The organism is Mycobacterium sp. UNC410CL29Cvi84 (assembly GCF_000686745.1).
In the GTDB taxonomy this organism is placed as follows: Bacteria; Actinomycetota; Actinomycetes; order Mycobacteriales; family Mycobacteriaceae; genus Mycobacterium; species Mycobacterium mucogenicum_B.
This window is the reverse complement of sequence record NZ_KK366011.1, coordinates 261,963-316,971: the sequence shown is the minus strand read 5'-3', so window position 1 is coordinate 316,971 and position 55,009 is coordinate 261,963. Positions and strand designations below refer to the sequence as shown.

Sequence of the window (55,009 nt, the reverse complement as noted above, 5' to 3'; positions counted from 1 at the left end):
ATTGGTTTGCCCTTCAGCTCCGTCGCGGCGGGCTGTCCGCCGACGATTACGAAACTGAGTGTGTTGTCGCGGCGTGAGCGTTACGCGACGACAGGAATCGGCCGTAACAAGGGACGGGGCTGCCTCGACATCGCATACCCGAACGCCAAGTAAGCAGCCGGCCGGCAGCCATATTCGCGACTCAAACCGCAGTGTGAACAGATTTGTTAATCTGTTCACACTGCGGCGCCCCGGTCTGGTTGGTCGTCGATCACGGCAGGGAGAAATCAGTGAGCACACAGCGCAACGCCCTCATCGTCGGTGGGGCATCCGGTATCGGCTGGGCCACTGCCCAAGGCCTGGCCGCGCAGGGCTACCGCGTCACCATTGCCGACCGGAACGCCGAACTCGCCGAGGCCCGCGCCGCCGCACTCGGTGAACCACACACCGCAGTCACGGTCGAGGTGACCGACGAGGCATCCGTCGCCGCCGCCTTCGAGCAGGCCGGCGAGCTCGACGCCGTCGTCAGCTGCGCCGGATTCTCGACCTTCGGGCTCATCGTGGACACGCCGGTCGAAGATTTCCGTGCCGTCGTCGACTGCTGCCTGACCGGTTCCTTCATCGTGACCAAGTACGCCGGACGGCAGCTCCGCGAAGGCGGGTCCCTGGTGTGCATCTCGTCGCTCAACGGGCGCCAGCCGGCCATCGGGATGAGCGCCTACAGCGCCGCCAAGGCGGGCCTGTCGATGCTGACCGAGGTGGCCGCACTGGAGCTGGGCCCCAAGGGAATTCGCGTCAACGCCGTCGCACCGGGCTTCGTGCATACGCCGCTGACCGAAGGTGCGGCGATGGTCCCCGGCGTCGTCGACGAGTACGTGGAGAACACCGCGCTGGGCCGCGCCGGTACGCCCGAGGACATCGCGAACGCCGTGCTGTTCCTGTGCTCGGAGCAGTCGTCATGGATGACGGGCGAGGTGCTCGACCTCAACGGCGGCGCCCACCTGAAGCGCTACCCCGACATCATGAGCCACATCCTCAAGCTCGCGTCGGGATAACAACCGGCGGCAGATCCGTCAGAATCACCGTCATGGACACCGATTTCACGGTCACCCAGAAGCGGGCGCTCGCCGTCGCGACGATCCTGGCGGTCGGATTCGGCGCGTACTTCCTGCGCGGGCAGTTCATGCTGGTCGTGGTGGCCGGAGTGGTGGCCTATCTGTTCACCCCGTTGTTCCGCCGGCTGTCGGCACGGCTGAGCACCGGCCTGTCGGCCACACTGACCCTGCTGGCGGCGCTGCTCGTGGTGGTCGTGCCGATCAGCGGGGCCGTCGCCATCGGCGTCGTCCAGATCACCACCATGATCCGCAACGTGTCGGACTGGGTCAGCCGCAACGACATGGGCGCGCTGGGCACCCGGGCGCTGCAGGCCGCCAATGACCTGCTGGCACAAATCCCGTACCTGCACCACGTGACGCTGACGCCCGAGTCGGTGCAGAAATGGATCGTCAGCTTTGCGCAGCGCGCCGGCGAGTGGGGCCTGAACGTGCTGCAGACCGCGGCGGGCGGGCTGTTCGGCGCGCTGGCCGGTGCCGTGATCTTCATCTACGTGTTCATCTCGATGCTGGTCAACGGCGATGAACTGATCCTGTTGATCCGTCGGCTCAACCCCCTCGGCGAGGACGTCACCGACCTGTACCTGGCCAAGATGGGCGCGATGGTGCGCGGCACGGTCCTCGGCCAGTTCGTCATCGCACTGGCCCAAGGTGTTTCGGGCGCGATCTCGATCTACATCGCAGGCTTCCACGACGGATTCTTCATCTTCGCGATCCTGCTGAGCGCGCTGTCGGTGATCCCGCTGGGCGGCGGCATCGTCAGCATCCCGTTCGCCATCGGCCTGGCGCTGTTCGGCAACGTCGGCGGCGGCCTGTTCGTGATCCTGTTCCACGTCCTCGTGGTCACAAACATCGACAACGTGCTCCGGCCCATCCTGGTGCCCAAGGCGGCCCGGCTGGATTCGGCGCTGATGCTGCTGTCGGTGTTCTCCGGGATCGCGATGTTCGGTTTCCTGGGCCTGGTGATCGGCCCCGTGCTGATGATCGTCGTGGTCACCACGATCAGCGTGTATCTCGCTGTCTACAAAGGTGTTCCGTTGAGCGAGCCGGAACCCGACGCACCCCACGCCCCGGGCCGTCTCGGACGGCTCATCGCCGCGATCCGGGCCCGTCGCACGCCGCCGGTTAAGGCAGCGGCTGCGCCTTCTGCGTCGCCTCAGCCAGAGTCCGATAGTCCGCCGGACTCGCCGAACCACTGACCGCGACCTGCGACGGGCCCGTCGGCCCGTCGAGCTTCGCGGTCCAGATCGGTTCGGTGCCCTGCTGGTCTTCGCCGGCACCCTCGTACACCACCCAGTGCACGCCGCCGATGTCCTGCGCACCGGTCGGGTACATGCCGGTGTGGATCGAGGACACCAGCTTCTCCTCGTCGGCGTTGCTCTGGACGAGCGCGACGAACATGCCCACGGCGGTCAGATAGCCGACCTTCGACGTCAGCGCGCGCGTCGGCTGCTTGGTGACGGGGTCGGTGCGACCGGCTTCGATGGCACCGCGCGACCCGGAATTGGCGTGCCAACCGGACGGCAGCTCCGGCACCCGGATCGGGATGCGCAGCGCGGCGGCGTCGGCTTTGAGCGCGGCCGGGGCGTCGTACTGGGGTGCCGGCCCCTTGCCCGGACCCTGCGGCGCGAACGAGCACATCCCGAGCATCCCGGCCAGCGCGATACACGCCACCACCAGCGGGGCGATGGACCAGAACATGTCGCGGCCGTCCTGCAGCAGCCGGTCCTTCGCCGGGCGCGGCACCGGCACCGACTGGCCCTCGGTGACCACGTCGGGCGCGGGCACAGGCTGGCCCTCAGGTTCCGGGGATGATGACGTCACGGTGCTCAGTATCCCAGCTCCCCCGGGCACACCGGCTAATGGGACAATTTGCGCATGACGCCTTCGCGCCGGGAAGCCCCAGACCGCAACCTCGCCCTCGAACTGGTCCGCGTGACCGAAGCCGGCGCCATGGCAGCCGGCCGCTGGGTCGGCCGTGGCGACAAGGAAGGCGGCGACGGCGCGGCCGTCGATGCCATGCGTGAGCTGGTCAATTCGGTCTCGATGCGCGGTGTCGTGGTCATCGGCGAGGGCGAGAAGGACCACGCCCCGATGCTCTACAACGGCGAAGAGGTCGGCAATGGCGACGGCCCCGACTGCGACTTCGCCGTCGACCCGGTCGACGGCACCACCCTGATGAGCAAGGGCATGCCCAACGCCATCTCGGTGCTGGCGGTCTCCGAGCGCGGCACCATGTTCGACCCGTCGGCCGTCTTCTACATGAACAAGATCGCCGTCGGCCCCGACGCTGCCGACGTCATCGACATCACCGTGCCCATCGGCGAGAACATCCGCCGCGTCGCCAAGCGCCTCAACGAGTCGGTCGCCGACGTCACGGTGTGCATCCTGGACCGGCCCCGCCACGCCCAGCTGATCAGCGAGGTCCGCGAGGCCGGCGCCCGCATCCGGCTGATCTCCGACGGCGACGTCGCCGGCGCCATCTCGGCCTGCCGCCCCGAATCCGGCACCGACATCCTGGCCGGTATCGGAGGCACCCCGGAGGGCATCATCGCCGCGGCCGCCATCCGCTGCATGGGCGGCGCGATCCAGGCCGTCCTCGCCCCCACCGACGATGACGAGCGCCAGCGGGCCCTCGACCGCGGCTACGACCTCGAGCGCGTGCTCACCACCGAAGACCTGGTCGCCGGCGACAACGTCTTCTTCTGCGCCACCGGCGTCACCGACGGCGACCTGCTCAACGGAGTGCGTTACTTCGCCGGCGGTTGCACCACCCAGTCGATCGTGATGCGCTCGAAGTCCGGCACCGTCCGGATGATCGAGGCCTACCACCGGCTGTCCAAGCTCAACGAGTACTCCGCGGTGGACTTCACCGGGGACCTCTCCGCCGCACACCCCCTGCCGTAGTTTCCGTTCACCTCAACAAAAGGGAGCACATGTCCGACAACGTTGTCGAAGCCGAGTACCGGATCGAGCACGACACCATGGGCGAAGTCCGGGTGCCGATCAACGCCCTGTGGCGCGCGCAGACGCAGCGGGCCGTGGAGAACTTCCCGATCTCGTTCCGCGGCCTGGAGCGCACCCAGATCCGCGCGCTGGGTCTGCTGAAGGGCGCCTGCGCACAGGTCAACAAGGACCTGGGTCTGCTGGACCCCGAGAAGGCCGACGCGATCATCGCCGCCGCAGGTGAGATCGCCGACGGTCTGCACGACGACCAGTTCCCCATCGACGTGTTCCAGACCGGCTCGGGCACCAGCTCGAACATGAACGCCAACGAGGTCATCGCCTCGATCGCGGCGCGCAACGGTGTCGAGGTCCACCCCAACGACCACGTCAACATGTCGCAGAGCTCCAACGACACCTTCCCCACCGCCACGCACATCGCGGCGACGGAAGCAGCTGTGCGCCACCTGATTCCGGCCCTCGAGGTGCTGCACGAGTCGCTGGCCAACAAGGCCCGTGCGTGGCGCACCGTCGTCAAGTCCGGCCGCACCCACCTCATGGACGCGGTGCCCGTCACCCTGGGCCAGGAGTTCGGTGGCTACGCCCGCCAGATCGAGGCCGGCATCGAGCGCGTCAAGGCGACGCTGCCCCGGCTGGGTGAGCTGGCCATCGGCGGCACCGCCGTCGGCACCGGCCTGAACGCCCCCGACGGCTTCGGCGCCAAGGTCGTCGAGGTGCTGGTGAACCAGACCGGCATCGCCGAACTGCGCACCGCCGCAGACTCTTTCGAGGCCCAGGCCGCTCGCGACGGACTCGTCGAGGCGTCCGGCGCGCTGAAGACCATCGCGGTGTCGCTGACCAAGATCGCCAACGACGTGCGCTGGATGGGCTCCGGCCCGCTGACCGGCCTCGGCGAAATCCAGCTGCCGGACCTCCAGCCGGGCAGCTCGATCATGCCGGGCAAGGTCAATCCTGTTCTGCCCGAAGCGGTTACCCAGGTCGCCGCGCAGGTCATCGGCAACGACGCGGCCGTCACCGTCGGCGGCCTGTCGGGCGCCTTCGAGCTGAACGTCTACATCCCGATGATGGCCCGCAACGTGCTGGAGTCCTTCACGCTGCTGTCCAACGTCTCGCGGCTGTTCGCCTCCAAGTGCATCGACGGCCTCGTCGCCAACGAGGACCACCTGCGGACGCTGGCGGAGTCGTCGCCGTCGATCGTGACGCCGCTGAACTCGGCCATCGGCTACGAGGAAGCCGCCAAGGTGGCCAAGGAAGCCCTCAAGGAGAAGAAGACCATCCGGCAGACGGTCATCGACCGCGGCCTGATCGGCGAGAACCTCTCCCTGGCCGAGCTGGACAAGCGCCTCGACGTGCTGGCCATGGCGAAGGTCCGCGACGAGCGCTAGCGCGAGGAGCCTCCAGAGCAGTCGGCGATCAGTTTCGCTTCGAAAGTGCCCTCTTCTTCGGAAGGGGGCACTTTTTTTGTTGCCCTCCCGCAGGCTCTTCTCACACCGCAGGTGAAGCCAATGTGAACAGCTCCTTACTGGACAGATACTGCCGGGAAACGGGATTCGACCCGAGCGTTTGCGATGGTGTTGCAATGACGGCCGACCTCACCGATTCGCACCGAGGTGCCCGGCTGGATGCCGTCCCGTGCATGACGCACGGCCGCTTCCACATGCCGCACACGCACACCGGCGAGCGGCTGTCCAAACCCCAGGCCGAGGTCCTCAAACTCGTGACGACATCACCGGGTCAGCGCAATGCGGATGTCCTGCAGGCCAGGTTGTTCATCGAACTGCTCGAGGACGAACTGGCCGAATTGCACCTGCAACTGGCGGTGACGGAGCGCCGGGCGGCCAAGCAGGGTGCCGACAAGCATCTCGACGTACTGCACGGGCGCATCGCCGAACTCCTGGCCATGGTCGACGCGATCGTCGACCGCTTCCCCACTGCGTAGCGCGCCCTGCACGCCGTGGATTGAGGATGCGTTGGCGGGCGGCGCGGGACCCGGCGGGAAAGTCCCTGAGTTCAATCGCAATGGCAACGTGCCGGTGGTTTTTGCACTCAGGGACCGTTGGTGGCCGGAAAAAGTACCTGGGTTCAGTCACCGCAGCCGCGGCCCGTCGTGATTGAAGCCACGTACTTCCGGTGGCGGCACCTACCTCTGCGGCAGCCGCTCGGCGTACCTACTGACCGTTGTTGGAGCCGCCGGAATTGGCGCCCGGGATGTCGGTGATCGGGATGTTCGGCATCGGCGGCGGCGACGGGGTGTTGGGCAGCGTCGGAATCTCCGCCGGCGGGATGTCGGTCAGGTCGTTGACCGGCGGGCCGTTCTCCCGGCTGCCATAGCTGGTGCCCGGCTCACGGTGGCCGACCATGTGGCTGACGGTCACCATGTGGTAGCCGTTGGCCTTGAGGACCGGGATGAACTGCTGCACCAGATCGACCGTCGACGAGTAGGTGTCGTGGAACAGCACCACCGAATTCGGCTTGATCTGCGTCATCAGCATGTAGCGGGTGGCCGCGGTGTTGGAGTCGTTGGCCCAGTCGAACGGGATGACGTCCCAGTTGATGTCGGCCAGGCCCTGCTTCTTCGCCTCGGCGAGCACCTGGTCGTTGATCAGGCCACCTGCGGTGCGCACGAGTTTCGGCCGCTGCCCGGTGGCCTTCTCGATGGCGTCGCTGGCCTTGCTGAACTGGCCCGCGATGAACTCCGGCGGGATCGTCGTCATGTTGGGGTGTTCCCAGGTGTGGCTGCCCAGCTCCATCCCGGCGTCGACGACGCGCTTGGCGCCGGCGGGGTTGGCGGCGACCTTGTTGCCGATCTCGAAGAACGTCGCCTTGGCGTCGTTGTCCTGCAGGATTTTCAGCAGCCGGTCGGTGTACGGGCTGGGACCGTCATCGAAGGTCAGCGCAATGCACTTGTACTTGCTGCAGTCGACCTCGTCTGCCTTGGCGACATTGCCGGTCTGGCACCCGACCACGACGATCGTCACACCGGCGCACACGCCGAGGACGGTTCGCCAATAGGACCAGAACGGGCTATCGGGTCGGCGTGGCACGGGAGAAATGCTACCGGCCGCGGCTGGCTGGTCCCTGACACCGGCACGTGTGGGGGCTAGCACTACCGCCGAATGTGCGGCTAGCGGCGTGGTGCCCGAGTTTCCCTTCGAGCAGGGTTGATCACACACAACATCGGATTGAAGGGAGCATTTCATGAGTTCGGCGGTTCGTGAGGATCTGATCTTGTCGCAGGCGCGGGTGACCGCAGAGGTGCAGGCGCCGTTCGATCACGTCGACATCGCGCGGTGGCTGAAAACCCTGCCCACACACGAATATCAGCGGTGCGCCCCGGGCGACCACAAGGCAGCCGGCTATACCGTCGACGACGACGGCACCCCTATGTCCATCAACGTGGAGATGATCGGCACCGGGTTGGTGGTGCAGCAGTACCGGTTCGAGGTCGCCGAGCCGCACTACTGCCGGATGGTGTCGCTGTCTGATGTGTTGACTCCGCTCGGGTGGACCAGCACACAGGTCATCTGGGAGCTGCGCATGGAGCAGCTCGACGGTGACCGCTGCCGTTACACCAATACGGTCACCTCGCACCCCACCGAACATTTCTTGGAGTTCATCGCCCAGCACGGGCAGACCTTCGCCGAGGCGGCCGCGGCCCGTCAGGACGCCTCCGGGCGCCACTGCCGCGTCGAGACCCCGCGGTACGCCCAGAGCATCGCCCGTTGGGCGGCCGACCGCGCGGCAACCGCGGCATAGTCACTCAACCAGGCAAAGGACGTTTCACATGCCCTCAGCAGTGTTGTTCGATCGCCCCGGCGACCCAGACGTCTTGCAATGGCAAGCCGTGGCCCCCGTGCTTCCCGGCCCGGGCGAGGTGGTGATCGGCGTCGAGGCCGCCGGGATCAACAACGCCGACCTGCTTCAGCGGCGCGGACGGTACCCGGTGCCGCCCGGGGCGCCGCGGCCGCTCGGACTGGAATGTGCGGGAACCATCGTCGCAGTTGACGAAGGCGTCACCGGTTGGTCGCCGGGCGACCAGGTGTGCGCTCTGCTCGACGGCGGCGGCTACGCCGACCAGGTGGCGGTTCGTGCGACCCAGGTGATGCCGATCCCGCGAGGGCTGAGCATGATCGAAGCCGCCGCGGTCCCGGAGGTGGCCTGCACGGTGTACTCCAACCTCGCGATGGTCGCCGGACTCACCGGCGGGCACACCGTGCTCATCCACGGCGCCGGTGGCGGCATCGGCACGTTCGCCATTCAATGGGCCGCCGCGATCGGGGCTGACGTCATCACGACCGCCGGCAGCGACGACAAGGTGCGCGCCGGGCGTGACCTCGGTGCGCGCACAGCGATCAACTACCGCACCGAGGATTTCGTCGCCGCCACGCTGTCGGCCACCGGAGGTCGGGGCGTTGACGCCATCCTCGACGTAGTGGGCTCGAGCTACCTGGCACGCAACCTCGACTGCCTGGCACCCGACGGACATCTGGTCGTCATCGGCGGTTCCACAGAGCCCGCGATGTTGGACCTCGGCCTGCTGATGGCCAAGCGGGCCAGCGTGACCGCCACGATGCTGCGGGCCCGCCCGGCCGATCAGAAAGCCGCGATCGTCGCCGGCGTCATCCGCGAGGTATTGCCCTTGTTCGACACAAGGGCAATCCACCCGGTGGTCGACACCGTCGTACCGCTACGCGATGCCGGGCTGGCTCACCGCTTGCTGGAGTCCGGCGAGACCGTCGGCAAGGTCATCCTCGACAACCGCGTCACGGCAGGGTGCCGGGGCTGATCTCCTCGAGCATCTCGGTGACGAGCGCGGCAATCGGCGAGCGTTCGCTGCGCATCAGGGTGATGTGCGCGAACAGGGGGTGCCCCTTGAGCTTCTCGATCACCGCGGCGACACCGTCATGCCGGCCGACGCGCAGGTTGTCGCGCTGTGCCACGTCGTGCGTGAGCACCACCCGAGAGCCCGAGCCCAGCCGGGACAGCACGGTCAGGAGCACGTTGCGCTCGAGTGACTGGGCCTCGTCGACGATGACGAACGAGTCGTGCAGCGAGCGGCCGCGAATGTGGGTCAGCGGCAACACTTCCAGCATTCCGCGGGACAGCACCTCTTCCAGCACGGCCGGGCTGGCCAGGCCTTCCAAGGTGTCGAAGACGGCCTGCGCCCACGGGCCCATCTTCTCGCTCTCGCTGCCCGGCAGGTAGCCGAGGTCTTGTCCGCCAACGGCATACAGCGGCCGGAACACGACGACCTTGCGCTGGGTGCGGCGCTCGAGCACCGCCTCGAGCCCCGCGCACAGCGCCAGCGCCGACTTACCGGTACCGGCCTTGCCGCCGAGGGAGACGATGCCGACGGACTCGTCGAGCAGCAGATCGAGGGCGACGCGTTGTTCGGCTGACCTTCCCCGGAGGCCGAACACTTCGCGGTCACCGCGGACCAGCTGCACCCGCTTCTCGGCGTTGACCCGGCCGAGCGCATGCGACGTGCCACCGAGCAGGCGGATTCCGGTGTGGCACGGCAGATCCCGCGCCTCCAGCAGGTCCACCTCGCCGTCGGCGAACAGCGTGTCGATGTCTTCCGGCGAGGCGTCCATCTCGGTCATGCCGGTCCAGCCGGACGTCACGACATCCTGCGCGTGGTACTCGTCGGCAGTCAGGCCCACCGCGCCGGCCTTGACGCGCAGCGGAATGTCCTTGCTGACCAACGTGACTCGCTTGCCCTCGGCCGCGAGGTTGGCGGCGCAGGCGAGGATGCGGTGGTCGTTGGTGTCGGTGCGGAAGCCCGAGGGCAGCACCGACTGGTCGACGTGGTTCAGCTCGACCTGGAGCGTTCCCCCTTGCGTCCCAACAGGAATCGGCTGATCCAACCGACCGTGTTCCAATCGCAAGTCATCGAACATGCGCAGGGCCTGCCGGGCGAACCAGCCCAGTTCGTGGTGGTGGCGTTTACCCTCCAGCTCACTGATGACCACCAGGGGGACAACCACTTCGTGCTCAGCGAAACGCGTGCATGCCCAGGGATCGGACAGCAACACGGAGGTATCGAGCACGTAGGTACGGACCTGCGAATCAGACACGTGGCGCTCCTCGGCCCGTGCGGCCCCACACGAGTACTTCGGTGGACGCAGCGGTACCTGGACCGGGGCCGGTCCCAATCTCTAATCGGGTACCGCCCGGATAGCAGAGCAATTCGCTAGCCATCACCGGCGACGCTACCCCCGGCGACGGCCGCGCGCTCACTGGCGCGCCGTGACTCTTTTGTGACGTCTAGATGAACTGAGCGAGCGACGGTTCGTCGCTCAGCCCCCACGCCTTGATGCGGTCGGAGATGACCGTGCGCAGCGCCGCACCGTCGAAGATGCCGGCGTCAGCAACAACCTGGACCTTGTCCTGGTAGGCGTCGATGTCCGCACCGATGACCTCAAGGCCGGCGGCCCGGGCCGCGATGGCGGCGATGGTCTCGTCGCGGTGCGTCTCCAGCAGGTGCGCGACGAGGTTCGCGAAGAACTCCTCGTGCCGCTCTTCGTCGCAGGCGATGCGGCCGGCCATGGCGGCGAGCACCGGCTCGTCGATCTGGGCCTGCAGGTTGCGGGTGAACACGGCGTGCGCCCGCTCGAAGAACGCCATGAAGACCAGCGTCTCGATCTGGCTGAACTTGTCGGCCCGGTAGCCCTTCATGACGTGCTCGACGCGCACGTCCTCGTTGGCGGTGGGGTCGATCTGGCGGGTGACCACCAGGTAGTTACGCAGCGCGATGGCGTGCAGGTGTTCCTCGGCGGTCCAGCGGCCCAGCCAGCGGCCCCACTTGTCCTCGAGGATGAAGTGTTCGACCAGCTCACGGTGGTAGCCGGCGAGGTTGTCCTTGGTGATCAGCAGAATTTCCAGCGCATCGGTGACCGGCTTGGGCAGCGTGACACCGGAGGCGTCCCAGTCGGTGCCGCCGAGGAAGGCGAAGTTTTCACCCTGCTCGAACGGCACGTAGTCGTGGGCGTACCAGGCTTCCTCAGTCGCGAGGTGCCGGGACAGCTCGGTGTCCACCACGGGCTCGAGCTCGAGGGTCAGTGCGTTGGCAACCGGTTTCTCAGCCATGAAAGTAACTGTAACCCGAGTTCACATGTTTTTGAAATCTGCCCCGCCGACCAAAGAAGGGACCCATGACCAAAGTCTTGCGATTGGAGGTCATAGGTCCCATCTCGGGCGTCAAATCAGAGCGTCAGACCCGGGTACAGCGGGTTGGCGTCGAGCATCTCGGCCGACGCCGCGCGGACACGGTCGGCGGTGCCGTCGGTCAGCGTGTACTTGGCCTTCGACGGGCCGTTCGGACCGGCGTCGGCCGATGCGTTGTTCAGCACGTCGACCACCAGTTCGGCGACCTTGTCGAACTCGTCGGCGCCGAAGCCGCGCGTGGTCAGCGCCGGGGTGCCGAAGCGGATGCCGCTGGTGTACCAGGCGCCGTTCGGGTCGTTCGGGATGGCGTTGCGGTTGGTGACGACGCCGGCGTCCAGTAGCGCCGACTCGGCCTGGCGGCCGGTCAGGCCGAACGACTGCACGTCCAGCAGCACCAGGTGGTTGTCGGTGCCGCCGGTGACCAGCGTCGCGCCACGCTTGAGGAAGCCCTCGGCGAGCGACTTGGCGTTGTCGGCGACGTTCTGGGCGTAGCTGCGGAACTCGGGCTGACGGGCCTCGGCCAGCGCGACGGCCTTGGCGGCCATCACGTGCGACAGTGGGCCGCCGAGCACCATCGGGCAGCCCTTATCGACAGCCGGGGCGTATTCCTCGGTCGCCAGCACCAGGCCACCGCGCGGGCCGCGCAGCGACTTGTGCGTCGTCGTGGTCGTGACGTGGGCGTGCGGCACCGGGTCCTCGTCGCCGGTGAACACCTTGCCGGCCACCAGGCCCGCGAAGTGGGCCATGTCGACCAGGAGGGTGGCGCCGACCTCGTCGGCGATCTCGCGCATCTTGGCGAAGTTCACCCGGCGCGGGTAGGCCGAGTAGCCGGCGACCAGCACCAGCGGCTTGAACTCGCGGGCGGCAGCGGCGACGGCGTCGTAGTCGATGAGGCCGGTCTGCGCGTCGGTTCCGTAGCTGCGCTGGTGGAACATCTTGCCCGAGATGTTGGGGCGGAAGCCGTGGGTCAGGTGGCCGCCGGTGTCCAGCGACATACCCAGCAGACGCTGGTTGCCCAGCTTGTTGCGCAGCTTCTCCCAGTCCGCCTCGGACAGGTCGTTGACGTGCTTGGCGCCCAGCTCGGCCAGGCCCGGAGCCTCGATGCGGGTGGCCAGGATGGCCCAGAAGGCGACCAGGTTGGCGTCGATGCCCGAGTGCGGCTGCGCGTAGGCGTACGGCGCGCCGAACAGCTCGCGGGCGTGCTCGGCGGCCAGTGCCTCGACGGTGTCGACGTTCTGGCAGGCGGCGTAGAACCGGTGCCCGACGGTGCCCTCGGCGTACTTGTCCGAGAACCAGGTGCCCATGGTCAGCAGCACGGCCGGCGACGCGTAGTTCTCGCTGGCGATCAGCTTCAGCGAACTGCGTTGATCCTCAAGCTCTTTCCGGGTGGCCGCAGCGACCCGCGGCTCGACCTGCTCGATGACCCGCAGCGCCGCCTGGTAGGCCTCGCTGGCGGTGGCGGCGTACTCGGCACCCAGGCCGGCGTTGGACACGGAAGCGTCAGAGGTCATGCCCCCAGACTAATCCGCTGGTCGCATCGCTCCCGCCCCAGGGTGACGCCTAGCCGGGGTGCGGAAACGGCGGCTGGGCGGGCGCACGGCTACCGCTGAGCTTGGCGAACAGCACACACCACGCGACGGGCCCGGCGATGACGCAGGCCCACCACAGCGCCAGGCTCACGGTTTCCGACCAGGACGGCTCTCCGAGCAGTTTCATCAGGATCGACGACGTGGTGCCGCTGTCGCCGCCGTCTGCGCAGAACACGCCGAAGCCGAACATCGCCGACCACACGGTCACCTGCGCGCGGGTCTGAGCAGGGGTCAGCTCCCGCCCGGGCAGCTGCCGGATCATCCTGGTCGTCATCGTCAGGCAGATCAGCAGCACCGGCGAGACGAGGACGACGAACACCGTCATCCAACCCAGGGGGACAAACAAGCCCCGCCCGATCGCCATCCACCCCACCAACAAGATGTTGAGCGGCATGGCCTTTCCGGCGCTTTCGCGCCGCAGGGTCACCACCGGCGGCTAACTCCGCAGAGACGACGGGATCAGCGGCTCGTCGAGCAGGCGGCCGAACCGCGTCGTGAGGCTGACGCCGTCGGGCCGGGCGTCGAGCCAGCCGCGCAGCAGGCGGTAGCCCTCGACATAGGTCGACGTGTACGCGCGCCACAGCGGCGACGACAGGAACCGCATGGACTGCCGGGCCCGCTCGGGGCTGGTCAGCAGCCAGCGCTGCAGGAACGCGACCACATCGTCGGCGTCGCGGTGTTCGTCGTGCAGCATCAGCGCGGCGTCCTGGCGGACGTCGGCCAGCGCCGCGCTGGCCCGTGAGATCGCTTCTGCGCGTTCACCATCGAAGCGCAGGCCCAGGTCTTTGTAGATCTCGGCGGCCCACGCACCCCAGTTCTCGGGCACCGCCGCGTACAGCGCCAGGTCCGCGAGACCCTCCGCCATCAGGCACTGCGGGGTGTTGACCAGGAAGATCGTCTGCTCGGCCTGGCCGCCCAGCTCGACGAGGCCCGCCTCCTTGCGGCAGTGCTCGGTGTGGTGCCCCGGGTACGACTCGTGCGCCACCAGCCGCGGCAGGTTCGACATCTGCTGCTTGAGGTCCGCGTTGACCGCCACCGTCGACCGGTAGTTGCCCTCGTAGTAGTTGAAGCCCGACCACGGCTTGTCGGTGACGATCTCGTAGTTGATGGTCTCGGTGTCCGGCAGCGGGAAGTCGACCCGGACCCGGTCGCGCAGCGCGGACGAGAACGCGTGGATGCACTCCTCGAGCCGCTCGGGCGGAATCTCCTCGCCCGAGCGGTGGGCCTGCATGCGCTCCACCAGCGGGCCACTGCCGCCCAGCGCCTCGTCGAGCAGGCGATGCGCCTCGCGGTAGCGGTCCTCGTCGCCCTTGGCGATGGACACGTCGAAGTAGTCGCGGACCTCGTCGACGAATCCGACGTCCTCCCCCGCGAACTTGCGCCCCGCGCAGTCCAGGGCCCGCAGATGCGCCTTCAGGTAGTCCGCGCGCTGCGGGTCCAGCCCGGAACCGTCGACCTCGCCGTGCAGCCGGCGGGCCTGGCGGGCCAGTGCCGCGGGGTCCGGCGCGGGTTCATCGGCGACCTGCTTCCGCAACGCCGGGTCGCCGGTGAACGAGTCGACGTAGCCCTCCTCGATGCGGTCGAACCGCAGACCGAGCAGCAAGTATTCGCGGATCAAGCCGTCGGCGACGGTGTCGGGAACCGGCATCGGGATCTGCCCAGCGCTCATACCCGCCCACGTTAGCCGGTACCCCCGCGTTCATCGCCCGGCAATGACTGCAAGACTGGGCACATGCCGCGGCCGAGCGAGCCGAGTCCCTACGTCGAGTTCGACAGGCGCCAATGGCGCGCGCTGCGTATGGCGACTCCCCTGAAACTCACTGCTCATGAACTGCTGGGCCTGCGCGGTATGGGCGAGCAACTCGACCTGCTGGAAGTCGAAGAGGTCTACCTGCCCCTGGCCCGTCTGATCCACCTGCAGGTCGCCGCCCGGCAGCGCCTCTTCGCCGCGACGGCGGAGTTCCTCGGCGAACCGCAGCAGAATCCCGACCGCCCGGTGCCGTTCATCATCGGCGTGGCCGGCAGCGTCGCCGTCGGCAAGTCGACCACCGCGCGCGTGCTGCAGGCGCTGCTCGCCCGGTTCGGCCACCACCCGCGCGTCGACCTCGTCACCACCGACGGGTTCCTGTACCCGAACGCCGAACTCATGCGGCGAAAGATCATGCACCGCAAGGGCTTTCCCGAGAGCTACGACCGCCGCGCACTGATGCGGTTCGTCACCGCGGTCAAGTCGGGCGCCGATCAGGCGTCCGCCCCGGTGTATTCGCACCTGATCTACGACATCGTGCCCGGCGAGAAGGTCGTCGTCCGGCACCCCGACATCCTGATCATCGAGGGCCTCAACGTCCTGCAGACCGGGCCGGCGCTGATGATCTCGGACCTGTTCGACTTCTCGGTGTACGTCGACGCCCGCATCGAGGACATCGAGCAGTGGTACGTGTCGCGATTCCTCGCGATGCGGGCGGGCGCCTTCGCCAATCCGCAGTCGCACTTCCACCACTACTCGACGCTGACCGACGAGCAGGCCATCTTCGCCGCCCGCGACATCTGGCAGTCCATCAACCTGCCCAACCTGATCCACAACATCCTGCCGACCCGGCCGCGGGCCACGCTGGTGCTGCGCAAAGACGCCGACCACTCCATCAACCGGCTGCGCCTCCGCAAGCTCTGAACAGGGATTTGTGCACGATTTTCCGCGGTAGGCGCGGAAAATCGTGCACAAATCCCCGGGGGGTCAGGCGCGACGGACGCCGGCGTACTGCAGCTCCGCCATGGCCAGCGTGTAGACGGCGCTGACGATCAGCATGGCCACACCCGTCGCCGTCAGCGGCCAGACGTCGTCGATCACGGCCAGCACCGCGGCGATGGTGAAGACCACGTTGGCGATCGCCACCGCGATACCGGGACGACGCACCGCCGCCAGGGTCGAGAGCCCGTAGACGCCGACGCCGTAGACGACAAGGACCGTGGCAAGGACGTACACGGCCGGCCGCGGGATGCCGGACTCCGATGCGATGGCGCCGGCCGCGGCCGCCAGGATGACGCCGCCGGTGCCGCTGACGAGGGCGTCGGCGCGCAGGGCCAGACGCAGCAGACGGTCGGAGCGGACGCGGGCGGGTGCGGTGATGGTGGTCATGGGTTTCCTTTCGGTGGAGGGGTTGGAAGGCCGGCGCGGGGACGTCAACTGCAACCTCTTTCAGCGACGCCCCCGCCCGGCGGGACGGGAGTCACGCCAGACGGCGCACTCCGAGGTATTGCAGCCAGGCGCAGCCCAGGCCGACGGCCATGACGGCCAGCACGAGGACGTTGCCTGCCGCGGTCAGCGGGAGCACTCCGGAAGCCAGCACACCCAGCACCGCGACGGTGCCGATCAGGTTGCCGATCAGCACGCCGGTCCCGACGCGCCGAATCCTGGGCACGGCGGCCATGACGTACAGAGCAAACCCCCACACGACCAGTACCGCGCCGATGATCCATTCGGACGTCGCCGACAGCCCCGACAACCGGGACAGCGGATCAGCGGTGAACGCCATCAGCAGGCCGGTGAGCGAGCACAACGTGCCGTCGACGCGGAGGGCGAAACGGAGCAGGGAATCGGAACTGTCGGACAGTGGGCGGGTGTGGAGCCCGGGGTTGATTGCGGTCATGGCGGTCGCTCCTTGCGGTGCCGGTTGGGGACACCCACGACACTGCTCGAACCGGGTCGCTCCGTCTGCACCAAACGCTGCCGATTACTGCCAGGCACTGCCAACCGCAGGTCAGCGACGCGAGCTGCCTAGGTCAGCGTTGACACCGGGGTACCGCGCAGGTCGGCGGCGATCACCCGCGCCGCCGCGTTCTGCCAGTTGTGCAGCGACCGCTGCGGCACTTCGGTGACGAACCACTGCCACGCCTGCCGGGCCACCGGGTCGAGCCCGGCCGCGGTGGCGTTCTGCGCGTAGGCCCGGACCCCGACGACGTACGGGAAGTACAGCGAGTTGTAGTGGCGCCACTGCTCGGTGGTGCCGAAGTCGCCGCCGTCCCGTGGCTTGAGGGCAGCGATGCGATCGGCCAGCAAATCCTTGAGCTCGTTGGCGCGCTCCAGCGGCTGGTCGGGCGCGCCGCGGCGGGCCAGTCGGTCGTCGATCACCGGCAGCGTCGTCAGCGGGGAGGCGACGAGCTTGGAGAGGTCGGCGTAGTGGCCGAGCGCGCGACGGGTCAGGCGGACGAAGGTCTCGTCGTCGACGTGGTCCAGCGGGTTGGTGGCGCGCAGCGGCAGCGCCGCCTCGGTGCGGCGCAGCGCGGCGCGGTCGGCCCGCAGGTCCGGTTCGCGCGCGAAGGCCAGCCGGTCCATCAGCCCCGACAGCGGGTCGGCCAGCACGTTGATGGCGATCGCCACGGCGAGGCTGGTGAACAACAACACCATGAGCGCCAGATGCTCGCCGGTGACCGCCAGGCCGATCAGCACCTGGCCGCCGAACAGCACGGCCACCGCCATGCTGCCGACCAGCGAGCGGCGCATGCCTGCGCGCAGGGCCTGACCTTCGTCGAACGCGTCCCACCACGCCACCGCGATACCGAGCAGCAGCACGTCGAAGGCCGCGGACGCCAGCACCAGCCAGCTCGGCAGGAGTCCCAGCGGGATGAGCAGGATCGCGTTGCCGAGCCCGAAGAAGATGGTCGCCGCCACCACCGCCGGGACGATCTTGCGGGACGACGCACCGCGACGCAGCCGTCGCACCGCCAGCACGAGCGCGCTGAACGCCGACAGGGCGATGGCGCCGACCATGACCCAGTGCCCGGTCCGCAGCGGCGGGTGCACACCGCCGGATATCCCGGCGCCCACCAAGGCGATGGCCGCCACCGTCGCCACCGCGACGAAGCCCCACCGGCTGCGCGCCGAATCGACGGGCCGGGACAACTCGAGCAGCACGGTGAGCCAGGCGATGCCGGGCACTACGGCCAGATATGCCTCGATGTGGCTCAGCGGGCCGGTCGGTGCGTCGCCCGCCAGCCGGATCGCGTCGACGGCGACCACCACGGCGAAGCTGCACAACCCGACCGCGGACCACGCCAGGATCGGCTTGCGGGGATCGCGCGCCAGCAGGTACAGCCCCAGCCACCAGCTCAGGGCGAAGACCACTGCCGACAGCGCAGCCATGTCTTCAGTCTGGCACGAACGCTATTTTCCGTAGCGGCGGTTCCGCAGCGTGTAGTCACGCAGCGCACGCAGGAAGTCCACCCGCCGGAAAGCCGGCCAGTGCGCGTCGGTGAACCACATCTCCGAATAGGCGCTCTGCCACAACAGGAACCCGCTGAGCCGCTGCTCCCCCGACGTGCGGATGACGAGGTCGGGGTCGGGCTGGCCCGACGTGTAGAGGTTCTCGGAGATGCCGTCGACGGTCACCGCCTCGATGAGGTCTTCGGCCGTCGCACCGTTGGCGAGCTCCTTGCTCAGCAGGGTGCGCACCGCGTCGGCGATCTCCTGGCGGCCGCCGTAACCGACGGCGACGTTGACGTGGAACGAACCGGCGCCGGTGTGCTCGGCCGTCGACTCGACGGCGTCGCGCAGCCGCTTGGCCGGTTCCTCACCGAGCAGCTCGAGGTCGCCGACGGTCCGCACGGTCCAGTGCTTGTCGGGCGCGCAGATCTCCTCGACGACGTCGGTGATGATGTCGATCAGCGGCGCCAGCTCCTGCGGGTCGCGCTGCAGGTTCTCGGTGGAGAGCAGGTAGATCGTCGCCATCTCGATGCCGGCCTGCTGGCACCAGCGCAGCACCTCGGCGATCTTGGCGGCACCCATGCGGTAGCCGTAGCTGACGTCGTCGTGACCTGCCTCACGGGCCCAGCGCCGATTCCCGTCGCACAGCACCGCAATATGGCGTGGCAGTTGCGCTTTCGAGTGCGCAAGCTCCTGACGCAGCCGCAGCTCGTAGAGCCGGTATGCCGGTTCCTTGAGGCGCGGGGGAATGATGTCCACGAGAAACCAGACTACTGTGGACTTCTGGGTATCCCATGGCTGTTAGTGGAGGAACGTTGACCGCTCCGAGCAATACAGATCCGGCTGCCTCCGAACGGGCTGAGGCACCGTCGAACATGACCAAGCCGTACCGTGCCGCCGCGGTGCTCCGCCATTCGGAAACGCTTCCCGACGTGGTCGTGGAAAGCGTCGTCGAATTTTTCGGCAAGCCCCGCGCCCGCGGCTGGATCCACGTCTACTCGGCGGTCGTTGCGTTCTTTGCCGGTGCCGCACTGGTTTCGGTGTCGTGGGCCATGCAGGGCACGCGCGCCGGATTGGCGACGTTGCTGTACACCTTCACCATCGTGGCGATGTTCACCGTCAGCGGCACCTATCACCGGGTGAACTGGAAATCGCAGAACGCCCGCATCTGGATGAAGCGCCTCGACCACTCGATGATCTTCATCTTCATCGCCGGCAGCTACACGCCGTTCGCGCTCCTCGCGGTGCGCACCGACGGCTGGCTGTTGTTCTGGATCGTGTGGAGCGGGGCGCTGGCCGGCGTGGCCCTCAAGATGCTGTGGCCGACGGCACCGCGCTGGCTCGGCGTGCCGCTGTACATCCTGTTGGGCTGGGTGGCGGCGTGGTTCATCGGCCCGATCCTCGACGGCGCGGGCGTCACGGCCGTCGTGCTGCTGATCGTCGGCGGCGCGCTGTACTCGATCGGCGGCGTGCTCTACGCGCTCAAGTGGCCCAACCCGTGGCCCCGGACGTTCGGGCACCATGAGTTCTTCCACGCCTGCACCGCGGTCGCGGCCATCTGCCACTACATCGCGATGTGGTTCGCGGTCTTCTCCTAGGGATTTGTGCACGATTTTCCGCGGCCAGCGCGGAAAATCGTGCACAAATCGCTCAGAGCTGGGTGACGTTCGCCGGGCCCCAGTAGGCCTTCATCGACGTGATCTTGGCCTCGGCGTCGAAGTTCATGGTGCTGATGATGTCGATGCGCATGGCGCCGTTGACGGTCAGGCTCCAGTAGAACGCGGCCTCGTGGCCGCAGACCCGCAGCGTGTGCAGTTCGTGGGAGTTCTTGGTGCCCGCGATGTTCGAGTAGAAGCCGTGAATCGTCTGACGGCCGACGTGCACCTCACCGCCGACCGGGTCCTCGATGGCGGCATCGACGGCGTACAGCTGCGCGATCCCATCGGCGTCGGCGACGTCGACGAGGTCCAGGTAGCGGTTGACGTTTTCGGTGATCTGCTCAGCGCTGGGCATGCGCCGCACGCTACACGGCCGCCCCGAGGGCAGCGGCGAGATCCCCCGCCGTCGTCACCGGCAGGTCGCACACCTGGCCACGGCAGACGTACGCGGCGTCCCGACCGTTCACGCGACCACGGCCGTCGAGCAGCACCGACGACCCTTCGGCACCGCCGACGACGATGGCGCCGCCGGGCGCCAATCTGCGTGCCGCACTCAGCAATTCCGAATCCGGCCCGGTGCACGCCACCGCGATCTGGATGGGGCCGCGGACGGCCGCTTCGGTGACCGCCAGCCAGTGGCCGCCGCCGCGCGGCGAGCGGGCCAGGATCGGGGTCGCGGCCGCCAGCGTGGCGGCGGCCGCATTGATGTATCGCTCGGGTTCGGCGGCGAGGTGCGCGAACGTCAGCAGCGCCTCGGCGACCAACGACGCGCCCGACGGCGTCGCCCCGTCGACCGGATCGGCGGGACGCACCAGCAGGGCCTCGGCGTCGTCCGCGGTGTCGAACCACCGGCCGCCGCGGTCGGGGTCGGTGAACTGCGTGAGCGTGGTGTCGAGGAGGGAGTGCGCGGCAGTCAGCCACGACGAGTCACCCGTCACCTGGTGCAGCGTCAACAGACCCGTCGCCAGCGCCCCGTAGTCCTCCAGGATTCCGGCACTGTCGCCGACGGCGCCGCCCAGGCTGGCCCGGCGCAGCCGGCCGTCGACGAGATGCAGGTCCAGTAGCCGGCAGGCGCAACCCGTTGCCGCGTCGAGGAATTCGGGTTTCCCGAGCGCGATCGAGGCTTCCGCCAGCGCCGTGATGGCGAAGCCGTTCCATGCGGTGACGACCTTGTCGTCACGCCCCGGCTGCGGCCGCAATGCCCGTGCCGCCATCAACTTCGCGCGGACCTGCTCGAAGCGTTCGGCATCGTCGGGGTCGGCCAGCAGCTGCAGCACCGAGCTGCCGTGTTCGAACATCCCGGTGTCGGTGACCTCGAAAAGCGAAGCGGCCCAACGACCGTCGTCGTCGCCCAGCACCGACACCAGCTCGGCCGGCGTCCACACGTACGTCAGGCCCTCGTGCCCGGCGGTGTCGGCGTCCAGCGACGAGACGAACATGCCGCCGTCGCCGAGGTCGTCGATGATGAACCGCGCCGTCTCATCGGCAACCTTGCGCGCCAACGGGTTTCCGGTCAGCCGCGCCCAGTGCGCATACACCCGCAGCAGCAAAGCGTTGTCATACAACATCTTTTCAAAGTGCGGCACCACCCACGAGGCGTCGACGCTGTACCGGGCGAAGCCACCCGCCAGTTGGTCGTAGATGCCGCCGCGCGCCATCGCGGTGCCGGTGCGCTCCACCGCATCGAGCGCGGACCCGGTGCGTTCGTGGTGTCGCAGTAGCGCTTCCAGCAATGCCGACGGCGGGAACTTGGGCGCCCGGCCGAAGCCACCGCGGGTGAGGTCCTCGTCGCGCAGCACCGCGGCGACGGCGTGGTCGCACAGTTCGGGCGACGGCGCCGGCCCACCCGAGGGCAACCCGGACGACATCTTGCGCAGCTCCGTGGCGATCTGGTCAGAGGCCTGCTCGACTTCGTCGCGCCGGTTCCGCCAGGTGTCGGTGACGGCCGAAAGCAACTGCAGGAAGTTGCTTTTCGGGTAGTACGTGCCGCAGAAGAAGGGCCGGCCGTCTGGCGTCAGGAAGCACGTCATGGGCCAGCCGCCCTGGCCCGTCATCGCGACGGTGGCGCTCATGTAGATGGCGTCGAGGTCGGGACGTTCCTCCCGGTCGACCTTGATGCAGACGAAGTTCTCGTTCGCCACCGCAGCGACGTCCGAGTCCTCGAACGACTCGTGCGCCATCACATGGCACCAGTGGCAGGCCGCGTAGCCGATGGACAGCAGGATCGGCACGTCGCGGGCCGCGGCTTCGGCCAGCGCCTCGGGTGTCCACTGCTGCCAGTGCACCGGGTTGTCGGCGTGCTGGCGCAGGTATGGGCTGGTGGCTGAGCCGAGGGTGTTCATCGGGCGCCGATCAAGCGGTGAGGTACGAGCCGCGATGAGAAGGCCGGTGCATCAGACGTTGCCATACCTGGAGTCTTACCCAGCTTCCGGCTTTGTAGTGCTGTCAGGCCCAGTGTCGCCCGCCGGCGCATCGTGCGGCACGCCGCCGACGGTGCCGTCGTCGACGGCCTGATCCGGTTCGGGGTGCGCGGGGTCGAAGGATTCGGGCAGCTTGCGCAGGTGTCGGTTCATCGACCAGACCAGGGCCACCACGGCGATCAGCAGGATCAGCGTGATCACCAGCCCGGCCGGGCTGGCCTTGCCGAAGTCGGGACCCGTCTGGCGTGGACCTTCGGCCAGCAGGATGGTGAGCGGAACAGAAATCACAGCGATACTCCCGTGAACAGATCGGTCTCGGGCAACGTCACCGGAACCCTGGATCGGGCCAATTCGTACTCCTCGGTCGGCCACAGCCGCTGCTGCCATTCGATGGGCGCGCGGAAGAAATCGCCGTTCGGGTCGATCTGCGTGGCGTGGGCCAGCAGCGCCTGGTCCCGCTGCTCGAAGAAGTCGGCGCACTCGATGCGGGTCGTCACCCGGTTGGCGAAGGGATCGTGTTCGGGGTCCCAGTGCTGCAGCCACTTCTCGAACGGCCCGACCTCCCCGTGCTTGGCGAACTCGTCCTGCAGCATCTGCATGCGCCGGCGCAGGAAACCGTGGCCGTAGTACAGCTTCGAGATGCTCCAGGGCTCGCCCTCGTCGGGGAACTGCACGTGGTCGGCGGCCGCTTCGTACGCGGCCATCGACACCTGGTGGCACCGGATGTGGTCGGGGTGCGGGTAGCCGCCGTTCTCGTCGTAGGTGGTGATCACATGCGGCCGGAACTCGCGGATCACCCGTACCAGCCGGCGGACGGGCTCCTCGATCGGCACCACCGCGAACGAGCCCTCGGGCAGCGGCGGCAGCGGATCGCCCTCGGGCAGTCCGGAGTCGACGAACCCCAGCCAGTGGTGCTCGACACCGAGGATCTCGGCGGCCCGGGCCATCTCGTCGCGGCGTACCTCATGGATGCGGCCGTGCACCTCGGGCAGGTCCATCGCCGGGTTCAGGATGTCGCCGCGTTCGCCGCCGGTCAGGGTCACGACCATGACCCGGGCGCCGTTGGCCGCGTACTTGGCCATGGTGGCCGCACCCTTGCTCGACTCGTCGTCGGGGTGCGCGTGCACCGCCATCAACCGCAGTTCGCTCACGTGTGCCTTACCTACTGTCTCTACTCGGTGGGACAACTCGGTGCAGTCCAACCATGTCGCTGCGTCCTATAGTTCCAGTCCAAGCAATCCGAACCGACCGATGGGGCACCCAAAGCAGCCATGATCGAGCGTCCGACCGCCCGCTACGGGCGCCAGCGCATGTCCCGGCTGACCCGTCGCCGTATCGCGATCGGCCTCACGCTCCTCATCGTCGTCGCTGGTGTGGCGCTTGCGTTCGTCGGTTTCCAGCGCCTGGGGACATCGCCCGTCAAGGGTGAGTTGAGCACCTACAAACTCATCGACAACGAAACTGTTGCGGTGACGATCTCCGTCACCCGCGAGGACCCGGCCCAACCCGCCGTGTGCATCGTGCGGGCCAGGGCTCTCGACGGCAGCGAAACCGGACGGCGCGAGATCCTCGTCGTGCCGGCGGAGGCCAAGACAGTCCAGGTGACGGCGGTCGTGAAGTCCACAAAACCGCCGGTCGTCGGCGATGTCTACGGCTGCGGCACCGACGTGCCGTCGTACCTCGTCGCGCCCTGATTGCCGGCCAGGTGACCAACCATCCGGCGAACTCCGAACTGCGAAATCATGACCGTTCGGAGACGCCCAAGTGGTACGCTTGCTCAGTACACGGTTCCGACTGGGGCCGTGTATTGCTGCATTAGCGGGCACCTGCTGGCACCTTCTGGGGGGACCTGGACCTGCCCTCGCGATCGCAGCACCGCCGGCCCCAAGCAACGGGGCAACCCCGGACAGACCGCCCGGGCATACACGCACGCTTACTACGACAGGAGAGCAGCAGACATGACCGATACCCAGGTCACCTGGCTCACCGAAGAGGCATTCGAGCGCCTGAAGGCCGAGCTCGATCAGCTGATCGCCAACCGTCCGGTCATCGCTGCCGAAATCAACGACCGCCGCGAAGAGGGCGACCTCCGCGAGAACGGTGGCTACCACGCGGCCCGCGAAGAGCAGGGCCAGCAGGAAGCTCGCATCCGTCAGCTGCAGGAACTGCTCAACAACGCCAAGGTCGGAGAGGCACCGAAGAAGTCCGGTGTGGCACTGCCCGGCTCGGTCGTGACCGTCTACTACGACGGCGACCAGAACGACACCGAGACGTTCCTCATCGCCACGCGCCAGGAAGGCGTCACCGACGGCAAGCTCGAGGTGTACTCCCCCAACTCGCCGCTCGGCCACGCGCTGATCGACGCCAAGGTCGGCGAGGAGCGCAGCTACACGGTGCCCAGCGGCGCCACCGTCAAGGTCACGCTGGTCAAGGCCGAGCCCTATCACGCCTAGCCCTGCGACGGCCGGCGCTACCCCGCCGGCCACCAGCTGACAGCCCATGGCTCAGATCGCCGAAGACCTGTATCTGCTGCTCCTGGACAATTCGTCCGCACAGCCGGGTCTGGATCAACCACGTCGGCACCGGGTGTTGTCCGGTGCCGTCCTGCTGGACCTGGCGCTGGCGTGCCGTGTTCGGCCCGCCGCGCCAGGTGACGGCGCACCCGACGGCCATTTGGTCGCCCTCTCCGGCGACGACGCCGTCGACCCGGTGTCCGCGCCGGCACTGGAGCTACTTCGTCAGCGGCCGCGGCGACCTGCCGACGTCATGTCCAAACTGCGCAAGAGCACCGAGGATAGTCTCATCGACCGGCTGGAGCGCGCGGGACAGCTGCGCCGGCAGCCGTTGGGCGGCAACAGGTTCCGGGCGCACTATGCCTTGCCGCTGACGGACCGGACGCGCGTCGGCCAGGCGCGCGCGGAGATGCTGTCGGCCCTGTTCGACCGCAGACCGCCCGCACCGGCGACGGCGGCCATCGTGACGCTGTTGCACACCGTCGACGGTCTCGGCTCGCTGATGAGCCTCAACGACCGCGGCTGGCGGTGGGTGCATGCCCGCGCCGGCGACATCGCCAGCGGCCACTGGGTCAACGAGTACGAGACCGGCGTCGCCGAGGTGAATCTCGCCGTCACGGCCGCCGCGGTGCGGGCTGCCCTGGGTTAACCCAGGGCCTGCTCCAGGTCCCCGATCAGGTCGGCGACATCCTCGATGCCGACCGACAGCCGGACCAGATCGTTCGGCACCTCCAGCTGCGAGCCGGCGGTGGACGCGTGCGTCATGGCGCCCGGATGCTCGATCAGCGACTCCACGCCGCCGAGCGACTCGGCGAGGATGAAAATCTCGGTGCGCGAGCACAATTCGCGTGCGGCCTGCTCGCCGCCGTGCAGCCGCACCGACACCATGCCACCGAAGCCGCTCATCTGCTTGGCCGCCACCTCGTAGCCCGGATGACTCGACAGACCCGGGTACAGCACCGTCGAGACGGCCTTGTGGTCATTGAGGAATTCGGCCACCCGCAAGGCGTTCTCGCAGTGCCGCTGCATGCGCAGCGGCAGCGTCTTGAGGCCGCGGTAGGTGAGGTAGGCGTCGAACGGGCCCGGCACCGCGCCGGCGCCGTTCTGCAGGAACGCGAATTTCGAGTCCAGCTCTTCGTCATTGGTCACCAGCGCGCCGCCGACGACGTCCGAGTGGCCGCCGATGTACTTGGTGGTCGAGTGCAGCACGATGTCCGCCCCGAGCGACAGCGGCTGTTGCAGCGCCGGTGAGGCAAAGGTGTTGTCCACCAACACCTTCACGCCCGATGTCGCGGCGATCTGCACGATGGCCGAGATGTCGGCGATGGACAGCAGCGGGTTGGTCGGGGTCTCCACCCAGATCAGCCGGGTCTTCGACGTGATCGCCGCACGCACCTCGTCGAGGTTCGACAGCTGCGCCGGCGTGTGCGTGATGCCCCACTGTGTGAACACCTTGTCGATCAGCCGGAAGGTGCCGCCGTAGGCGTCGTCGGGGATGACGATGTGGTCGCCCGGACGCAGCACGGCGCGCAGCGCGCAGTCGGTGGCCGCCATGCCGGAGCTGAACGCGCGGCCGTAGTGCCCGCCCTCGACCGCGGCCAGCAGTGCCTCCAGCGCCGCCCGGGTCGGGTTGCCGGTGCGGGCGTACTCGAACCCGCCGCGCAGCCCGCCGACGCCGTCCTGCGCGAACGTCGAACTGGCGTAGATCGGGGTGTTGACGGCACCGGTCTGTGGGTCCGGCCGGAACCCGGCATGAATGGCCCGGGTCGCGGGTCCGTAGGCGCGGTAGTGGTCTGCCTGGCTGCGCTGCTCACTCACAGGCGCCAGCCTAGTCGCGCAGCTTGCGCCCTTGGGTGTCGGGAACGTTCCCCATCAGAATCATGATGCCGTCGATCAAAGGCCAGATGGCGCCGATGCCGCAGGTCACCAACGAGACGACGAGCTGGAGCACGCCGATGGTCGTGTAGCCGAGATAAAATCGCCCGACGCCGAAGCCGCCCAACAGGATCTGCAGCAGGCCGGCCGTCACCTTCGACTTGTCCGACAGTGGCAGTCCCGTCAGCGGGTCGCGGCCCCAGGGCGCGGACGGATCAGCCGCGTACTGCGGCACGTAGCCATAGCCCGGCTGCTGCGGGTAACCCGGCGGCGGGTAGCCCGGCTGCTGCGGATAGCCGGGCGGCGGGTACCCGGCCTGCTGAAAACCGGGCTGCTGCGGGTAGCCCGGGTACTCCGGCTGCCCGAACTGCGGTTCACCCGGCTGTTGCTGGCTGGAACTGTCGCCGGGTTCGTATGCATGCGACGTCGGCTCGTACGGATTCGTCATTGTGGGTCCCGTCTAGTAGGTGGTGCTGCCGCTGCTGCCCAGCATGAGCGCGATCAGACCGAAGTAGAAGATGGCGATCAGCGCGAAGAGCGCCAAACCGATGTAGCCGACGATCAAGCCCGCGAGAGCCATGCCCTCGCCCTCTTCACCGCTCTGCTTGATCTGCGACTTGGCGAGGTGCCCGAAGATCACGCCGAGGATCGAGGTGCCGGCGCACGTCACCAGTCCCAGCAGCGAGCAGACCAACGACGCGATGGCCAGCCCGTTGGTCTTCGGCACCGGCGCATAACCGAACGGCATCATGCCGGGCATCGGCGGCACACCCGGATAGCCCTGGGCCGCAGGCGGATACGGCCCGACCGGCGGCGGGTAACCCGGCCCCGGGAAACCGGCGACCGGCGGCGGAAACGGTTCGGGCGCCGGCATGGACGGGTAGGGCTCGCCGCCGTAGGCCGGCAGCGGCGGCATGCCGTAAGCCGGCGTCGACGCCTCCGGCTCGCCCGCGCCCTGGTTCTGTTCCTGCTCAGTCATCGTCCACCCCGTCTGTCCCTGAGCGACCAGCGTAGCCGGGGCCTGCTCTCGCTTTACGCCGAACTCCCGGTGTAGAACTGCACCATGACAGCCTCGATCGACAATCTGCTCGGCACCGACGACCTGCTGAGCGCCGAGGACATCGAATTGCGCACCATGGTGCGCCAGTTCGGCGAGCAGCGGCTGCGTCCCTACATCGCCGAGTGGTTCGAGAACGGTTCGGTTCCGGTGCGCGAGATCGCCGCCGAGGTGGGCAAGCTGGGCCTGCTCGGCATGCACCTCACCGGCTACGGCTGCAGCGGTTCGACGGCGACGGCGTACGGGCTGGTGTGCCAGGAGCTGGAGGCCGTCGACAGCGGCATCCGTTCCCTCGTCTCGGTCCAGGGCTCGCTGGCGATGTTCGCGATCCATCACTGGGGCAGCGAGGAGCAGCGGGAGCAGTGGCTGCCCGGCTTGGCCGCGGGCGACCTGATCGGCTGTTTCGGTCTCACCGAGCCGGACTTCGGTTCCAACCCCGGCGGCATGCGCACGACCGCCCGCCGCGACGGCGACGACTGGGTGCTCAACGGGTCGAAGATGTGGATCACCAACGCCTCGGTCGCCGATGTCGCGGTGGTGTGGGCCCGCGCTGAGGAGGGTGTGCTGGGGTTCGCGGTGCCTACGGACACACCGGGTTTCAGCGCCCGGGAGATGACGCGCAAGATGTCGCTGCGGGCCTCGGTGACCTCTGAGTTCAGCCTCGACGACGTCCGGCTGCCGGAGTCCGCGCGGCTGCCCGGCGCGCGCGGTCTGTCCGGCCCGCTGAGCTGCCTGTCGGAGGCGCGGTTCGGCATCGTGTTCGGTGCGGTGGGCGCGGCCCGCGACTGCCTGCAGGCGACGCTGGACTACGTCGGCACCCGTACGGTTTTCGACAAGACGCTGGCGGAATACCAACTGACGCAGGCCAAGATCGCCGACATGGCGGTCGAACTCGGCAAGGCGCAGCTGCTGGCCCTGCAGCTCGGCCGGCTCAAGGACGCCGGGAAGATCCAGCCCGAGCAGGTCAGCGTCGGCAAGCTGAACAACGTCCGTGAGGCCATCAAGATCGCCCGGCAGTGCCGAACCCTGTTGGGCGCCAACGGCATCACGCTCGAGTACCCGGTGATCCGGCACGCCAACAACCTCGAGTCGGTACTGACCTACGAGGGCACGTCCGAGGTGCACCAGCTGGTGATCGGGCAGGCGTTGACGGGAGTCAGTGCGTTCCGCTGACGGGGGTGCGCGTGCGCGGCGGCGTCACGCAGACGGTCTCCATGACCATGTCGGCGAAGGTCTGCCGCTTGGCGTCCCACAGCGGCCACAGGTAGCCGACGATCGACAGGTCGGCCAGGTGCACCGCCTGCCGCAGCAGTGACCGCGCGAAACCTATTGGCGCCCCTGAGGTTTGGCCGACCACCCGGCAGCGCAGGGCGGTCTTTCCGAGGCTGGCGCCGGTGCGGCCCTGACGGTAGCCGAAGTTCCAGACCAGATAGCCGACCATGAGCGCCCAGGTGGCCACCAGACTGACATAGCCCAGCGTCGAGTAGCCGTCGCCGCATTGGGCGCCGCCGTCGAACGCGGAGGTATCGGTGTCGCACAGCCGATCTCGGGTGAACCACACCAGCGCCGCGCCGGCCGCGGTGAGTACCACCAGCGGCAGCAGGTCGATGACGGCCGCAGCGGCTCGTCGCCACCACGGGGCGTACGCCATCATCGCGTCGACACGCAGACGGTCGACATGATCTTGTCGGCCAGGGTCTGCCGCTTGGCGTCCCACAGCGGGAACAGGTACCCGGCGAACACCGGGATGGCGTCGGCGACGTGGGCCAGCTGCCGCAGCACCGAGCGACCGAAACCGAGGGGCAGGCCCGTCTTTTCGTCGATCACCTGGAAATGCAGCACCCGCTTACCCAGGCTGGAGCCCGTGGTGCCCTGCAGATAGCCGTGATTCCACACCATGAACAACAGCGCGACGATGAGGCCGGCCAGCCAGATCAGCACGCCGGCAACAGAGTTTCCGGTGGCGCAGTACGGGCCGATGCTGTAGTCCGCTTGGTCGGCAAGGCATTTCGTCACGCGCTGGGAACGCTCGACCAGACCGCCGACGACGATGACGAACAGCGGAGGGAACCGGTCGATCAGGCTGGCCACCACGCGGGCCCACCATGGTGTGTAGTTCAAGTCGTCCCGTCTCAGTTGGTACTGCCGTCATGCCTGTTCGGGGGCCGCGACCCAGCGGCCCCGTCCCCCGAACAGATCACGACGTCACGGCGTCAGCGGGGCGACCTGACCACCGCTGAGACGACGGTAGGTGTACACCAGCATCAGCGAGGCCACCGGCGCCGAGACCAGCACACCGACGCCGCAGGCGAGGATGCCGGCCGCGCCGATCAGGCCGGCCACCAGCCACACCAGGATCACCTGTCCGACATTGGCTTTCACGATCTCGATGCTGGCCTTCAGCGAGTCGATCGGCGACTGGCCGCGGTCGACCAGGACCGCGTGCGCGAATATCGCGAACAGCGCGACGATCAAACCGGGAATCACGCACAACACGTAGCCGATACCCACGAGCACGCCGACGATGAGCGTCAGCAGGATCATCGGGCCGATGTAGCGCGGCTTGAAAAAGGACCCGATGGTGGTCGGCTGTCCGTCGGCGATGCCCAGCAGGCCGACGTACTGCGCCGACGAGATGGCCGCCGCGACCACCAGCAACACGAGGTAGCCGAGTATCAGGACGGCGATGCTGGCCGGTCCCAGCGAGGTGACGTTGTACGAGTAGCTGAAGCCGGCGTCGTCCGCCGAGTAGCTCGAGACCGAGGTCTCAGCCAAGCCCAGCACACTGAACTCGACGATGCCGACGATCACACCGACGATGAGGCCGTAGACCAGCGTCGACACGATCAGCGGTCCCGGGTTCTTGGTGAATTTGTTCCACGCCCACGACAGCGCGTCGCCGACGCTGAACGGGGCGGCACCACCCGGCGCGCCGTACTGGTATCCGGCCGGCGGGTAGGCCCCCGGAGGTGGCGGTGCGAAGCCGCCCTGCGGCGGCGGGGGCGGCGGGTAGGCACCACCCGGTGGCGGTGGCGGCGGGGCGTAGCCACCTTGCCCCGGCGGCGGCGGGTAGCCACCCTGCGGAGGCGGCGGGAATCCGCCGGGCGGCGGAGGCGGCGGGTAACCACCCTGCGGAGGCGGCGGGTAGCCACCCTGCGGCGCCTGCGGAATGTATTCCGTCGGAGCGCCTCCCGGCGGCGGGGGGAACCCTCCCGGCGGTGGCTGCGGAATGTACTCCGTCGGCTTATTGGCGTCCGGCGGCGTGCCTTCCGTCGGTTGGTCCGTCATCTTTCGTCCCTCCGAGCGATGTGGATGTGGCGTTTCCAATTACAAACGTGAACTACACGTACAACGAAATGAACGGCGCTATCGGCACATTGCGAATAACAAACCAAATGCACACTACCGTCAAAACGGCCGGAGCGGCCCAGCCCCGATGCTGCCAACTGGTGATTTTTCGGCCCACAACACGGCCGTAGGTCCAAGCGCCATAGGACCAGACGAGCAATATCAAGGCGACCAGACCTACCGCATTGAAATGCAATGCAGCCGAAAAGTCGCCGTGCATCAGTGAATACAGCATTCGCATGCTGCCGCAGCCGGGGCAGTCGATGCCCAACAGCGCCTTGGTGGGGCAAACCGGCATCGGGCCACCCGGCACCGTCGGATTGCTCAGCCAGATCGCGCAGCACACGACGCCGGCGCCGGCCGCAACACCGAGCGGCCCAAGGAGCGGACTAACCGCCTTGGGCCGCAGCAGGTGTTGCATCTGGGGGACCTGACTAGCCGGAGTACGACGTGGAGACCGAGAACAGGCCGAGCACGACGGCGAAGATGATGTACAGCACGGCCACGACGACACCGGCGATGGCGCCCCACATGGCCCACTTCTTCGCTTCATCCGCGGCGGCCTGCGCCAGGTCGGGCCGGCCCTGCTCCCACAGCGTCTTGACCTGTGTCGCCTTCACGATCGACACCACGCCGAAGGGCAGGCAGCAGAAGATGGTGACGAGGATGCCCCACACCAGGTTGTTGTCCGGCGGGCCGCCGACACCGGGATATCCACCGGCCGGCGGGTAACCACCCGGCGGAGGCGGCGGGAAATTCCCCGGCGGGGGCGGCGGGAAATTCCCGGGCGGCGGGGGCGGGTACTCGGTCATTGCGGCCTTTCGAATGGTGAACCAGCGAGAGGTGAATGTCTCGCCCTATCGGAGAAGATAAGTCAATCTCCCCCGACTTACGCGGCTATTTACGCGAGCCGCCCTGTGACAGGAATCCCAGCAGATCGTGCCGGGTCAGCACGCCGACGGGCTTGCCGTCGTCGACGACCATCACGGCGTCGACCTCACGCAGTTCCTTGGCCGCCGCGGAAGCCAGCTCGCCGGCACCGATCAGCGGCAGCGGCGGGCTCATGTGCTGCGCCACGGCGTCGGCCAGTTTCGCCCGGCCTTCGAAAACCGCTGAGAGCAGCTCACGTTCGGACACGCTGCCGGCGACCTCGCCGGCCATCACCGGCGGCTCGGCCCCGACGACCGGCATCTGCGAGACGCCGTACTCGCGCAGGATGCCGATGGCGTCGCGCACCGTCTCCGACGGGTGGGTGTGCACCAGGTCCGGCAGCCCGCCGGACTTGCCGCGCAGCACGTCGCCGACGGTGTGTTCCTCGGGCGAGCCGTCCAGCCGGGTGCGCAGGAAGCCGTACGACGACATCCACTCGTCGTTGAAAACCTTTGACAGATAACCTCTTCCGCCGTCCGGCAGCAGGACGACGACGAGGGCGTCGGGCCCCTCGCGCTCGGCGACCTTGATCGCCGCGACCGCGGCCATACCGCACGAGCCGCCGACCAGCAGGGCCTCTTCGCGCGCCAGGCGCCGGGTCATCTCGAACGAGTCGGCGTCGGATACGGCGATGATCTCGTCGGGCACGCTCGGGTCGTAGGCCGACGGCCAGAAGTCCTCGCCGACACCCTCGACGAGGTACGGCCGGCCGGTACCGCCGGAGTACACCGAGCCTTCCGGGTCGACGCCGACGACCTTCACCCGGCCGCCCGAGACCTCTTTGAGGTAGCGGCCGGTGCCGGTGATGGTGCCGCCGGTACCGACGCCCGCCACGAAATGCGTGATCTTGCCGTCGGTGTCGGCCCAGATCTCCGGGCCGGTGGTCTCGTAGTGGCTGGCCGGACCGTTCGGGTTGGAGTACTGGTCCGGCTTCCAGGCGCCGTCGATCTCGGTGACGAGCCGGTTGGAGACGCTGTAGTAGCTGTCCGGGTGGTCGGGGGCCACGGCCGTCGGGCAGACGACGACGTCGGCGCCATACGCGCGCAACACGTTCTGCTTGTCCTCGCTGACCTTGTCGGGGCAGACGAAGATGCACTTGTAGCCGCGCTGCTGCGCGACGATGGCGAGCCCGACACCGGTGTTACCGGAGGTGGGCTCGACGATGGTCCCACCCGGCTTGAGCAGTCCGGCCTCTTCGGCGGCGTCGATCATCTTGACCGCGATGCGGTCCTTGGCGCTGCCGCCGGGGTTGAGGTATTCGATCTTGGCCGCGACCACCCCCGAACCCCCTGGAACAACCGAGTTCAGTTGGACCAGAGGCGTATTGCCGATGAGTTCACTGACGTGCCTGGCGATGCGCATGGGTACATGTTGTCAGGCCGCACCCGGGTCGCGCATGCGGGATTACCAGGTTGCCTCGCGGATGTACTCGCCGATCTGCTTCAGCGAGCGGTCGGCTTCCTTGACCAGCGGGGCAGCGAGCTGGAACACGTGCATCTGGCCGGGCCAGACGTGCACCTCGACCGGCACACCGCTGGCGGCCAGCATGTGCGCGGCCTTGCGGGCGTCGTTGAGCAGCACCTCGGAACCGGATACGTGGATCAGGGTGCGCGGCAGGCCGGGCTCGATGTGGTCGAGCGGCTCGTACACCTCTTCGGGCTTTCCGTCGACGATGTGGCGCGACGCGGCGTCCTCGATGAGTTCGATGAGCGCATCGAAGGCGTGCGCCGGGAACATCGCGTCGGACTTCATGTTCGGGTGCTGGGCCCGGCTCTCGTTGTCGATCTCGAACAGCGGCGACATCGTCGTCACCGCGGCCGGCAGCTCGCCTTCCTCCTGGAGCTTCTCGGCCAGCGCCAGCGACAGGTAACCGCCGGCCGAATCCCCGGCCAGCACAATCTGATCGGGCTCGTAGCCCTTCAGGCGCAGCCACCGGTAGGCGTCGTGGCAGTCCTCGAGGGCCTCGCCGATCGAGTGCTTCGGGATCATCCGGTAGTCGACGACCAGGACGGGGGCGTCGGCGTACTTCGACAACGCGCCGACGACGCGGCCGTGGGTGTGCACGCCACAGGTCAGGAATGCCCCGCCGTGCATGTAGAGGATGACGCTGCGACGGCCGTCGGCCGGCAGCACGCCCTTGGCGCGGACCAGGTGTGCCGTACAGTTCGGCAAACCAATCGTGGCGCGGACGGTGCCCGGCTCGGGCCTCATGACGCGAGCGACGAAGTCCACCATTCCCCACGGCCAGGGGGCCTTCGGGACGTAGCTGCCGATGGTCAGAGTTGACTTGATGGCGAGTGTCGCGGCTACCGACATCAGGCGGCCGGCGAGGCTGGGACCGTCCTCGACGATCTCTACCGGTGCGCCGTCGCTGACCGGGTAGCGGCGTGGTTTCCGCCCCTTAACAGGACTTATAGCAACACTATGGGTTCTGACAACCCTGCTCGGTGCGGTCATCGCCACCACTCCTACGCCTTTGTAGTTCCGGTGCACTTCGTTATTTACGTCACTTAATAGACAACCCGCGTAACTTAGCTTGCCACTGCTACATAGATCAACAATCAAAGTCGCCGAATTAATGCCCCAGTCGATATGACTACGTGACCGGGCTGCCCGCGGTTCATCGACCTGCGAATCTCCGCAACCGACCTAGACTGAACGCCGTGGGCATACGTGCACCGCGCCGGACGACAATCGCTCTGGCGACCGCAGCCACCATTGCCTCGACGGGATCGGTCTACGTCGGGGCCCGCAACCTCCTGAGCGGCCAAGCGGCCAAGGCGCGCCGGGTCATCCCCAAGTCATGGGAGGTCCCGCCGCGCGCCGACGGCGTCTACAGCCCCGGGGGCGGACCCGTCGAAAAGTGGCAACGCGGCGTGCCGTTCGACCTGCACCTGATGATCTTCGGTGACTCCACCGCCACCGGGTACGGCTGCCGCGACGCCGACGAGGTGCCCGGCGTCCTGCTCGCCCGCGGGCTGGCGCAGCAGTCCGGCAAGCGAATCCGGTTGTCCACCAAGGCGATCGTCGGGGCGACGTCGAAAGGCCTGTCCGGCCAGATCGACGCCATGTTCGTGGCCGGCCCGCCCCCGGACGCCGCGGTCATCATGATCGGGGCCAACGACATCACCGCCGTCAACGGCATCGGGCAGTCGGCCCGCCGGCTCGGCAACGCGGTCCAGCGCCTGTGCGCCAGCGGCGCCGTCGTGGTCGTCGGCACCTGTCCGGACTTCGGGGCCATCGCAGCCATCCCCCAGCCGCTGCGGTTCGTGGCCCGCAGCCGCGGTCTGCGCCTGGCGCGCGCACAAGCCGGTCAGGTCCGGTCGAACGGCGGCGTGCCGGTGCCGTTCTCCGACCTGCTGGCGCCCGATTTCCTCAAGGCGCCCGAGGTGCTGTTCTCCTCGGACATGTTCCATCCATCGGCCGCCGGATACTCGCTGGCCGCCCAGCAGCTGCTGCCCGCCCTGTGTGAAGCGTTGGGCGAGTGGACAACTGAGTCGCCGCCGGCATCCGCGCTGGTCTCCCGGACCGCGGACGTGACGAGCCTGCTGGCCCGCCTGGCAGGCGTGGCGCACCTGTGGCGGCGCACGACAGGCGTACCCGCGCCGATCGTCGCTCCCGTCACGGGATAAATTCGCCAGGAAGTATTTCCTGGATCCTTAGGAGCTCCTGCCATGCCCGAAGCCGTCATCGTCTCCACCGCCCGCTCCCCCATCGGCCGTGCCGTCAAGGGCTCGCTGGCCACCATGCGGCCCGACGACCTCGCCGCCCAGATGGTGCGCGCCGCGCTGGACAAGGTGCCCGCACTCGACCCGCGCGATGTCGCCGACCTGATGATCGGCTGCGGACAGCCCGGCGGTGAGGCCGCCTACAACATCGGCCGCGCCGTGGCCGTCGAGCTCGGCTACGACTTCATGCCGGGCACCACCGTCAACCGCTACTGCTCGTCGTCGCTGCAGACCACCCGCATGGCGTTCCACGCGATCAAGGCCGGCGAGGGCGACGTGTTCATCTCGGCCGGTGTCGAGACCGTGTCCCGCTTCGGCGTCGGTGCTGCCGACGGCGCCCCGAACAGCAAGAACTCGATCTTCGACGAGGCCCAGGCCCGCACCGTCAAGCAGGCCGAAGGCGCCACCGAGTGGCACGACCCGCGCGAAGACGGCGTCCTGCCCGACGTCTACATCGCCATGGGCCAGACCGCCGAGAACGTCGTCCTGCACACGGGCATCAGCCGTGAGGACCAGGACCACTGGGGTGTCCGTTCGCAGAACAAGGCCGAGGAAGCCATCAACGCCGGCTTCTTCGAGCGCGAGATCGTCCCGGTCACGCTGCCCGACGGCACCGTCGTCTCCAAGGATGACGGCCCGCGTGCCGGCACCACCTACGAGAAGATCAGCCAGCTGCAGCCGGTGTTCCGCCCGAACGGCACCATCACCGCCGGTAACGCCTGCCCGCTGAACGACGGCGCCGCCGCCCTCGTGATCATGAGCGACGACAAGGCCAAGGCCCTCGGCCTGACCCCGCTGGCGCGCATCGTCTCGACCGGTGTGTCGGGTCTGTCGCCGGAGATCATGGGCCTGGGCCCGATCGAGGCCGTCAAGCAGGCCCTCGGCCGCGCCAACATGGCCATCAACGACGTCGACCTCTACGAGATCAACGAGGCCTTCGCCGTGCAGGTGCTGGGCTCGGCTCGTGCCCTGGGCATGGACGAGGACCGCCTGAACGTGTCCGGTGGCGCCATCGCCCTCGGCCACCCGTTCGGCATGACCGGCGCCCGCATCACCGCGACGCTGATCAACAACCTGCAGACCCACGACAAGCAGTTCGGCATCGAGACCATGTGTGTCGGTGGTGGCCAGGGTATGGCCATGATCATCGAGCGGCTTTCGTAAGTCTCTGAAGCGGCGTCCCGCCGCCTCGCGTTGACCCTGTACTCAGGGCGCATTTGTTCGAGTGACATGCGCCCCAGGTACAGGGTCAACGTGTTTCTGGGGTTGGCTCGGCGCTGGCGGCGCATTTCTGCGAGTGACCAGCATCCTCAGCGCAGCGTCAACCACCCAGGGGTTGACGCTGCGGATACGGCGCAAAAGTGCGAGTAACTCACACCCACACTGCAGAACCAACCCGTTTCTCAGGTTGCCTCTGCGACTACGGCGGAATTTTCCGAGTGCCGAGCGCCCTCACCGCAGAGTGAAAGCCGCAGGATTACGCCGGCGCACCGCGAAATCCCAGGCGCGGTTCACCCGAGCCAGCACGTCGGGCTTCCGATGGCCTGCAGCCACCCGGATTACCGTCCAACCGACTCCGGCGATGTACTCACTGCGCACGATGTCGTAGCCGAGTTGATCAGCGTGTTGTTCCCCGTCGTATTCGACGGCGACCATCAGGTCTTCCCAGCCCATGTCGAGGAAGTACCTGGGACTACCGTCGGGCCCGAGGACCGGAATCTGCGTCTGCGGCCGCGGGAAATCGTCGGCGATCAGCATCAGTCGGAGTCTCGTTTCCTGGGGAGATTGCCCGCCCGGATCGCAAAGGTCCAAGGCTCGCTCCAGTTGACGAAGCCCCCGGCAGTGTCGATGCTCGTCGGCGAGCGCCAATACTTCATTCGTATCGAATCCCGTTGCTGCGCAAAGTGCATCGAGTCGCGCGACAGCATCGTTGAGCCAACCGCGGCGCCCGAGGTCGAACGCGGTGCGTTCCGGTGTGGTGGTAGGCAGTCCGTCGACGGCTCGGAACTCATCAGCAAAAATCAGGTCGTCGCGAGTGACGACACCGCGCGGTGCGCGCGCGTTCTGCCAGATCAGTTCGATTGGAGCATCGTCGGGAATCCACTTCGCGCCCAGCAGGCTTGATGCAGTCGAGCCCGCAATGACCGCTTCACGCTGCGACCACAACCACGCGGCGGCGGCGCGCTGCTGCAAAGACGGATCAATCCGCTTGTCCACGTACACGTTCGGCATGATCGCGCGGGAATACCGGCGCAGTTCGTACCGGTTGAGGGCGCCCGCTTGCAGCGCTTCGCTGCCGATGAACGGCTGGTTGTCGATGTCCATAGCGGCAACCGTGCAGGCGTCGTCCGACACAATTTCCCGCGCAATCAGCCAGCCGAGCCTCGCTTGTGGACGAATCGCGGACTGTGCACAACGCTCCTGTCGTCCATCCTGCGGCAGCGGCGCAAAAACGCGAGTAGCCGAGGCCATCAGCGCAGGGTCAACCAGCACCCACCACTGACCCTGCCGCAGCGGCGCAAAGTTGGGGGAAGCGTGGGCCCTCACCGCAGGCTCAACCAGCCCCACCGCTGACTCTGCCCCAGCGGCGCAAAGTGTGAGAAACCTACGCCCTCAGTACAGGATCAACGGGCCGGCGGACCACGACTGCGTCGACCTTGCGCAACTCAATTCGGACCCGACCCAATAGACTCAGCCCCCGATGACCACCATCGGAACCCCACTGTCGCCGAACGCGACCAAGGTAATGCTGCTCGGCTCCGGCGAACTCGGTCGCGAAGTGCTGATCGCGTTGCAGCGCTTGGGCGTCGAGACCATTGCCGTCGACCGCTACGAGAACGCGCCGGGCCAGCAGGTGGCCCACCACGCGCGGACCATCACGATGACCGATCCCGAACAGCTCAAGGCTCTGATCGAGGCCGAGAAGCCGGACCTCGTCGTGCCGGAGATCGAGGCCATCGCCACGCCCGCGCTGCAGGAACTCGAGGAGGCCGGTGTCGTGCGGGTGATCCCGACCGCACGGGCCGCCCGCCTGACCATGGACCGCGAGGGCATCCGGCGCCTGGCCGCCGAGGAGCTCGGGGTGCCGACGAGCCCCTACAAGTTCTGCGATTCGCTCGAGGAACTCCAAGCCGCCATCGACGGCGGCATCGGCTACCCCTGCGTCGTGAAGCCCGTGATGAGCAGTTCCGGCAAGGGCCAGAGCAAGCTCGACGGCCCGGACGACGTCGCGAAGGCGTGGGACTACGCCATGGGCGGGGCGCGCGTGACCAACACCCGCATCATCGTCGAGGGCTTCGTCGATTTCGATTACGAGATCACGCTGCTGACCGTCCGGGCCAACGACGCGGACGGCGCCGTCGTCACCCAGTTCTGCGAGCCGATCGGGCACCGTCAGGTCTCCGGCGATTACGTGGAGAGCTGGCAGCCGCACCCGATGTCGGCCGCCGCCCTGGCCAACGCCCAGGAGATCGCGCACAAGGTCACCGAAAACCTCGGCGGGCGGGGCGTTTTCGGCGTCGAGTTGTTCGTCAAGGGCGACCAGGTGTGGTTCAGCGAAGTGAGTCCGCGGCCGCACGACACCGGCATGACGACCATGATCACGCAGTGGCAGAACGAGTTTGAGCTCCATGCCCGCGCGATCCTCGGTCTGCCGGTGGACACGTCGCTCAAGAGCCCGGGCGCCAGCGCGGTGATCTACGGCGGCGTCGAGGCCCAGGGCATCGTCTTCGACGGCGTCGACGAGGCTCTGCAGGTGCCGGGCACCGACATTCGGCTGTTCGGCAAGCCGGAGAGCTTCCGCACCCGCCGGATGGGCGTGGCCCTGGCGCGGGCCGAGGACATCGACACCGCACGGCGCAACGCCGCCGAAGCTGCCGGCCGCGTCAAGCCGCGCGCAGTCTGAGCGCAACACAGCACGACACGAAGAAGGGGCGCCCGCCGAAGCGGACGCCCCTTCTCTGTCAACGGAGCTAGTCGTTGTTGAAGTAACTCAGCAGCCGCAGGATTTCCACGTACAGCCAGACCAGGGTGACGGTCAGGCCGAGCGCGACGCCCCACGCCGCCTTCTCCGGCGCACCGGCGCGGATCATCTGGTCGGCAGCGTCGAAGTCCAGCAGGAAGCTGAACGCCGCCAGCGCGATGCACACCAGCGAGAAGATGATCGCGAGGGTGCCGCCGTTGCGCAGGCCCATGCCGGCACCGCCGTTGAACAGGCCGATGATGAAGTTGCCCAGCATCAGTGCGAGGACGCCGAACATGCCGGCGACGATCATGCGGGTGAACTTCGGGGTGACGCGGATGGCGCCGGTCTTGTAGACGACGAGCATGCCGAAGAACACACCGAAGGTGCCGAGAACGGCTTGGCTGATCAGGGCGCCGGCGCTGATGCCCTGCACCGCGAAGTTGGCCATCACGAACGAGAAGGCGCCGAGGAACATGCCCTCGAGCACCGCGTAGGTGAGGACGATGCCCGGGTTGTCCTGCTTACGGCCGAACGTGGCGATGAGGACCATCACCAGACCGCCGATGGCGCCGATCATGGCGATGGGCCCGGCCAGCGCCAGGTTCGACATGATCACGAAATACGAAACGACCGCACTGACCGTCAGCACCGCCAGCGTGATGCCGGTCTTGGTGACGACGTCGTCGATGGTCAGCGGGCGGGAGAACCCGGCCTGCTGCTGCGGGTACTGGGTGTATGGCTGGGCCATGGTCTGCTGGGCACCATAAGCGGCGGCGCCACTACCGAATTGCGCGTATCCGCCCTGCGACTTGGGCAGGGAACGAAATATCGGGTTGCTGCTCTCGCGCACCGTCGGGTTCCTCTCCTGAAGCTGTGGTCCGTCTGCTGACGAACACCCACTCAACGTACGGCTTCGGGTGTTGGTTCCCGGCGAGACGGAGAAACTGGGAACTTACTGTGAAACGGTACCTGGTCGGCGCAGCGGTTGCGCGACGATCTAGATTGCTTACCGTGGCGGAAAACGAGGATATCCTAGTAAATGTCGAGAACGGCGTCGGCGTCGTCACGCTGAACCGTCCGAAGGCCATCAATTCGCTCAACCAGGTGATGGTCACGGGCCTGGCCGAGGCGCTCACCGCGTGGGAGCACGACGACAGCGTGCGCGCGGTCCTGCTGACCGGCGCCGGCGAGCGCGGCCTGTGCGCGGGCGGCGACGTCGTCGCGCTCTACCACTCCGCCAAGGCGCAGGACGACAACGCCAGGACGTTCTGGCACGACGAGTACCTGCTCAACGCCCACATCGGCCGCTACCCCAAGCCGTACATCTCGTTGATGGACGGCATCGTGATGGGCGGCGGCGTCGGGGTCGGAGCGCACGGCAACATCCGCGTCGTCACGGAGAAGACCAAGCTGGGCATGCCCGAGGTCGGCATCGGCTTCATCCCCGACGTCGGCGGCACCTACCTGCTGTCCCGCGCGCCCGGCCTGATCGGCCTGCACGCCGCGCTCACCGGTGCCCCGTTCTCCGGCGCGGACGCCATCGCCCTGGGCTTCGCCGACCATTTCGTCCCGCAGGCCGACCTGCCCGCCTTCCGCGATCTGGTCATCAGTGATGGGCCCGACGCGGCGCTCAAGAAGTACGCCGTCGAGCCGCCGGCCAGTGAGCTTCTGGCGCAACAGCATTGGATCGACGAGTGCTACGCGGCCGACACCGTCGCGGAGATTCTGGAGAACCTGCGGAACAGCGACGCCGCACCCGCCAACGCCGCGGCCGACCTGATCGCCACCCGGTCCCCCATCGCACTGACGGTGACCCTGGAAGCCGTGCGCCGCGCCGCGAAGCTGCCCACCCTCGAGGATGCTCTCGTGCAGGAATTCCGAGTCTCGATGGCATCGCACAAGTCTCACGATTTCGTGGAGGGCATCCGCGCCCAGCTCGTCGACAAGGACCGCAACCCGCAGTGGTCCCCGGCCAACCTGTCGGACTGCACCGCAGCCGACGTCGACGCCTACTTCGTCTCCGCCGACCCCGACCTCACCTTCTAGGATTCCCTGATGACTTTCGAAACCATCCTGGTCACCCGCGACGACCGCGTCGCCACCATCACCCTGAACCGGCCCAAGGCGCTCAACGCCCTCAACAGCCAGGTGATGGCCGAAGTCACCACGGCCGCAGCCGAACTGGACGCAGACCCGGGCATCGGCGCCATCATCATCACCGGCAGCGAGAAGGCCTTCGCCGCGGGCGCCGACATCAAGGAGATGGCGAGCCTGACGTTCGCCGACGTGTTCTCGCAGGACTTCTTCGCGCTGTGGAACAAGTTCGCCGCGACCCGCACCCCCACCATCGCCGCCGTCGCCGGCTACGCGCTCGGCGGCGGTTGTGAGCTGGCCATGATGTGCGACCTGCTGATCGCCGCCGACACCGCCAAATTCGGCCAGCCCGAGATCAAGCTGGGTGTGCTCCCCGGCATGGGCGGCAGCCAGCGTCTGACGCGCGCCGTGGGCAAGGCCAAGGCGATGGACCTGATCCTCACCGGCCGCAACATGGACGCCGAGGAAGCCGAACGCTGCGGCCTCGTGTCGCGCGTGGTACCGGCCGACAAGCTGCTCGAAGAGGCCAATGCCGTCGCCAAAACCATTGCCGGCATGTCGCTTTCCGCATCGCGGATGGCGAAGGAGGCCGTCAACCGCGCGTTCGAGAGCACCCTCGCCGAGGGCCTGCTCTACGAGCGCCGACTGTTCCACTCGGCCTTCGCCACCGACGACCAGACCGAGGGCATGGCGGCGTTCACCGAGAAGCGCGCGCCGAACTTCACGCATCGGTAAAGTCGATCGGTGGCCGACACCGCACCACCGCCTGATCCCGCCGACGACGACGGCGCCGCTGTCGCGGTAGCCGAGCCGTCGAGCGAGGAGTCCCTCGTCGCGAAACTGGAAGAGCCGCCCTCGGATTGGTGGGTTCGCCGCTACACGTTCTTCGGCACCGCTGTCGGCCTGACCTTCATCTGGCTCTCGATGACCCCGTCGCTGTTGCCGCGCGGGCCGCTCTTCCAGGGCATCGTCAGCGGCGCCGCCGGCGCGTGCGGCTACGGCCTCGGGGTGCTCGGCGTCTGGCTGGTGCGCTACATGCGCTCGAAGGACAGCAGCCCCAAGGCACCCCGCTGGGCGTGGCTGGTCCTGATCGGGATCGGCGTCATCGGCCAGGTGCTGGCGATCATCTGGTTCCACGTCTGGCAGGACGAGGTCCGCGACATGATGGGCGTGCCCCGGATGAAGTTCTGGGATCACCCACTCACGGCAGTGTATTCGATCGTCTTCCTGTTCGGCTTCGTCGAGATCGGCCAGCTGATCCGCAAATTGGTGCGTTTCCTGATGCGGCAACTGGAGCGGGTGGCACCGCCGAGGGTGTCCGGTGTGGTGGCCGTACTGCTGGTCGTCGCCGTGTCGGTGGAAGTGTTCAACGGCGTCGTGGGCAACTATGCGATGTCGTGGATCAACAACACCTTCGCTTCGGCCAACGATGAGGACGACCCCGACAACCCGCCTCCCACAACACCTTTGCGGTCCGGCGGGCCCGGCTCACTGGCCAGCTGGTCCTCGCTGGGCCGCCAGGGCCGCATCTTCGTAGCCAACGGACCGAGCGTCGAGGAACTGTCGAAGTTCAACGGCAGCAAGGCAATCGAGCCCATCCGCACCTACGCGGGCCTGCATTCGGCCGACGGCATCCGGGCGACGGCCAAGCTGGCCGCGCAGGAACTCAAGCGCACCGGTGGACTCGAGCGCGCCGTTGTCGCCGTCGCCACCACGACCGGCACCGGCTGGATCAACGAAGCCGAAGCCGCGTCGCTGGAGTACATGTACAACGGCAACACCGCGATCGTCTCGATGCAGTATTCGTTCCTGCCCAGCTGGATCTCGTTCCTCGTCGACAAGGCGAACGCCCAGGAAGCCGGCCAGGACCTCTTCGAAGAGGTCGACGCGCTGATCCGGCAGATGCCCGAGGGCAAGCGCCCGAAGCTGGTCGTGTTCGGTGAGAGCCTCGGTTCGTTCGGCGGTGAGGCACCGTTCCAGGCACTGAACAACCTGGTGGCCCGCACGAACGGCGCGTTGTTCTCCGGGCCGACGTTCAACAATCCGATCTGGACCGAGCTGACCCGGTACCGCGATGCCGGGTCGTTGGAAAAGCTGCCGATCTACGACGACGGCCGCAATGCCCGGTTCGGTTCTCGCCCTGAGGATTTGAACCGTCCGGCCAACGCGCCGTGGGACCACCCACGGGTGGTGTATCTGCAGCACGCGTCCGACCCGATCGCCTGGTGGAACCCCGACCTGCTGTTCGCCCGGCCCGACTGGCTGGATGAACCGCGCGGCCGGGACGTGTCACCGCGCATGGAGTGGATTCCCGTCGTGACGTTCCTGCAGGTGTCGGCCGACATGGCCGTCGCGGTCGATGTGCCGGACGGGCATGGCCACGTCTACATCCGTGATGTCGCGAACGCCTGGGCCGACGTGCTGCAGCCGCCGGGGTGGACCCCGGAGAAGACGGAGCGGTTGCGTCCGCTGCTACACCCAAGCGCCGGCACGTAGCAGGACCGAGGCGGCCGTCCCGCCCAGCAGTCCCTCATCGACCAGCGCGCGGTAGCCACCGATGACGTCGGTGGCCCGGTACAGCCCCAGGTCCTGAAGCGCCGCGGCGGCCAAGCTCGAGGTGTAGCCCTGCGAGCACAGCACCACCCACTCGACGTCGACGCCCGTCGCCTGTGGCAGGCGCGCGTCACTGGTCGGGTCGCAGCGCCATTCCAGGACATTGCGTTCGACGACGAGCGCGCCGGGGAACTCACCCTCGATGGCGCGCTGCGCGGCCGGCCTGATGTCCACCAGGATGGCGCCCCGGGCCAGCGCGGCGGGGATTTCGGCGGCGGACAGCCGGACCAGCCGCTCGCGGGCCGCGTTCAGCATGGCGTCGACCCGGCTGATCGCCTGCCCAGTCGTTTCGCCCGGCTCGGCCACGCTTCCCGTCGCTTCGCTCGCCACGCTCATCCGTCCCCCTCGGGCTTATCGGTCAGTTCGGTGTAGACGCGACGCAGCTTCTGGCTCTCGGTGACGTCGTAGTACGACATCGCGGTCAGCGGCGGCGAGTAGGCGTGCACGCTCAGGGTGGGCGGGGCCGGCGACACTCCCGCGGCGTCTTTGCTACCCGCCCGCACCACGTCGTGCACCCAGCCGAGCGGGAACGCGGCCTGGTCACCCGCCTCGAGCGTGCGCTGCCGCAGCCCGCGACCGTCCCACCGGGTTTCCTCGAGCGCCCCGGACACCACGGTCAGTGCGCCGAGCGATCCGCCGTGGTCGTGCAGCTCGGTGCTGCGCTCGGGGACCCAGCTGATCAGCCAGAGGTCGAGTTCGTCGTCGCCGTACAACCGGCGGAACCAGCGTTCGTGGAGGGGCAGACCGTCGGCCGGCAGCAGCCGGTCGTAGCGGCCGCTCAGCACGTCGTCGGCGCACCGATCAGTGGCATGCAGCAGGTCGGGTAGCCGCAAGCGGGTCGGGGCCAGGGAAGTGGGACCGGAAACAGAAAAATCTGTCAGGACAGACATGACGGAACTCCAATGCAGAAACGAACGGTGGGCTTGGCGCCCTCACAAGGCCGGGCTCAAGCCCGACAACATGTCGCGTTCTGCACGTTCTGCACTGCCATGTTTCCCATCGTGACGACCGCCCGGCCGGCCGGAAAGGGTTAGCGTCAGGGTGATCCTGAATGCCGACGCATCTAGATTGGCAAGCATGCAGATCAACGTCATCCGGGCAGCGCTGCTCACAACCACCGCACTGACGTTCCTGACAGCCTGTGGTCCGGACAAGAAAGCGGCCCCCGACCACACTCCCGCCGAGCTCCCCACGCAGTCACACGAACACCCGGCACCGGGCGGCGCCGCCGTCTCGCCGAGCGGCGTGACGACCGCCGTCGACGCCCCGCCGGCGGCGACCGAGTCCGAGTTCGGCCAGGCCTGCCACGCCGCGAAGCTGTGGATGGACGCTCAGCACGCCGACCCGGCGACGCTCGTCGAGCCGTACCTGAACCTCATGCAGCGGCCGGAAACACGTGATCCCGGTAACTTCAACACCCCCTGGACCGAGCTCACCGCGGGTCAGCAGGCCGGCGTGATCATGGCCGCGACCAGCGCCGCCAAAGGTGAATGCGGCTGATACCCGGCGTTCACTGAGGATTCGCTGAGTCTGCGGCGTTGCCCTAAAATCGGTCGCACTGCCGTCCGATCGCTCTGACGCATCCACGCGGGCCGCGGTGACAGCAAACTCCCGACCGCCGGAGCCGACCGGCGGTCCTCACGTACCCGCGAGGCCCGCCGAGATGAACGCCACGACCGCATCCCCTCGAGGTCGCATCTGAGCACCTCCGATTTCCAGCGCAGCGATTCCGCGCGCCACCGTCTTCCAGCCCGGCACCGCCGGAGCCGGCTGCAAAGCCTGCTCAGCACCCGCGTGGGTTGGGACACCGTCGGGCGCGTGGTGCTCACGCTGGTCACCGCGGTGGCGGTGGCGACGACCGGTCTGGGCTGGTGGACGGTGCGCGGGGCACTGCACGGCATCACGGTCAGCGACGCGCTCGGGGCGGACGCACCGAAGTCCACCGGCGGGGCGATGAACATCCTGCTGATCGGTCTGGACTCGCGCAAAGACCAGCAGGGCAACGACCTGCCGCAGGCGCTGCTCGACAAGCTGCACGCCGGGGATTCGGACAACGGCGGCTACAACACCAACACGCTGATCCTGGCGCACATCTCCGCCGACAATCACGTGGTCGCGTTCTCGATCCCGCGTGACGACTACGTGCGGGTCACCGGCATCCCCGGATACGACCACATCAAGATCAAAGAGGCGTACGGCCTGACCAAGGCCAACGCCATGCAGCACCTGATGGACAAGGGCGTCACCGACCAGGCCGAGCTGGAGCGCAAGAGCCGCGAGGCCGGCCGCGCCGCCACCCTGGCCGCGGTCCGCAATCTGACCGGTGCGCCCATCGACTACTTCGCCGAGGTCAACCTCGCCGGCTTCTACGACATCGCCGAGAGCCTCGGCGGCGTCGAGATCTGCCTGAACCACCCCGTGTACGACGACTACTCGGGCGCCGATTTCCCGGCCGGCCGCCAGATGCTCGACGCCTCCCAGGTCGTTGCCTTCGTCCGGCAGCGCCACGGCCTGGACAACGGCGACCTGGACCGGACCCACCGCCAGCAGGCCTTCCTCATCTCGGTGATGCACCAGCTGCAGAAGGACGGCTCGTTCAGCGACCTCGGCAAGCTCAACCAGCTGATCGGCGTCGCGCAGAAGGACGTCGTGCTGTCGGCAGGCTGGGGCCAGGAGCAGTTCAAGCGCATGGGCGAGATCGCCGGCGGCGCGAACGTCCAGTACCGGACGCTGCCCGTCGTGCGCTACGACAACATCGACGGCCAGGACGTGAACATCGTCGACCCCATGGCCATCAAGGTCGAGGTCGCCAAGGCCTTCGGTCTCAAGCCGCCGGCAGGCGCACCGACGTCCGCACCCAGCACGTCGACCGAGCCGTCCACGCTGGACAAGGCCGCCGACAGCACCGGTACGACGTCGAAGAACTCCAAGACCGCCGTCATCGACGTCATCAACGGTTCCGACGTGATGGGCCTGGGCCGGCAGATGTCGGAGATCCTGGGCGATCTCGAGTACTCCATGGGCCAGACCCGCAGCTCGCAGGACGGCGAGCTCAGTTCGACGGCCGTCGACTTCGGCGCCGGTACCGATGCCGAAGCCAAGCACCTGGCCGAACTGCTGGGCATCGACGCCGTCCGTGCCGATCCGTCGGTGCCTGCCGGCCGCATCCACGTCACGCTGGGACCGGGCTATCAGGTGCCCGACACCCTGGACAGCGTGTCCCTGGCCGCGGCCAAGTCGTCCAACTACGACACCACGCTGCCGACCCCGGAATCCGGGCCGCCGGTGCGCGCCAACGACGGACTCCCCTGCGTCAACTGACGCACGTCGGCTTCCCGTGCCGCGAATGTGCACACAGACCGTCGAACCGGCCGATTCCGCGATCTGAACGCACGCTCGCTATGCAGGGCCACCGCATGCACGCGCGAATTAATTAGATTAGTTCAACGAATTAATTTTGCGGCCTCTTGCGGCCCGGAAATCAGGCCCTTACGCCATTCCCAGAACACAAAGCACATCTAACAAATTTGCCCGCCGACCAGGCAAAACGCCGCAAAAGCAATGAGATCAGCTAACGAATACGACGCAATTCCCAACTACTGGTCAGTAATTGTGCTTTGACTCACACAATGGTGCACACTATGGGGTGTCTCACTCATTGTCGAAGGGATGAGCTCAATGGTTGCTCCTCAGCACGTACCGGTCGCCCGGGTCCACAGTGGCGCGGTCAACGGGCGCCGAGTGCTCTTCATGGGCATCCTCCTGCTGCTCATCGCAGTAGCGGCCGTCAGCGGCATCCTCTTCGCCATGAGCAGCGGACAGCCGCAGGTGGCCCTGATCATCGGGCTCATCTCGGCGGCGTTCTTCTCGCGCATCCGCTGCTGACGCGGCCTCGTCTCGCCGCCGTCTGATCCGCACGCCAAAATAGGGCCATGCGGGTCGCACTGGTCCTTGGCAGCGGTGGCGCCCGGGGTTACGCACACATCGGCGTCCTCGACGCGCTCCGCGAGCGCGGATTCGACGTCGTCGGCATCTCCGGTTCTTCCATGGGCGCACTCGTCGGCGCGCTACAGGCCGCCGACAAGCTCGACGAATTCACCTCCTGGGCCAGCGCTCTCACACAGAGCGCGGTCCTCCGCCTACTCGATCCATCCCTGACCGCCGCCGGCGTGCTCCGCGCCGAGAAGATCCTGGCGGCCGTCCGCGAGATCATCGGCCCGCGGACCATCGAGAGCCTGCCGATCCCCTACACCGCCGTCTCGACCGACCTGATCGCCGGCAAATCGGTCTGGCTGCAGCGCGGCCCGATCGACGCGGCCATCCGCGCCTCCATCGCCATCCCCGGCGTCATCGCGCCCTATCTGCTCGACGGCCGGTTACTGGCCGACGGCGGCATCCTGGACCCCCTGCCAATGGCACCGCTCGCGGCCGTCAACGCCGACCTGACCATCGCGGTCAGCCTCAACGCCAGCGACCCGAATCCGACTCCGGACTCCCCGCGTCCCACCGCGGAGCTGTTGAACCGCATGCGACGCAGCACGACGTCACTGATCGACCGGGCTGCGGCGAGCACCCTGCTCGACGGTCCCACCGCACGATCGGTGCTGAGCCGCTTCAGCAACGCGGTCGACGGCATCGACGCCGCCACCGAGTCCGAGGTCGAGACCGAAGAAGACACGCATGTGCCGCGGCTCGGCGGCTTCGAGGTCATGAACCGCACCATCGAAATCTCGCAGGCGGCGCTGATGCGACACACCCTGGCGGCCTATCCACCCGATCTGTTGATCGAGGTGCCACGCACGGTGTGCCGCAGCCTGGAGTTCTACCGAGCCTCCGAGGTCATCGAGATCGGACACGAATTGGCTTGTGCCGCACTCGATTCCCTCGACCTCGCCGACTAGGCCAGGAACGCGGCGACCTCCGCCGCAACCTTTCGGCCCTGCGCCCGGCCGGCCTGCGCCGACGGGATTCGACAGGCCGGATCCAGCGGGTCGACGCCGAAGGCGGCGAGGGACTGGTCGTCGGCGTAGATGCCGAAGGCACTGCCGGCAAAGCTCCTGACGTCCGCGCCGGGGCCCGCCCCGAACGGCGACGGCGAGTCCGACGGAGCCGGCACCAGCACGACGGCGGTGTCACAGTCCTTGACCGCGAGCATGTTGACGCTGCTACCCATGCCGCCGTCCATGTACCGGCGGCCGCCGATGGTCACCACCGGCCAGGCGGCCGGCACCGCGCAGCTGGCCTCGACGGCGTCGACGACGGACACCCCCGATTCCCGCGTGAACACCACCAGCTCGCCGGTGTCGATGTCGACGCCGGTGATGCGCAGGTCATGGTCGGGCCACTCGTGCGACGGCAACCGGCGTTCGATGACGTTGCGACGGACGGCCGGGCTGACGGTCTCGGCGGCGGCCGCGGCCGCCCCGAGGCGCTGCAACTGTTCGGCCCGGCCGCCGTTGGTCGACGACATCGCGTCGATGAACGTGGTCAGGACGGCCTCGATGTTGATGCCCGGGCTGATCTCCGCCGATTCGGCGGCAACCTGGCGCTCGAACAGCTCAGCAATGCTCAGTGCACTGCCCAGCTGGGCACCGACCGCCGAGCCCGCCGATGTGCCCAGCACCACATCCGAATTCCGGATCGCCGCGGCGATCTCGGGGGCCTCGTCGGCGATTCCCTGCAGGATGCCGGTCTCCCATGCGATGCCGGCGATGCCGCCACCAGCCAGAACGAGCGCGCGCTTAGCCATTAGTTCATCTAACAGGATTCGGCGTACGCCGTGGGACCGTCATCCCACCAGGAGGTCAGAAAGATGCTCCAGCGATCGGCCCGCGTAGCCCTTCCACAGCTTGCCGAACACCGGCAGCAGCGGGGCGGTCAGCGAGCTGCGCGGGTGCAGAGTCCACCGCCAGGTGATCTTGGTGCGGGGATTCTGCCCACCTGAGACGTCCTGGAACAGCCACATCCCTTGCACGCCGCCCACCAGCGGCGCCAGCGGTCCGTTGATGTCCGACAGCGTGTAGCCGAACGAGTGCGGCTCGTCGTACGAGGTCAGGGTCTCGGCCATGCTGCCGCCACCGGTCAGCAGGATCGTCCGGGTCTGCCCCACCGCGTCCCAGATACCGGTCTGGTTGCGCACGGCCTTGATCGGCGGGATCGGTCCGTACCAACGACAGAACAGCTCGTTCAACGGAATCGGTGCGGTGCCGCTGAATGCGTCGGCCACCGCGACGGGGACTATTCGTGATTGCTCGACCACCAATGCCTGCGCCATGATGGCGATCGTAACCATCGATGCTGACCACTGGAGTGTCATGACCTCAACGATGCGGGCCCAACGGTTCTACGCCGACACCAAAAAGGTTGCGGTGGAAGATGTTCCGATTCCGGAACCGGGACCCGGCGAGGTGCTGGTCAAGGTCGCCTACTGCGGCATCTGCCACTCCGACCTCAGCCTGATCAACGGCACGTTCCCGTCGCAGCTCCCGGTGGTGACGCAGGGCCACGAAACGTCGGGCACCATCGCCAAACTGGGACCGGGCGTCACCGGCTGGGCCGAGGGCGACCGCGTCGTCGTCGCGGCCGGCAAGCCGTGCATGGACTGCGTGAACTGTCTCCGCGGCGACATGTCCAACTGTCTGCGGATCCGGCTCATGGCGTTCGCGTACGACGGGGGCTGGGCCGAATACACCGTCGCGCAGGCGTTCGGGCTGACGCGCGTCCCCGACAACGTGCCGCTTGAGCAGGCCGCGATCCTCGCCGACGCGGTGTCGACGCCGTTCGGCGCCGTCGTGCGGACCGGCCAGGTGGGTATCGGCGAGTCCGTCGGCGTATGGGGCGTGGGTGGGCTCGGCACGCACATCGTGCAGTTGGCCCGGTTGGTCGGGGCGGCGCCGATCGTCGCGGTCGACGTCAACCCGGCGGTGTTGGAGCGCGCGCTGGAGGTCGGCGCGGACTACGCCTTCGACGCCCGCGACCCGGAGTTGTTGGCCCAGATCGGTGCGGCCACCGGCGGCCGGATGCTCGACGTCGCGTTCGACGCGGTCGGCAAGGGGTCCACGTTCGATCAGGCGCTGGCGGCGCTGACCGTGGGCGGACGGTTCGTCGGCGTCGGGATGAGCGCCGATGCCCCGTCGATCGGCCCGACATCGTTCTTCAACCTGACCAAGAAGCAGGTGCGCGGGCACCTGGGTTATCAGAACGCCGACATCGGCACGCTGGCCACGCTGGTGTCCCGCGGCCGCCTGGACCTCACCCGGTCGATCAGCGAGATCGTCCCGCTCGAGGACGTCGCCGAAGGCATCGCGAAACTCGATCGGGCCGAAGGCAATCCGATCCGGATACTTGTGCAACCCTGATTACCGCGAGCGTGCGTGTTTGTACGCCGACACGCCGCCGCGGGCGTGCAAAAACGTCACGCTCACCTCAGTCGCGGCGCCGCTTTCGCGCTGAAGAGCGGCAGGTCCAGATAGGTGGCGATACCCGGTTCCGCGGCACACACCGCGGGCACGGAGTTGACGCAGTGGGCGGCGGTGCCGACGACGCCGGGTTCGGGGCCGTCCTCTCCGACCAGTCCCTGAAAGCCCTTGATCGACACGGTGAAGTCCGGATTTCCCTTGACCTCCATCTCGTAGCGTTGGCCTTCAGGGCCGAAATCCCATGCAGGGTCGAGGTTTTCCTCACCCATGAACCAGTTGACGGTGACACGCACGACGACCTCGTCGCCGACGACCGCCTCCCAGTGGAACTTGCGGGCCGCCACCTGGCCGGGCTGAATGGGCCCCAGCGGCGAATCGATCGGTGCGGTCGCCACCGCAACCTCTTGACGCGCAACGATCTTCGGATCGGCGTTGAAGCCGAACTCGTCGACGCACATCCGGACGGCCTGGATGAAGCCGCTGTCGAGCAGCTTCTGCATCGGACCGGTCAGTGCCTTGTCCGGGGTCTCCCCGAACCCCATGACGTGCCGCAGCACGTCGGGCGCCTCATAGGTCCGTAGGTCCGAGAACTCCTCGGCGCGAACGAAAGTCACGCCGGTGGACATCACCGAGAACAGCAGCGGGAACTTCTCGCTGATGCCGCCGGGAGCGATGCCGGTGCCGTGCAGCGTGGCGCCACCGGCCAGCGCGGCCTCCCGCATCGGCGCGCCCTGCTTCTCGCTCGGATACACCCACCCGACCGGTGTCACCACGTTCTTGCCGGACCGCAGCAGTGCGGCCACCTCGTCGGGGTTGGCCATCAGCGGCGCGTAGATGACGGCGTCGGCCTCGAGTGCCAGGATGTCGTCGATGTTGTTGGTCGCGGTGACGCCCAGCGGCCCGACGCCGATGATCTCGCCAACATCCTTGCCGTTCTTGGCTTCCGAATGCACCCAACAACCGACGAGTTCCAGGTCCGGATGTTCCAGCACGCCTTTGATCGCGGCGACGCCGACCCCGCCGGTTGCCCACTGCACGACCCGCAACGCCATGAACCCTCCCGAGCACCGCCAGAACTAGAACACGTTCTAGGTTGTATACCACCGGCTCGGCGTCGGAGACCAGACCTTTGGGGTCTTGACTAAAACCGCCGGGCGTGACTGAACTACAGGTAGTAACGAAAGGAAACCCATGGCCAAGAATCGCGTGTTCGTCGTCGGCGTCGGCATGACCAAATTCGAGAAGCCCGGCAGCCGTGAGGGCTGGGACTACCCGCAGATGGCCAACGAGTCCGGCAACAAGGCGCTCGCCGACGCCGGCATCTCGTACGACCAGGTGGAGCAGGGCTACGTCGGCTACTGCTCGGGCGACTCGACCTCCGGCCAGCGCGCCCTGTACGAGCTGGGCATGACGGGCATCCCGATCGTCAACGTCAACAACAACTGTTCGACGGGGTCGACGGCGCTTTTCCTTGCCGCACAGGCGATCCGCGGCGGCCTCGCCGACTGCACCATCGCACTGGGCTTCGAGAAGATGCAGCCGGGTTCGCTCCAGGCGGGTGCGCAGGACCGCGAATCGCCGCTGGGCCGGCACGTCAAGGCCCTGGCCGAGATCGACGAATTCGCCTTCCCCGTGGCGCCGTGGATGTTCGGTGCGGCCGGCCGTGAGCACATGAAGAAATATGGAAGCACTGCAGAACATTTTGCAAAAATCGGCTACAAGAACCACAAGCATTCGGTCAACAACCCGTACGCACAGTTCCAGGACGAGTACACGCTCGACGACATCCTGGCCGCCAAGATGATCTCCGACCCACTGACCAAGCTGCAATGCTCCCCCACCTCCGACGGGTCGGGCGCGGCGATCCTCGCCAGCGAGGCGTTCGTCGACAAGCACGGACTGGCGTCGCAGGCCGTCGAGATCGTCGGCCAGGCCATGACGACCGACTTCGCCTCGACTTTCGACGGCAGCGCCGCCAACATCATCGGCTACGACATGAATGTCCAAGCGGCCCAGAAGGTTTACGACCAGTCGGGCCTCGGCCCCGAGGACTTCCAGGTCATCGAGCTGCACGACTGCTTCTCCGCCAACGAGCTCCTGCTGTACGAAGCCCTGGGGCTGTGCGGTGAGGGCGAGGCGCCGAGCTTGATCGACAACAACGACACCACTTACGGCGGCCGCTGGGTCGTCAACCCGTCGGGCGGCCTGATCTCCAAGGGTCACCCGCTGGGTGCGACGGGCCTGGCCCAGTGCTCGGAGCTGACGTGGCAGCTGCGCGGCACCGCCGACAAGCGTCAGGTCGACGGCGTCACCGCCGCGTTGCAGCACAACATCGGCCTGGGCGGCGCCGCCGTCGTGACGGCCTACCAGCGCGCCGAGCGCTAGTCACCTCCCACTTGCGAGCAGACGTAAAACTGTCGTTTTCGCTTCGAAAACGACAGTTTTGCGTCTGCTCGCGGAAGTAATCAGCCGTCGAACATGGCGTCGACGAGGCGGCGCAGCACCTGGCGGGTCTCGCGGCGGGTCTTCTTCGGGTCGTCCGCGGTGGCGATGAGCATGGCCGCCTCGTCGAGGGCCCCGATGAGCACGTGCGCCAGCGCCCGCACGGGCTGCCGGGCCAGCTGGCCGGCCTTCATGGCCTCGCTGAGCAACTGCTCCGTCATACCCAGGCTGTAGCGCTGGGCGACGTCACGGAAGCCTGCCCAGCCGAGCACGCTCGGGGCGTCGAGCAGGACCAGCTGACGCACCTCCGGATCGCCGGAGACCTCCAGCCAGGCGTCGACCGCGGCGCGAATCGCATCGGCCGGGGACGTCGCGCCCGACGCCGCCACCATGGCCCCCATCCGGGCCATCACGTCCTGCTCCACCACTTCCACGACGGCTAGGAAAAGCGCTGCCTTGTCGGCGAATTGGTGGTACATCGCGCCCCGGGTGACCCCGGCCGTCGTCGCGATCTCCGGCGTGCCCACCTCGGCATAACCTCGCTCGCCCCACAGTCGCCGCGCGGCGACGATCAACGCTTCGCGGGTAGCCGCGGAGCGCTCCTCCTGAGTACGCCTCTTGTTTTCCATACACCCTGTTGGTAAGTTGCGGACAGCCTGTTTGTAAATGAGTATCGAGCTAGGAGTGATCCATGTCGATCATCGAGATTAACGCCGGAACCATCCATTTCGAGGAATTCGGACCGAAGGACGGCAGGCCCGTCGTCTTCGTGCACGGATACATGATGGGTGGCCAGCTGTGGCGCGGGGTCGCCGCGCGCCTGGCCGAACGCGGCCTGCGGTGCATCGCCCCGACCTGGCCGCTCGGCGCGCATCCCGAAGCGCTGCGCCCGGGTGCCGACCGGAGCATCCACGGCATCGCGCGCATCGTCGCCGACA

General features: G+C 67.7%; 60 protein-coding genes (2 of these 60 only partly in view). 26 read left to right on the top strand and 34 right to left on the bottom strand.

Translation table 11 applies throughout. The features are described 5' to 3' along the window. A protein-coding gene (locus tag BR47_RS0128530) for a YkgB family protein (RefSeq protein WP_036427976.1) crosses the window boundary here: on the bottom strand, positions 1–2 show a 2-nt sliver of it. Its footprint begins 502 nt before the window's first position; just 2 of its 504 coding nucleotides fall inside the window; only part of the start codon is in view: it crosses the left edge, with 2 bases visible at positions 1–2; the stop codon falls past the left edge of the window. Positions 3–269: 267 nt separating this feature from the next. Between BR47_RS0128530 and BR47_RS0128525 the strand changes: the two genes are divergently transcribed. Both BR47_RS0128525 and BR47_RS0128520 read left to right on the top strand, forming a co-directional pair. Beyond that, complete coding sequence (locus BR47_RS0128525) at positions 270–1,034, top strand: SDR family NAD(P)-dependent oxidoreductase (protein ID WP_029121566.1); 765 nt, start codon at positions 270–272, stop codon at positions 1,032–1,034. Positions 1,035–1,066: 32 nt separating this feature from the next. Further along, a complete protein-coding gene (locus BR47_RS0128520) occupies positions 1,067–2,290 on the top strand; it encodes an AI-2E family transporter (protein WP_029121565.1) in 1,224 nt (407 codons plus the stop codon). Here the strand turns inward: BR47_RS0128520 and BR47_RS0128515 are convergent. Next, positions 2,217–2,879 carry a DUF4245 domain-containing protein gene (locus BR47_RS0128515; RefSeq protein WP_020099222.1) on the bottom strand — a complete coding sequence of 221 codons (663 nt, stop codon included), beginning with the start codon at positions 2,877–2,879 and terminating at the stop codon, positions 2,217–2,219. The two genes, BR47_RS0128520 and BR47_RS0128515, sit on opposite strands and share 74 nt — an antisense overlap. Positions 2,880–2,969: 90 nt before the next feature. On the opposite strand from BR47_RS0128515, the gene glpX reads away from it, so the two are divergent. The 3 genes from glpX (at position 2,970) to BR47_RS0128500 (ending at position 5,994) form a co-directional block, all read left to right on the top strand. Continuing rightward, positions 2,970–3,998 carry a class II fructose-bisphosphatase gene (glpX, locus tag BR47_RS0128510; protein ID WP_020099221.1) on the top strand — a complete coding sequence of 343 codons (1,029 nt, stop codon included), beginning with the start codon at positions 2,970–2,972 and terminating at the stop codon, positions 3,996–3,998. Between the two features lie 29 nt (positions 3,999–4,027). Beyond that, complete coding sequence (locus tag BR47_RS0128505) at positions 4,028–5,440, top strand: class II fumarate hydratase (RefSeq protein WP_020099220.1); 1,413 nt, start codon at positions 4,028–4,030, stop codon at positions 5,438–5,440. Between the two features lie 194 nt (positions 5,441–5,634). Beyond that, positions 5,635–5,994 carry a hypothetical protein gene (locus tag BR47_RS0128500; protein ID WP_020099219.1) on the top strand — a complete coding sequence of 120 codons (360 nt, stop codon included), beginning with the start codon at positions 5,635–5,637 and terminating at the stop codon, positions 5,992–5,994. 229 nt (positions 5,995–6,223) lie between these two features. Here the strand turns inward: BR47_RS0128500 and BR47_RS0128495 are convergent, their stop codons facing one another. Continuing rightward, positions 6,224–7,099, bottom strand: coding sequence for a polysaccharide deacetylase family protein (locus BR47_RS0128495; RefSeq protein ID WP_036427974.1), 876 nt, complete (start codon positions 7,097–7,099; stop codon positions 6,224–6,226). Positions 7,100–7,253: 154 nt separating this feature from the next. On the opposite strand from BR47_RS0128495, the gene BR47_RS0128490 reads away from it, so the two are divergent. Further along, positions 7,254–7,811 (top strand): hypothetical protein, encoded by a 558-nt coding sequence (locus BR47_RS0128490; RefSeq protein WP_020099217.1) that lies wholly within the window; start codon positions 7,254–7,256, stop codon positions 7,809–7,811. Positions 7,812–7,839: 28 nt separating this feature from the next. Further along, entirely contained in the window at positions 7,840–8,841 is a 1,002-nt protein-coding gene (locus BR47_RS0128485) for an NAD(P)H-quinone oxidoreductase (protein WP_036427972.1), read from the top strand. On the opposite strand, the gene phoH2 is transcribed toward BR47_RS0128485, so the two are convergent. From phoH2 to BR47_RS0128460, 5 genes are all read right to left on the bottom strand, one after another. Beyond that, entirely contained in the window at positions 8,819–10,132 is a 1,314-nt protein-coding gene (gene phoH2 / locus BR47_RS0128480; protein WP_029104718.1) for an RNA 5'-3' helicase PhoH2, read from the bottom strand. The two genes, BR47_RS0128485 and phoH2, sit on opposite strands and share 23 nt — an antisense overlap. A 190-nt stretch (positions 10,133–10,322) precedes the next feature. Further along, positions 10,323–11,144: an acyl-ACP desaturase gene (locus BR47_RS0128475; protein ID WP_029121562.1), complete on the bottom strand. Its 822-nt coding sequence runs from the start codon at positions 11,142–11,144 to the stop codon at positions 10,323–10,325. Positions 11,145–11,260: 116 nt separating this feature from the next. After that, complete coding sequence (locus BR47_RS0128470) at positions 11,261–12,733, bottom strand: glycine hydroxymethyltransferase (protein WP_029121561.1); 1,473 nt, start codon at positions 12,731–12,733, stop codon at positions 11,261–11,263. Positions 12,734–12,782: 49 nt separating this feature from the next. Further along, positions 12,783–13,205, bottom strand: coding sequence for a hypothetical protein (locus tag BR47_RS0128465; protein ID WP_231506799.1), 423 nt, complete (start codon positions 13,203–13,205; stop codon positions 12,783–12,785). 42 nt (positions 13,206–13,247) lie between these two features. Beyond that, positions 13,248–14,480 carry a DUF885 domain-containing protein gene (locus BR47_RS0128460; protein ID WP_081831425.1) on the bottom strand — a complete coding sequence of 411 codons (1,233 nt, stop codon included), beginning with the start codon at positions 14,478–14,480 and terminating at the stop codon, positions 13,248–13,250. Positions 14,481–14,543: 63 nt separating this feature from the next. Here BR47_RS0128460 and coaA point away from each other — a divergent pair, with 63 nt between their 5' ends. Next, positions 14,544–15,482 carry a type I pantothenate kinase gene (coaA, locus tag BR47_RS0128455; RefSeq protein ID WP_029104715.1) on the top strand — a complete coding sequence of 313 codons (939 nt, stop codon included), beginning with the start codon at positions 14,544–14,546 and terminating at the stop codon, positions 15,480–15,482. 63 nt (positions 15,483–15,545) lie between these two features. Here the strand turns inward: coaA and BR47_RS0128450 are convergent, their stop codons facing one another. The 4 genes from BR47_RS0128450 to BR47_RS0128435 form a co-directional block, all read right to left on the bottom strand. After that, entirely contained in the window at positions 15,546–15,947 is a 402-nt protein-coding gene (locus BR47_RS0128450) for a hypothetical protein (protein ID WP_036427970.1), read from the bottom strand. 91 nt (positions 15,948–16,038) lie between these two features. Beyond that, positions 16,039–16,458 (bottom strand): hypothetical protein, encoded by a 420-nt coding sequence (locus BR47_RS0128445; RefSeq protein ID WP_020099207.1) that lies wholly within the window; start codon positions 16,456–16,458, stop codon positions 16,039–16,041. Positions 16,459–16,586: 128 nt separating this feature from the next. Beyond that, a complete protein-coding gene (locus BR47_RS0128440; RefSeq protein WP_029121557.1) occupies positions 16,587–17,951 on the bottom strand; it encodes a hypothetical protein in 1,365 nt (454 codons plus the stop codon). A gap of 21 nt (positions 17,952–17,972) precedes the next feature. Beyond that, a complete protein-coding gene (locus BR47_RS0128435) occupies positions 17,973–18,770 on the bottom strand; it encodes a (2Z,6E)-farnesyl diphosphate synthase (protein WP_020099205.1) in 798 nt (265 codons plus the stop codon). A gap of 116 nt (positions 18,771–18,886) precedes the next feature. Between BR47_RS0128435 and trhA the strand changes: the two genes are divergently transcribed. Then, entirely contained in the window at positions 18,887–19,609 is a 723-nt protein-coding gene (trhA, locus tag BR47_RS0128430; protein ID WP_020099204.1) for a PAQR family membrane homeostasis protein TrhA, read from the top strand. A gap of 52 nt (positions 19,610–19,661) precedes the next feature. Here trhA and BR47_RS0128425 read toward each other — a convergent pair whose 3' ends face one another. The 4 genes from BR47_RS0128425 to mca all read right to left on the bottom strand — a co-directional run bounded on the left by BR47_RS0128425 (position 19,662) and on the right by mca (position 23,240). Then, positions 19,662–20,024 (bottom strand): nuclear transport factor 2 family protein, encoded by a 363-nt coding sequence (locus tag BR47_RS0128425; RefSeq protein WP_020099203.1) that lies wholly within the window; start codon positions 20,022–20,024, stop codon positions 19,662–19,664. A gap of 10 nt (positions 20,025–20,034) precedes the next feature. Continuing rightward, positions 20,035–22,011: a thioredoxin domain-containing protein gene (locus tag BR47_RS0128420; protein ID WP_029121556.1), complete on the bottom strand. Its 1,977-nt coding sequence runs from the start codon at positions 22,009–22,011 to the stop codon at positions 20,035–20,037. Between the two features lie 75 nt (positions 22,012–22,086). Further along, positions 22,087–22,377, bottom strand: a complete 291-nt coding sequence (locus BR47_RS31765; protein WP_020099201.1) for a hypothetical protein — start codon at positions 22,375–22,377, stop codon at positions 22,087–22,089. Beyond that, positions 22,374–23,240 carry a mycothiol conjugate amidase Mca gene (gene mca, locus BR47_RS0128410; protein WP_020099200.1) on the bottom strand — a complete coding sequence of 289 codons (867 nt, stop codon included), beginning with the start codon at positions 23,238–23,240 and terminating at the stop codon, positions 22,374–22,376. Before mca ends, BR47_RS31765 begins: the two co-directional genes overlap by 4 nt. A gap of 120 nt (positions 23,241–23,360) precedes the next feature. Between mca and BR47_RS0128405 the strand changes: the two genes are divergently transcribed. The 3 genes from BR47_RS0128405 (at position 23,361) to BR47_RS31760 (ending at position 25,251) form a co-directional block, all read left to right on the top strand. Beyond that, positions 23,361–23,783, top strand: a complete 423-nt coding sequence (locus BR47_RS0128405; protein WP_020099199.1) for a DUF4307 domain-containing protein — start codon at positions 23,361–23,363, stop codon at positions 23,781–23,783. Between the two features lie 264 nt (positions 23,784–24,047). Then, positions 24,048–24,542: a transcription elongation factor GreA gene (gene greA / locus BR47_RS0128400; protein ID WP_020099198.1), complete on the top strand. Its 495-nt coding sequence runs from the start codon at positions 24,048–24,050 to the stop codon at positions 24,540–24,542. A gap of 46 nt (positions 24,543–24,588) precedes the next feature. Next, positions 24,589–25,251, top strand: a complete 663-nt coding sequence (locus BR47_RS31760; protein WP_036427968.1) for a GOLPH3/VPS74 family protein — start codon at positions 24,589–24,591, stop codon at positions 25,249–25,251. Here the strand turns inward: BR47_RS31760 and BR47_RS0128385 are convergent. The 3 genes from BR47_RS0128385 to BR47_RS34080 are packed head-to-tail and all read right to left on the bottom strand — an operon-like array spanning position 25,248 to position 27,456. Beyond that, entirely contained in the window at positions 25,248–26,420 is a 1,173-nt protein-coding gene (locus BR47_RS0128385; RefSeq protein WP_020099196.1) for a cystathionine gamma-synthase, read from the bottom strand. The two genes, BR47_RS31760 and BR47_RS0128385, sit on opposite strands and share 4 nt — an antisense overlap. Positions 26,421–26,430: 10 nt before the next feature. After that, a complete protein-coding gene (locus BR47_RS34085; RefSeq protein WP_029121555.1) occupies positions 26,431–26,925 on the bottom strand; it encodes a TM2 domain-containing protein in 495 nt (164 codons plus the stop codon). Positions 26,926–26,937: 12 nt separating this feature from the next. Next, positions 26,938–27,456: a DUF4190 domain-containing protein gene (locus BR47_RS34080; RefSeq protein ID WP_036427966.1), complete on the bottom strand. Its 519-nt coding sequence runs from the start codon at positions 27,454–27,456 to the stop codon at positions 26,938–26,940. Between the two features lie 84 nt (positions 27,457–27,540). Between BR47_RS34080 and BR47_RS0128370 the strand changes: the two genes are divergently transcribed. Continuing rightward, positions 27,541–28,707, top strand: a complete 1,167-nt coding sequence (locus BR47_RS0128370) for an acyl-CoA dehydrogenase family protein (protein ID WP_029121554.1) — start codon at positions 27,541–27,543, stop codon at positions 28,705–28,707. Here the strand turns inward: BR47_RS0128370 and BR47_RS31750 are convergent. The 7 genes from BR47_RS31750 to BR47_RS0128335 all read right to left on the bottom strand — a co-directional run bounded on the left by BR47_RS31750 (position 28,691) and on the right by BR47_RS0128335 (position 34,269). Further along, entirely contained in the window at positions 28,691–29,185 is a 495-nt protein-coding gene (locus BR47_RS31750) for an RDD family protein (RefSeq protein ID WP_051635065.1), read from the bottom strand. The two genes, BR47_RS0128370 and BR47_RS31750, sit on opposite strands and share 17 nt — an antisense overlap. Further along, positions 29,185–29,655, bottom strand: coding sequence for an RDD family protein (locus BR47_RS31745; RefSeq protein WP_081831424.1), 471 nt, complete (start codon positions 29,653–29,655; stop codon positions 29,185–29,187). The genes BR47_RS31750 and BR47_RS31745 overlap by 1 nt, the downstream gene beginning before the upstream one ends. Positions 29,656–29,739: 84 nt before the next feature. Continuing rightward, positions 29,740–30,822: a DUF2189 domain-containing protein gene (locus BR47_RS0128355; protein ID WP_029121553.1), complete on the bottom strand. Its 1,083-nt coding sequence runs from the start codon at positions 30,820–30,822 to the stop codon at positions 29,740–29,742. Between the two features lie 52 nt (positions 30,823–30,874). Next, positions 30,875–31,303, bottom strand: coding sequence for a DUF2752 domain-containing protein (locus tag BR47_RS0128350; protein ID WP_029121552.1), 429 nt, complete (start codon positions 31,301–31,303; stop codon positions 30,875–30,877). A gap of 13 nt (positions 31,304–31,316) precedes the next feature. Then, positions 31,317–31,694, bottom strand: a complete 378-nt coding sequence (locus BR47_RS0128345; protein ID WP_029121551.1) for a CD225/dispanin family protein — start codon at positions 31,692–31,694, stop codon at positions 31,317–31,319. 85 nt (positions 31,695–31,779) lie between these two features. Continuing rightward, complete coding sequence (locus BR47_RS0128340) at positions 31,780–33,174, bottom strand: cystathionine beta-synthase (protein ID WP_029121550.1); 1,395 nt, start codon at positions 33,172–33,174, stop codon at positions 31,780–31,782. 42 nt (positions 33,175–33,216) lie between these two features. Then, on the bottom strand, positions 33,217–34,269 hold the full coding sequence (locus BR47_RS0128335; protein WP_029104712.1) for an alpha/beta hydrolase fold domain-containing protein: 1,053 nt from the start codon (positions 34,267–34,269) through the stop codon (positions 33,217–33,219). A 206-nt stretch (positions 34,270–34,475) separates the two neighbouring features. On the opposite strand from BR47_RS0128335, the gene BR47_RS0128330 reads away from it, so the two are divergent. Both BR47_RS0128330 and BR47_RS0128325 read left to right on the top strand, forming a co-directional pair. Continuing rightward, positions 34,476–35,444: an SGNH/GDSL hydrolase family protein gene (locus tag BR47_RS0128330; RefSeq protein ID WP_029121549.1), complete on the top strand. Its 969-nt coding sequence runs from the start codon at positions 34,476–34,478 to the stop codon at positions 35,442–35,444. A 42-nt stretch (positions 35,445–35,486) separates the two neighbouring features. Beyond that, positions 35,487–36,704 carry an acetyl-CoA C-acetyltransferase gene (locus BR47_RS0128325; protein ID WP_029121548.1) on the top strand — a complete coding sequence of 406 codons (1,218 nt, stop codon included), beginning with the start codon at positions 35,487–35,489 and terminating at the stop codon, positions 36,702–36,704. 288 nt (positions 36,705–36,992) lie between these two features. On the opposite strand, the gene BR47_RS0128320 is transcribed toward BR47_RS0128325, so the two are convergent. Next, complete coding sequence (locus tag BR47_RS0128320) at positions 36,993–37,859, bottom strand: endonuclease domain-containing protein (RefSeq protein ID WP_231506803.1); 867 nt, start codon at positions 37,857–37,859, stop codon at positions 36,993–36,995. A 382-nt stretch (positions 37,860–38,241) separates the two neighbouring features. Between BR47_RS0128320 and purT the strand changes: the two genes are divergently transcribed. Then, a complete protein-coding gene (purT, locus tag BR47_RS0128315; protein ID WP_029121546.1) occupies positions 38,242–39,444 on the top strand; it encodes a formate-dependent phosphoribosylglycinamide formyltransferase in 1,203 nt (400 codons plus the stop codon). A gap of 67 nt (positions 39,445–39,511) precedes the next feature. On the opposite strand, the gene BR47_RS0128310 is transcribed toward purT, so the two are convergent. Next, positions 39,512–40,354 (bottom strand): Bax inhibitor-1/YccA family protein, encoded by an 843-nt coding sequence (locus BR47_RS0128310; protein ID WP_036419946.1) that lies wholly within the window; start codon positions 40,352–40,354, stop codon positions 39,512–39,514. A 161-nt stretch (positions 40,355–40,515) separates the two neighbouring features. Between BR47_RS0128310 and BR47_RS0128305 the strand changes: the two genes are divergently transcribed. From BR47_RS0128305 to BR47_RS0128295, 3 genes are all read left to right on the top strand, one after another. Continuing rightward, positions 40,516–41,550, top strand: coding sequence for an enoyl-CoA hydratase/isomerase family protein (locus tag BR47_RS0128305; protein WP_029121545.1), 1,035 nt, complete (start codon positions 40,516–40,518; stop codon positions 41,548–41,550). A gap of 9 nt (positions 41,551–41,559) precedes the next feature. Next, on the top strand, positions 41,560–42,333 hold the full coding sequence (locus BR47_RS0128300) for an enoyl-CoA hydratase (protein ID WP_020099179.1): 774 nt from the start codon (positions 41,560–41,562) through the stop codon (positions 42,331–42,333). A 105-nt stretch (positions 42,334–42,438) separates the two neighbouring features. Then, entirely contained in the window at positions 42,439–44,094 is a 1,656-nt protein-coding gene (locus BR47_RS0128295; RefSeq protein WP_051128378.1) for an alpha/beta hydrolase, read from the top strand. On the opposite strand, the gene BR47_RS31740 is transcribed toward BR47_RS0128295, so the two are convergent. After that, positions 44,071–44,547, bottom strand: coding sequence for a rhodanese-like domain-containing protein (locus BR47_RS31740; protein WP_036427962.1), 477 nt, complete (start codon positions 44,545–44,547; stop codon positions 44,071–44,073). The two genes, BR47_RS0128295 and BR47_RS31740, sit on opposite strands and share 24 nt — an antisense overlap. Next, positions 44,544–45,101 (bottom strand): cysteine dioxygenase, encoded by a 558-nt coding sequence (locus tag BR47_RS0128285; RefSeq protein WP_036427959.1) that lies wholly within the window; start codon positions 45,099–45,101, stop codon positions 44,544–44,546. The genes BR47_RS31740 and BR47_RS0128285 overlap by 4 nt, the downstream gene beginning before the upstream one ends. Positions 45,102–45,288: 187 nt before the next feature. On the opposite strand from BR47_RS0128285, the gene BR47_RS0128280 reads away from it, so the two are divergent. The 4 genes from BR47_RS0128280 (at position 45,289) to BR47_RS0128265 (ending at position 49,112) form a co-directional block, all read left to right on the top strand. Further along, on the top strand, positions 45,289–45,711 hold the full coding sequence (locus BR47_RS0128280) for a lipoprotein LpqV (RefSeq protein WP_020099175.1): 423 nt from the start codon (positions 45,289–45,291) through the stop codon (positions 45,709–45,711). Between the two features lie 198 nt (positions 45,712–45,909). Further along, positions 45,910–47,532: an LCP family protein gene (locus BR47_RS0128275; protein WP_029121542.1), complete on the top strand. Its 1,623-nt coding sequence runs from the start codon at positions 45,910–45,912 to the stop codon at positions 47,530–47,532. 348 nt (positions 47,533–47,880) lie between these two features. Continuing rightward, positions 47,881–48,096 carry a hypothetical protein gene (locus tag BR47_RS31735; protein WP_020099173.1) on the top strand — a complete coding sequence of 72 codons (216 nt, stop codon included), beginning with the start codon at positions 47,881–47,883 and terminating at the stop codon, positions 48,094–48,096. Between the two features lie 47 nt (positions 48,097–48,143). Beyond that, positions 48,144–49,112: a patatin-like phospholipase family protein gene (locus BR47_RS0128265; RefSeq protein WP_020099172.1), complete on the top strand. Its 969-nt coding sequence runs from the start codon at positions 48,144–48,146 to the stop codon at positions 49,110–49,112. Here the strand turns inward: BR47_RS0128265 and BR47_RS0128260 are convergent. Further along, a complete protein-coding gene (locus BR47_RS0128260; protein ID WP_051635063.1) occupies positions 49,109–49,960 on the bottom strand; it encodes a patatin-like phospholipase family protein in 852 nt (283 codons plus the stop codon). The genes BR47_RS0128265 and BR47_RS0128260 overlap by 4 nt on opposite strands. Positions 49,961–49,999: 39 nt before the next feature. Beyond that, complete coding sequence (locus BR47_RS0128255) at positions 50,000–50,485, bottom strand: SRPBCC family protein (protein WP_029121540.1); 486 nt, start codon at positions 50,483–50,485, stop codon at positions 50,000–50,002. Between the two features lie 40 nt (positions 50,486–50,525). On the opposite strand from BR47_RS0128255, the gene BR47_RS0128250 reads away from it, so the two are divergent. Continuing rightward, on the top strand, positions 50,526–51,569 hold the full coding sequence (locus BR47_RS0128250; protein WP_029121539.1) for a zinc-binding dehydrogenase: 1,044 nt from the start codon (positions 50,526–50,528) through the stop codon (positions 51,567–51,569). A gap of 62 nt (positions 51,570–51,631) precedes the next feature. Here BR47_RS0128250 and BR47_RS0128245 read toward each other — a convergent pair whose 3' ends face one another. Next, entirely contained in the window at positions 51,632–52,681 is a 1,050-nt protein-coding gene (locus tag BR47_RS0128245; RefSeq protein WP_029121538.1) for an NAD(P)H-dependent amine dehydrogenase family protein, read from the bottom strand. Between the two features lie 139 nt (positions 52,682–52,820). Between BR47_RS0128245 and BR47_RS0128240 the strand changes: the two genes are divergently transcribed. Continuing rightward, complete coding sequence (locus BR47_RS0128240) at positions 52,821–54,014, top strand: lipid-transfer protein (protein ID WP_029121537.1); 1,194 nt, start codon at positions 52,821–52,823, stop codon at positions 54,012–54,014. Positions 54,015–54,094: 80 nt separating this feature from the next. Here BR47_RS0128240 and BR47_RS0128235 read toward each other — a convergent pair whose 3' ends face one another. Continuing rightward, on the bottom strand, positions 54,095–54,700 hold the full coding sequence (locus tag BR47_RS0128235) for a TetR/AcrR family transcriptional regulator (RefSeq protein ID WP_020099166.1): 606 nt from the start codon (positions 54,698–54,700) through the stop codon (positions 54,095–54,097). Positions 54,701–54,762: 62 nt separating this feature from the next. Here BR47_RS0128235 and BR47_RS0128230 point away from each other — a divergent pair, with 62 nt between their 5' ends. Beyond that, on the top strand, positions 54,763–55,009 hold the 5' portion of the coding sequence (locus BR47_RS0128230; protein ID WP_029121536.1) for an alpha/beta fold hydrolase. It continues 584 nt past the right edge of the window; 247 of the gene's 831 nt are visible here — the first part of the coding sequence; its start codon is at positions 54,763–54,765; its stop codon lies off the right edge, out of view.

Excerpts from the sequence above, each read along its gene's own strand:
- trhA (WP_020099204.1), top strand. The coding sequence starts at position 18,887 with ATGACCAAGCCGTACCGTGCCGCCGCGGTGCTCCGCCATTCGGAAACG.
- BR47_RS0128475 (WP_029121562.1), bottom strand. The coding sequence starts at position 11,144 with ATGGCTGAGAAACCGGTTGCCAACGCACTGACCCTCGAGCTCGAGCCC.
- greA (WP_020099198.1), top strand. The coding sequence starts at position 24,048 with ATGACCGATACCCAGGTCACCTGGCTCACCGAAGAGGCATTCGAGCGC.
- coaA (WP_029104715.1), top strand. The coding sequence starts at position 14,544 with ATGCCGCGGCCGAGCGAGCCGAGTCCCTACGTCGAGTTCGACAGGCGC.
- BR47_RS31740 (WP_036427962.1), bottom strand. The coding sequence starts at position 44,547 with ATGAGCGTGGCGAGCGAAGCGACGGGAAGCGTGGCCGAGCCGGGCGAA.
- BR47_RS0128280 (WP_020099175.1), top strand. The coding sequence starts at position 45,289 with ATGCAGATCAACGTCATCCGGGCAGCGCTGCTCACAACCACCGCACTG.
- BR47_RS0128445 (WP_020099207.1), bottom strand. The coding sequence starts at position 16,458 with ATGACCGCAATCAACCCCGGGCTCCACACCCGCCCACTGTCCGACAGT.
- BR47_RS0128370 (WP_029121554.1), top strand. The coding sequence starts at position 27,541 with ATGACAGCCTCGATCGACAATCTGCTCGGCACCGACGACCTGCTGAGC.
- BR47_RS0128355 (WP_029121553.1), bottom strand. The coding sequence starts at position 30,822 with ATGACGGACCAACCGACGGAAGGCACGCCGCCGGACGCCAATAAGCCG.
- BR47_RS0128300 (WP_020099179.1), top strand. The coding sequence starts at position 41,560 with ATGACTTTCGAAACCATCCTGGTCACCCGCGACGACCGCGTCGCCACC.
- BR47_RS31735 (WP_020099173.1), top strand. The coding sequence starts at position 47,881 with ATGAGCTCAATGGTTGCTCCTCAGCACGTACCGGTCGCCCGGGTCCAC.
- BR47_RS0128425 (WP_020099203.1), bottom strand. The coding sequence starts at position 20,024 with ATGCCCAGCGCTGAGCAGATCACCGAAAACGTCAACCGCTACCTGGAC.
- BR47_RS0128520 (WP_029121565.1), top strand. The coding sequence starts at position 1,067 with ATGGACACCGATTTCACGGTCACCCAGAAGCGGGCGCTCGCCGTCGCG.
- BR47_RS0128345 (WP_029121551.1), bottom strand. The coding sequence starts at position 31,694 with ATGACCGAGTACCCGCCCCCGCCGCCCGGGAATTTCCCGCCGCCCCCG.
- BR47_RS0128350 (WP_029121552.1), bottom strand. The coding sequence starts at position 31,303 with ATGCAACACCTGCTGCGGCCCAAGGCGGTTAGTCCGCTCCTTGGGCCG.
- BR47_RS0128255 (WP_029121540.1), bottom strand. The coding sequence starts at position 50,485 with ATGGCGCAGGCATTGGTGGTCGAGCAATCACGAATAGTCCCCGTCGCG.
- BR47_RS0128465 (WP_231506799.1), bottom strand. The coding sequence starts at position 13,205 with ATGCCGCTCAACATCTTGTTGGTGGGGTGGATGGCGATCGGGCGGGGC.
- BR47_RS0128285 (WP_036427959.1), bottom strand. The coding sequence starts at position 45,101 with ATGTCTGTCCTGACAGATTTTTCTGTTTCCGGTCCCACTTCCCTGGCC.
- BR47_RS0128240 (WP_029121537.1), top strand. The coding sequence starts at position 52,821 with ATGGCCAAGAATCGCGTGTTCGTCGTCGGCGTCGGCATGACCAAATTC.
- BR47_RS0128235 (WP_020099166.1), bottom strand. The coding sequence starts at position 54,700 with ATGGAAAACAAGAGGCGTACTCAGGAGGAGCGCTCCGCGGCTACCCGC.
- BR47_RS0128260 (WP_051635063.1), bottom strand. The coding sequence starts at position 49,960 with ATGGCTAAGCGCGCGCTCGTTCTGGCTGGTGGCGGCATCGCCGGCATC.
- BR47_RS34085 (WP_029121555.1), bottom strand. The coding sequence starts at position 26,925 with ATGACGAATCCGTACGAGCCGACGTCGCATGCATACGAACCCGGCGAC.
- BR47_RS0128335 (WP_029104712.1), bottom strand. The coding sequence starts at position 34,269 with ATGACCGCACCGAGCAGGGTTGTCAGAACCCATAGTGTTGCTATAAGT.
- BR47_RS0128505 (WP_020099220.1), top strand. The coding sequence starts at position 4,028 with ATGTCCGACAACGTTGTCGAAGCCGAGTACCGGATCGAGCACGACACC.
- BR47_RS0128420 (WP_029121556.1), bottom strand. The coding sequence starts at position 22,011 with ATGAACACCCTCGGCTCAGCCACCAGCCCATACCTGCGCCAGCACGCC.
- BR47_RS31760 (WP_036427968.1), top strand. The coding sequence starts at position 24,589 with ATGGCTCAGATCGCCGAAGACCTGTATCTGCTGCTCCTGGACAATTCG.
- BR47_RS0128250 (WP_029121539.1), top strand. The coding sequence starts at position 50,526 with ATGACCTCAACGATGCGGGCCCAACGGTTCTACGCCGACACCAAAAAG.
- BR47_RS0128440 (WP_029121557.1), bottom strand. The coding sequence starts at position 17,951 with ATGGCTGCGCTGTCGGCAGTGGTCTTCGCCCTGAGCTGGTGGCTGGGG.
- BR47_RS0128340 (WP_029121550.1), bottom strand. The coding sequence starts at position 33,174 with ATGCGCATCGCCAGGCACGTCAGTGAACTCATCGGCAATACGCCTCTG.
- BR47_RS0128405 (WP_020099199.1), top strand. The coding sequence starts at position 23,361 with ATGATCGAGCGTCCGACCGCCCGCTACGGGCGCCAGCGCATGTCCCGG.
- purT (WP_029121546.1), top strand. The coding sequence starts at position 38,242 with ATGACCACCATCGGAACCCCACTGTCGCCGAACGCGACCAAGGTAATG.
- BR47_RS0128485 (WP_036427972.1), top strand. The coding sequence starts at position 7,840 with ATGCCCTCAGCAGTGTTGTTCGATCGCCCCGGCGACCCAGACGTCTTG.
- glpX (WP_020099221.1), top strand. The coding sequence starts at position 2,970 with ATGACGCCTTCGCGCCGGGAAGCCCCAGACCGCAACCTCGCCCTCGAA.
- BR47_RS0128470 (WP_029121561.1), bottom strand. The coding sequence starts at position 12,733 with ATGACCTCTGACGCTTCCGTGTCCAACGCCGGCCTGGGTGCCGAGTAC.
- BR47_RS0128245 (WP_029121538.1), bottom strand. The coding sequence starts at position 52,681 with ATGGCGTTGCGGGTCGTGCAGTGGGCAACCGGCGGGGTCGGCGTCGCC.
- BR47_RS0128450 (WP_036427970.1), bottom strand. The coding sequence starts at position 15,947 with ATGACCACCATCACCGCACCCGCCCGCGTCCGCTCCGACCGTCTGCTG.
- BR47_RS0128500 (WP_020099219.1), top strand. The coding sequence starts at position 5,635 with ATGACGGCCGACCTCACCGATTCGCACCGAGGTGCCCGGCTGGATGCC.
- BR47_RS0128325 (WP_029121548.1), top strand. The coding sequence starts at position 35,487 with ATGCCCGAAGCCGTCATCGTCTCCACCGCCCGCTCCCCCATCGGCCGT.
- BR47_RS31750 (WP_051635065.1), bottom strand. The coding sequence starts at position 29,185 with ATGGCGTACGCCCCGTGGTGGCGACGAGCCGCTGCGGCCGTCATCGAC.
- BR47_RS0128490 (WP_020099217.1), top strand. The coding sequence starts at position 7,254 with ATGAGTTCGGCGGTTCGTGAGGATCTGATCTTGTCGCAGGCGCGGGTG.
- BR47_RS0128460 (WP_081831425.1), bottom strand. The coding sequence starts at position 14,480 with ATGAGCGCTGGGCAGATCCCGATGCCGGTTCCCGACACCGTCGCCGAC.
- BR47_RS34080 (WP_036427966.1), bottom strand. The coding sequence starts at position 27,456 with ATGACTGAGCAGGAACAGAACCAGGGCGCGGGCGAGCCGGAGGCGTCG.
- BR47_RS0128265 (WP_020099172.1), top strand. The coding sequence starts at position 48,144 with ATGCGGGTCGCACTGGTCCTTGGCAGCGGTGGCGCCCGGGGTTACGCA.